A 57,671-nucleotide genomic window follows, 5' to 3' on the forward strand; every position below is an offset into this window, starting at 1 on the left:
CGAAGAGGAGCCGCCAGAGTCATAACGTCGGATCGGGAGCAAGTGGTATTTGCGGGCGTGGCGAAATTGGTAGACGTGCCAGACTTAGGATCTGGTGCCGCAAGGCATGGGGGTTCGAGTCCCTCCGCCCGTACTAAAGTAACGAAAGAGTGAAAGGGTGAAAGAGCGAATCGGCTTCGGTACGTATTTCATTCTTCCACTCTTTCGCTCTTTCACTCTTTTAATAATTACATCGTGGAAATTGCATTAGAGAAATCAACGGAAACCAATGCGTCGCTGAAAATCAAGCTGTCGAAAAGTGATTATCAGCCGGAAGTCGATAAGAAACTGAAAGACTATGGCCGCCGGGCCAGCATCAAAGGATTCCGTCCGGGGAAAGTGCCCCCCTCGTTGATTCAGAAAATGTACGGCCGGAGTGTGCTGGTGGAGGAGATCAACGAGTTGCTGAAAAATACGGTTAACAACTACATCCGCGACAATAAATTACAGGTCGTGGGCGATCCGTTGCCCGACCGCGAACAGGCCGATGCCATCGACTGGGACAGCCAGAGTGAATTCGAATTCATCTACAATCTGGGGCTGGCTTCTGACTTTGAAGTGAATTTCGACGCCCTGCCGCCGGTGCCGGCGTATGAGATTCAGGCGGGTGAAGCCGAACTGAACAGCACGATCGAAGAACTGAAAACCCGGTTTAGCGGCCATTCGCACGCGGATGAGTCGGCGGAAGGCGATATGATCTACGGCGAACTGAAGCAGGACGCCAACGGGGAAGGAGAACCGTTCGAGACCAAAACCGCCCTGCCAACCAAGCAGATTGCCGCCGACGAACTGGCGAAATTCATTGGCCTGAAAAAAGGGGATACCGTTACGTTTGACATCCAGAAGGCGTTCCCGGACGAGAAATCGCGGGGGCTGGCAACCGGTCTGAAAGCCGAAGAAGCCGCCGGTCTGGAAGGTGAATTTACGTTCACGGTGGATGATGTGACGCGCAACGAACCCGCCGAAATCGGTCAGGATTTTTTTGACAAAGTGCTCGGCAAAGATGCGGTTGAAAACGAGGAGCAGTTCCGGGAAAAAGTACTGGAAATCATTCGGAGCAATTATGCCCGCGAAGCGACGACACTGCAACGGATTGACATTGAGCAAGTACTGCTCGACACTATTTCAATTTCATTGCCCGATGAATTCCTGAAAAACTGGCTGCTCGAAACCAACGAAGGCAAAATAACCGAAGCCGAAGTGGAGGAGCAGTATGATGCGTTTGCGCGCTCGGTGAAACTGCAACTGATCAAAAACAAAATCGCCAGCGAGAACGAAATCAACGTTTCGTACGAGGACGTCCTGAACGCAACCCGGTCGATGGTGCGGGAACAGTTCGGCTTCTACGGTGAGGATGAGCAGATGAACCAGAGCATCGACAAGATTGCCCAGCAGTACCTGATGGACGAGAAAGGCAATAACTACATGCAGATGTACAACCGCATGTCGGACGACAAGGTGATTGAACTCATCAAAAGCAAACTGACGCTGGAACCGCGGACGATTTCCGTGGATGAGTTTAAGGAACTGGTCAGCGCCCGCCAGCCCCAGGCATAAGCCCTGGCGAGAGAGCCTACATTTTAAGCATTCAGGAATCGGGTTTTGAGCGATCACCGCCGTCAGGGTTTATACCCGCTGCGGGTGTCGGTCAGAACCCGATTCGGTTTCGTTCGGTGGGGGCAGTGAGGCTGCGAACCACCTCGACCAGCGCCAGGTCTTCGGCTTTGCGTTTCCAGTAAGCTACTTCCAGCCGGAGCTTTTCAATTTCGAGTTCATTTCGTTCCTGTTCGGATTTCAAGGATTCGACCTGGTGAACCACTTCGGCGGGGTATAATTCGGGGGAAGGATGCAGCTCGCCCGAAAGCAATTGGGGGGCGGTGGTCCCCAGAGCCGTCGAAATCTGTTGTAGCCGCGAAACCGTAAGGTCGGTTTTGCCCCGTTCGATGTCGCCGTATGCGGTGGTGGAAAGGCCCAGCATATCGGCCATATTTTCCTGCGAATACCCCTTCTGCTGGCGCAACAAACGGATTTGGGTGCTAATGTTCATACGTTCTCAAGAAATTCTGACAATATAATAAGTCAAACCGACTATCAAAATCGGGTTCGATTGCTCATTTTTGTATCGTAACAACGGCGACGGGGAAGTTGGTTTCAACCGGTGCTGCCGGTCGTCAATTCCGGTCGTTGCGTAAAAAAAGAAGAAGACCAGTAACCGGATTTTCGAGAGTACGTTAAGTTTGTATTTTCGTTGCGCTAAAACAGACAGAATAATAGTATGAACCAAGGAAATGAATTCCGCAAATTTGCCGTTCACCACATGGGCCTGAACGGACTGACGGTTGACGGCTATATGAACCATACCGTTGAAAATATGACCCGTTCGGTGATTGAAGAACGTCCGATGAATTTCCGCGAGGTGGACGTATTTTCCCGCCTGATGGCCGACCGGATCATCTTCATGGGCATGGGGGTCGATGATAATATTGCCAACATCATTGTAGCGCAGCTGCTGTTCCTGGAATCGGCTGATCCCAAGAAAGACATTCTGATGTACATCAACAGCCCGGGCGGTTCGGTGTATGCCGGTTTGGGTATTTACGACACCATGCAGTATGTCCGGCCGGATGTGGCCACGGTTTGTACGAGCCTGGCGGCTTCGATGGGAGCGGTTTTGCTCTGCGGTGGTGCGGCCGGAAAACGCTCGGCCCTGCCCCACGCCCGGGTCATGATTCACCAGCCGTCGGGCGGTGCTCAGGGCCAATCGGTCGATATCGAAATTACCGCCCGCGAGATCGTGAAACTGCGCGATGAACTGTACGAAATCATTGCGTCGCACTCCGGCAAAACCAAAGAGCAGGTGGAAAAAGACTCCGACCGCGACAAGTGGTTCCGGGCCGAAGAAGCCAAAGAATACGGGTTGATCGACGAAGTGCTGCGTCGCGAGAAATAAAAGACACCAAGCCGTGCCGGAGAACGGGAGCCCTCAAAAACGGCTCCCGTTTTTTGTATACAAAAAGCCCGTACTTTTAAGCCGTTTTAATCAGGAAGCCGATCGGCAACCTAACCACCTAACTCCCATCTCCTCATGAAGCGAAAAATACTCATCGGACTTCTGATTGTCCTGGTTGGCATTCAGTTTATCCGGCCGGCCCGGAACGAGGGCGTCGCCGATACTCCCCAGGACGTGACGCATTTTGTGAATGTGCCGCCGACGGTGATGACGACCCTGAAAACCGCCTGCTACGACTGTCATTCCGACAAAACCGCCTATCCCTGGTATACCCACATCAATCCTATCGGTTTGTGGCTCGGGAATCACGTGAAGGAAGGAAAGGCCGAACTTAATTTTTCCAATTTTGCCCAGTACGACCGGAAACGGATGGATCATAAACTGGAAGAAGTGGCCGAGGAAATTGAAGAAAACCACATGCCGTTGTCGTCGTACCTGATCATGCACGAGGAGGCCAACTTGAGCGACGCCCAGAAGCAGGAGATCATCGAATGGGTCAAAACCGAACGCGCCAAACTCGGGGTGGAACCCGAACCTTGAAAACCGCTTGAAAAAAAAAGCCACCGCCGGTTTTTCTTTTTCGGGAAAACCGGCTCATTCTGACGCCACAACGGCACTTTTTTTCGGAGCGCCCGCCAAGGGCCCAATAAAGTGTAAAAACCGCAACCAAAATTTATAGTATATTTGTCTGGATACGATTTCGGGCTCCAGAGAAATCCTGCTTTTATTGGTTGTGCCGGAAACCGGCAACGGAAATCCAAACGAGACTCATACCGTTTAGAAAAATTTATATGCCACAAGTGAGCTGTTCGTTCTGCGGACGACGGAAAAACGAGGTGACACTCCTGCTTTCGGGCATCGACGCCCATATTTGTAACTTCTGCATCGAGCAGGGGCATCAGGTTGTTTTGGAAGAAACCCGCCCCAAGCGATCCAATCCGGAAGACCGCCCTACCTTCAATCTCATCAAACCGATGGAGATGAAGAAGTACCTCGATCAGTACATCATCGGGCAGGACGAAGCCAAAAAGGTGATGACCGTAGCCGTGTACAACCATTACAAACGGCTGATGCAACCGCCTTCCGACGACGAGATTCAGATCGAAAAATCCAATATCGTGATGGTGGGCGATACGGGAACCGGAAAAACCTACCTGGCCCGGACCATCGCCAAGATTCTCCAGGTGCCCTTCTGCATCGCCGACGCTACCGTGATCACCGAAGCCGGTTACGTGGGCGAAGATGTGGAAACGATCCTGACGCGGTTGCTGCAGGCCGCCGATTATAACGTTGAAAATGCCGAGCGCGGCATTGTGTATATCGATGAGATCGATAAAATTGCCCGGAAGTCCGACAATCCGTCGATCACCCGCGATGTAAGTGGCGAAGGCGTTCAGCAGGCCATGCTGAAACTGCTCGAAGGCTCAATTGTCAACGTGCCACCGCAGGGCGGACGCAAGCATCCCGATCAGCGGATGATTGCCCTCAATACCGAAAATATTCTGTTTATCTGCGGGGGGGCTTTCGACGGCATCGACCGGCACATTGGCAAACGCGTCAATGCCCGCCCTATCGGTTTTTCGGGCGACCGCCGGTTGAATCACACCCTGGAACGCTCCAACCTGATGCGCCACGTTTCGGCCCAGGATCTGAAATCTTTCGGCCTGATTCCGGAACTGATCGGTCGTCTGCCGGTTTTGACGTATCTCGAACCGCTAAGCGCCGAAGCGCTGCGCCGGATTTTGACGGAACCCAAAAATGCAATTACGAAGCAGTACGCCAAGCTGTTTCAGATGGAAGATATCAAACTGCACTGGGACGATTCGGCCCTTGATTACGTGGTCGATCAGGCAATGGTGTATAACCTCGGCGCCCGGGGTTTGCGGTCCATTTGCGAGTCGATCATCACCGATGCGATGTTCGAATTACCATCCGCCGATGGCATCCGGGAGTTGACCATCACCGGCGATTACGCCCGGGAAAAATTCGGGAAATCGTCCCTGCACGTGCTGCGCACAGCAGCCTGATCCGATGCGCAGAACGGGTCCGGCCCGTTCTGCGCATTCAGATTTTTTCGGGAAAACGAACAAATACGGTTTTACACAGTTTTTGCATACGAAGCAACCTTCATGCTTCCTTCGAAACTCAATTGTATCCCGTATGAAAACCTGTTTCCGAAACGTGTTTTACGCGTTGATCGCCACGCTTCTGTTCAACGCCTGTAGCCGTCCCTACGCTACGTATCAAAAAATGCCGGTCGAGCATTTTGCCAGCCAGAAACGCAACGTCGCCACCACACTCCCCGTCGAAACGGTTGCTGAGGCCGTAACGCCGGAAGCGGTTCTGGAACCTTCAACACCTTCGCCCACCCTGACGACGGTGGCTACTACACCATCACCAGCCGCCGAAGTTGCGAAAGCGCAGCAGGCCGTCGATCAGGTGGTAGCCAGCAGCACCAACAAGGTCGTTAACAACAAACTGCAAAAAAGCATGGCCCGCATCCAGGCGATGCTGGGTTCGTCGAGCGATCAGAAAGCGGAACAGGCCAAAGTCGCCAGAAAACACAACCTGGCCGAGCGGCTGATGCTGAAAAATGTCGACAAAAAAATCAAACGGGCCCTGGCTCCCCATAACCCCAATGCTCCCAAAGCCGTCAATATCATCGTGACGATCGGCGCCCTAGTCGCCCTGATCGGGTTGGTTGTTCTGCTGGCCACCACCTCGGATGCCATTGGAACTACCTTGTTGCTGGTGGGGCTGATCCTGCTGCTGGTAGGCTTGATTGTCTGATGAACGTCCTGAACCCGGTTCAGAAAACCGGGTTTCTGGCCTGATTTGACGCAAAATGACCTTTTTTAAGTGCGGTTAATAAAAAAAGCGCCTTGTCGATCGACTTTTGCGTAAAAAAAAGGGCCAAGTTTTGCAGGGATGCCAATCATTCTGCTTTTTTGCCCTTAGTTACAACGAATACACATAACTAATCTAAATCTCCACTTCAAATTACATGAGAACACTTTCCAAACTGGCAGTGTATTCACTGCTGACGTCCGTCTTGTTCAGTGCTTGTAGTCGTCCCTATGCCACCTATCAGAAAATGCCGGTCGAACGCTTTGGCAGCCGTCAGGAGGTTTCGGCCCCCCAGGTCGTTTCGACTCCTTCGGAAAGCGTAGCTGCGGTGACGGAAGAAACACCGGCTTTAACGCCCGCTGAACAGGCAACTCCGCTGACGACCGCGGCTGCCCTCAAAAATGTTGAACAGAAATTGCAGGAAGTGGTCGCCCGTAAAGATAACCAGCTGGCAGGAAACAAGCGGGTGGAAAAACGCATGGCCCGCATCCAGAATCTGTTAGCGGAAGCCAGCACGAAAGCCGCATCAGCCGACAAAACGACGGCTTCGACGACGACCGCCAAGCATAAAATGAATCTGGCGGAGCGGATGATGATGAAGAAAATCGACAAAAAGATAAAAAATACGCTGGCTCCGGATGAGGCCAAAGCCATGAGCCGGACCCTGCGGGCCGGGATCATTTTGGGCGTTGTCGGCTTAATTTTGACCATTTTAGGGATCCCGGTATTATCCTTAATCGGTCTTCTGATGCTGATCGCCGGTTTGGTGCTGATTCTGGTCGACGTGCTCGCCCAGGCCTAACCAACAGGACCTTTTCCGGGATGTTTTCCGGAACAGCATCTTTATGGCGTAGCCATCAGTTTCGTGACTGGTGGCTACGCCAAACTGTTTTTAACCAGTGTGGTTTTTAGAATAAACCACTTTTAAAGCCATTGAAACATGCGTAATAAACCCGTTATAGTGCTGCTCCACGGTCATGGCGTCAATGCCTCCATCTGGGATGCGCTTCAGGCAAGCCTGTCCGGCGATTACAGCGTTGTAAAACCTGACTTTTCGGCGCAAACCCACCACGAAACCATTGAAGCATACGCTGAGGATTTATTCAGCCAACTGCGGGCTGCCGAGGTACAAGCGTGCGTGCTGGTGGGGCATTCGATGGGCGGTTATATCGCTCTGGCGTTTGCCGAACAACACCCGGATCTGGTTCGGGGCCTGGTGCTGCTCAACTCGACGGCCTTTGCCGATACCGACGAAAAAAAACAGGCCCGGCAGAAAACCGTCGAATCCCTGCAGGAGAAGGGAACCGCGCCGTTTATCGAACAAACTGTACCGAAAATGTTTGGCGAACGCTTTGGCCAGAACCGGGCCGACGAAGTACAAAAGTACGTATCGCAGTTCTCAACCCTGCCAACAGAGGCTCTCATTGCGGGGGTGAAATCAATTGCCGCCCGGCCTGATCGGGTAGCGGTTTTGCAAAAAGCAACGTTTCCGGTTTTGCTTATTGCCGGTCAGCAGGACCAGCTCGTGCCGTTCGATAAAAGCCAGGAACTGTTCGACCAGGTGCCACAAGCGGAAACGGTTGTCCTGAAAAACGCCGGTCACCTGGGGGTGATCGAAAGCCCGGAAGAGGTGACTAAAGCCATTCAGGACTTTATCGGTAAAGTATAAGACCTGATGGATTTGCATTCAATAACCGCCGGAATGGCTCTTTAGCAGCTCGGCATGAAACCGGGTGTGCTACCTGATGCCTGGATGAACAATCGTTTTAACGGTTTGGTTACCAGTTGGTTTCTCTTCTACCCCACAGCTTTAGCTGTGGGCTGATACAGGGCCTGTTGGGTAGTTATTGCATGGAAATCAATAAACCGGGTAGGAAAAGCGGTGTTGGGGGAGCCCGGCACCGCTTTTGCGTTAGGGATTCCAAAGCCAGAATACGACCCGGAACGGGTTAACCGAAAAATAAATCATCGGGCTGATCCTTTGGGATTTACCGTACATTGGGCGCCGAAATAAACAGCAAACCGATGACGGAAGTCCTAATGAACGATATGCCCCTACGCACCAAACGCCTGCCCACTGTCGCCGATGTCGAGCGCATTGGTGCGCTGAGTGATCCGGTGGTTCGGAATTTACAGATTACCCACTGTTACCATGAGTTATCAGCGGCCTTCGCCGAACGAGCGGGCGACGGAGCCAACTGGTGTACTTTTGCAACCTGGGCCTCCAAACAGGCAGGCCAGACGATTCGCCGGGAAGACGCAGTCCGCGAACTGGAAGCCCGCTTGCGGATTCAGTCGGAAGCCGGGGAAGCCATCCGGAAACTGGTTGAACTGGTCCGCCGACTGGGCGCCAGACAGCATCCGGACACCATTCGGAAACTCATCTGGGACCGTGTGGTGGTGTCGGCCCTGAACCGCGCCAGCGAAGCTGTCAGCCGGGGTAACCGCAAGGTTTTTGTGGAAATCGGCCGGGAGTTTGCCCGCTTTATGGCGGTTTGCGGGGCCGATACAACGTATACGGTGGAGAATCTCAACCGGTTTTTACAGAGTCTCAAACCGGGAAGCCCGCCCGACGGTCAGCAGTATCTCCGTGAGGCCTTTACGGCCTACTACCACTCTTTTTTTGAAGATGATCCGAAAAAACGGGCGGAGTTGCAGTTGCTGGCAAACCTGGAAATCGGTTTTCACGAACAGACGCGCCTGCAGCCCGAAATTGCCGAATCGCTCGACCTCGCCCCGGTCGATCCGGCGGTGTTGAAAAAACAACTGCTCGACCTGATTTTTCCGGCGGATAGCTGGCTGTTGCGGGGACGGCTTTTATTCCTGGATGTGTTCGGTCAAATCGCACCGCTCGACCGGGCTATCGAAGCCCTGGTGGAACTGCTGCACCGGCAGATTCGGTTGGTGGTGACCGAGCAATTGATGACGATGAGTTTTCCGCCGGATGTCCGGTTGCGGTTGGGTCGGGATCTGACCGTCGGATTTCCGGCTTCCCTGCGCCTGATCACCAATGCAGACCTGCACGAACTGCTGCTGCAAATCGATCCAACGGTCAATAGTTTGCTGGAAACCGGCGCGGTCGACTGGGCCGATTTGCCGGAGCGTATCCACTATATTGCGGATTTGTTCCGCTGTTACCACGAGGTAAAAGACCTGTTCGAAGCTCCTTTTTCACCGGAACAAATCGTGGCTTTAACCGCAGACCGGAAACCGGACGGTCGGCTTTGAACGTCTGCGCCCGGTTCTTGGTTATGAAAAAGCAGGCGGCTGGGCCTGCTTTTTACATTTTTAGCAAAGATTTCCCGCCAGAATGCGTAAAATTGCAAGCTGAAAATCAAGTGCCTGAAATTCGTAATTCGTTTAATCCTGTTTCAAAATGCTTTTCAACGTCTATCCGCTCTACGACATCGAACCCGTTCGGGCGCAGGGCAGCTATTTATGGGACACCAGGGGGGATCGTTACCTCGATTTGTACGGTGGCCATGCGGTTATTTCGGTCGGTCACACGCATCCGAAATATGTCAGGGCACTGACGGAGCAATTGAACCGGATTTCCTTTTACTCCAATTCCGTCCGGATTCCGCAGCAGGAAGAACTGTCGGAAAAGCTGGGCGCTCTGTCGGGCTATCCGGACTATGCGCTGTTTCTTTGCAATTCGGGGGCCGAAGCCAACGAGAATGCCCTGAAACTGGCTTCGTTTCACACTGGCCGGAAAAAAGTGGTCGCGTTTAAAAAAGCGTTCCACGGCCGGACAGCCGGGGCGGTAGCGGCCACGGATAACCCGGCGATTGTTGCGCCGGTCAATTACAACGAACACGTGTCGTTTCTGCCGTTCAACGATACCGAAGCCGCTCAGACCGGGATTACCGACGAAACCTGCGCCGTGATTATCGAGGGCATTCAGGGCGTGGGCGGTATTCAGGTGGCAACCGACGAATTCCTCCGGGCCCTGCGCAAGAAATGCGACGAAACCGGTGCGGTTTTGATTCTGGACGGGGTGCAGTGCGGGTACGGCCGGTCGGGCAAGTTTTTCTCCCACCAGTTCAGTGGCATTACCCCGGACCTGATTTCGATGGCGAAAGGTATGGGCAACGGTTTTCCGATTGGCGGGGTGCTGATTTCGCCCAAATTCAAAGCAAGCTACGGCTTGCTCGGGACGACGTTTGGGGGCAATCACCTGGCCTGTACGGCCGGAATTGCGGTATTGGACATCATGAAGGAAGAAAACCTGATTGAGAATGCCGCCCAGATCGGGGCCTATGTCATGGACGGAATTCGCCAGATTGGCGGTTATAAAGAGCTGCGGGGCCGGGGCCTGATGATCGGGATCGAATACGATTTTCCGGTCGAATCCCTGCGGAACACCCTGTTGTTCGAGCATCATATTTTTACGGGCGTTGCGGGCAAGCATACCATTCGGTTGTTGCCTTCGCTGGCACTGGGCCGCCAGGAGGTGGATGTTTTTCTGGAAGCCCTGAGCAAAGAAGTGCGCGTAATTTCGTAACCGCTAACCCCGACTTTGCTACCTGAAATGACCCATTTTGTAACGTACGACGACGTAACCGATTTGAATGCCCTCATTCAGGAGGGTTTGAATGCTAAACAGAATCCTTTTGCCGATCAGGCCCTGGGCCGTAACAAAACGATTGGCCTGATCTTCTTTAACTCCAGTTTGCGGACGCGGATGAGTACGCAGAAAGCCGCCCAGAACCTCGGGATGAACGTCATCACGATGAACGTCGGGCAGGATAGCTGGGGGCTGGAAATGGAAGAAGGCGTCATCATGAACGGCGATAAGGCCGAACACGTCAAGGAAGCAGCCGCCGTTGTCGGTAAATACTGCGATATGGTGGCTGTTCGGGCGTTTGCCGGTTTGAAAAACCGCGAACAGGATTACCAGGAAGTGGTTCTGAACCAGTTCAGAAAATACGCCGGAGTCCCCGTTATTAACCTTGAATCGGCCACGCGCCACCCGCTGCAATCGCTGGCGGATTGCATTACCATCGAAGAATTCAAGGTCCGGTCCCGCCCGAAAGTTGTGCTCACCTGGTTGCCGCACTTCAAACCACTGCCGCAGGCCGTCGCCAATTCGTTTTCCGAATGGATGAACCACCGGGATGTCGAATTTGTCATTGCCAATCCCGATGGCTACGATCTGGCCCCGGAATTTGTTGGAAAGGCCCGCGTGGTGCACAACCAGGACGAAGCGTTTGAAGGGGCTGATTTTATTTACGGAAAAAACTGGTCGTCGTACGAGCAGTACGGACAGGTGTTGACCCAGGACTCGTCCTGGATGGTGACGATGGACAAAATGCGGCTGACCGATAACGGCAAATTCATGCACTGCCTGCCGGTTCGGCGCAACATGAAAGTCACCGATGAGGTACTGGATAGTCCACAATCGCTCGTGATCGAACAGGCCGCCAACCGCGAATGGTCGGCGCAGGCGGTGTTGAAAGGCGTATTGCAAAATTTATGAATAGTCTGATTATTATTAAGATAGGCGGGAATGTTATCGATAATCCTGACGTGCTGAAACAGTTTCTGACGGCATTTCGCGGCATTCCGGGCCATAAAATTCTGATTCACGGGGGCGGGAAAATTGCCACGCAGGTAGCCGAGAAACTGAGTATCCCGACCACGATGGTGGAGGGGCGTCGGATTACTGATCAACCGATGCTCGACGTGGTGACGATGGTGTACGGCGGTTTGGTCAACAAACAGATTGTGGCGCAGTTACAGGCTATTGGCGTCGATGCCATCGGTCTGACCGGGGCGGATGCCAATACGGTGCGCTCCAGAAAACGGGCGGTGGGTGCTATCGATTACGGGTTTGTCGGCGATATCGAAGAAGTGAATTCGGGCCAGATCCAGTACTTCATTCGGCAGAACCTCGTGCCGGTTTTTGCCCCGCTGACGTATGAAAGGTCCGGTAATCTGCTGAATACCAATGCCGATACGATGGCATCCGCCATTGCGGTCGATACGGCGATCCGGAACGAGGTGACGCTGGTGTATTGCTTCGAGAAGAAGGGAGTGCTGTCGGACCCGGAGAATGACGATAGCGTGATTTCTGCATTAACCCCCGAAACGTACGCCGATTATAAAAACAAAGGCGTCATCAACAAAGGCATGATTCCCAAATTGGACAACGCGTTCCGGGCGCTGGAAAAAGGCGTGAAAAAGGTGATCATCTGCCATGCCAACCAGGTGGCCGAAGCGGTCAGTGGGAGTGGCGTCGGAACGGTTTTGCAGTCAACCGTTTAAGCCGTTCCGCTTAACCGCCAATAACCCGGCGGATGCCGACATACCGCCGTTGGTAATAGCTGGCGTGCAGCCAGTCGTACCGCACCCCGCCGTTCCAGGCTGAGTGGATGAACTTGATGCGATCCCCCACGATTTCGACGATCATACCCACGTGGCCGATCTGGTGGCTGCGCGAGCTATGACCTTTGAAGAAAATCAGATCGCCGGGCCGGGCCACTTCCTGCTCTACTTCAACGCCGACATTGCCTTGCGCTGCGCTGGAATGCGGTAATGTAATGCCAAATTTACTGAAGCAAAACCGGGTGAAACCGGAACAATCAAAGCCTTTGGGAGAAGAGCCGCCGGAACGGTAGCGCGAAGAAAGGTACTTTTTGGCGTAACCGAGAACGTCGTGGACCAGTGGAATCCGGTCGTAAAAAGCCGTTCCGGTTTGGGTCGAATCGGCGACAGCAGGTTGGTTGGCCGATGGTTTCTTAATGACTTTTTTTAGCGGGCGATGGGCTTGAGCAATGCCAAACGAGACAACGCAAAGCGCCGTCAGGAGCACTTTTCTAATCATGAATTAGTAGGTCAAGTCAAGTTTCGATCTTTAAATATAGAACCGTTCGCTAAAAAGTCCAAACAATTTATTGAATTTGTTAAAGTAGGGTAGTGTCTCAGTTTGAATTTATTTCTTAGGCTACGGTGCCAGCTTCAAATTTTAATTTTTTCTTGACTCTGATCTTCATTTTACTTATTTTCCAAATAACCTTGCCTTTTAGAAAGGCTATGAAAAATATAGGAAAATAAGATATGATAGAAGAAAGGAGGTGCTTGATGTAGGAAATATGAAGTACTACCCATTTTGGCTCTTACGCAATCTGTGTGTTATCATAGCGATAGAGAATCCGTTGGCGCAATAAATCCAGCTTGGCCCGCCCATACATCTGTCGCTTCAATAGTTTGAGCCGGGTCACCTGCCCCTCCGTTTGAGCGTTGCTCCACTCTGATGTTATAGCCGCTCGAACTGCCTGATAGTCATATTCTATCTTTCGACCAAACTGCTGTAATAATTTGGAAGGACAATGTCGACAGCTTCTTAGCCAATCGTCCAGAAGATTCACACCCTGCTGTCGAATCATTCGGGTGAAGGTTTCCACTAATGAATAGACTTGAGCAATGATCGAATCTTGACAGATTCGTTTGATCGTCTGCTGGTCCGACTTGCCCAGCCAGGATGCAGATTTCACCATCAACTGTGCCAGCATTTTGGGCGAAGGAAGCGACATCGGATCTCTGATCAACGAAATGGATAACAACTCATCATCTTGCTCCTGACTTCGGCGTAGAAATAACCATCGGGTGGGCTGATTGTCCGAGCCTTGATAGCCTTGCTGGCAAATCTCCCGTCAGAGTTGCTGGGCATTGCAATATCCTTCCTGATACCTCTTTTCTAAATAATCCTGGAAGGGAGCCAGTCTACTTGAGCGTGCCGGATAACGGGCTCGGTCGGGAAATGATTCGGCTAACGCAAAATGACGAATGGTTGATCGGGTGACTTTCAAAATTCGACTCATCTGGCGGATTGAGTAACCCATGGCCTGCAATCGTTTAATCTTTCGGTAAAGCAGCAGGCATTGTTTTCGACTGGCATCCTTAGCCGTTAGTTCATTTTGCGAGTAGATGTGTAAGTTGAAAGGAAGGCCTTTAATCCTAGGAGTCGCTGAAGGCCATTGAGGTGGCGACAAATTCCGTAGACGCTGATAACAGCCGGTCACTATTCTTTCCAAGAGGATGCGTAAATTTTGGATTAGGTGCCACCGATCGGCTACCTGTTGAGCATCCGGAGCCCCTTGCCGAGCGCCACGAGCGTATTCCGAGGAGCGGTCTCGGGCAATGATGGTTACACCTGGATGGTCTACCAACCAATCGCGTAACCCTTCAGCGGTTCGACCTGCTAGCAGGTCGACTGGGCGATGAGTCTGTAAATCAACCGCAGCCGCGGACGGTCAGGATTGTGCCATAGGTTCAGCTTTCCGTATGGCCCAGTCATCAACACCTACTATACGAGTTGTTGAGGATGCCGGAGGTTGCCAGTGGCGAATCAAGCGTAGCAGTGTATCACGGCTGGTGGGCATGTGAAGTTGAGTTAGCAATTGACTACCGGCTTGCCAGCCTAGAGCCATGGCCACATGAAGCTGAGCAAGTGCTAAGCGGTTCGTTCGTCGAGCCTGTGGCTTCAACCAGGCAGGGTCAACCTGACTGAAAGTCCGTCGCCGACAAGCGGGATTTGCGCATCGGAAGCGTCGGACAAAAAGTTGGAGCTGGAGTTGAGCTTCACAACTGGGTAAATCCGCCACATCTCGGCGATAAAACCCATTGAAACACCTTGACTGCTGACCGCAGCAGGGGCAAGCTGCTTGAAGCAAAGTAGAATAAGCCACTAAGCGATAGCCATGGTCCGTCGGTTGACAGGCTGAAACCAGGAAGTCGGGTAAATGGAATGGCAAAGCAAACGAGTCCATAGGATCGATCCAGTCATGATACAGACTGAATAACAATTAGGAAGCTCTGCTACACACAGATTGCGTAAGAGCCAGTACCGCCCCCAAAGGCTATAAAACCGAATCAGGGTCCAATCCGGAACTGGCGGAATACGGTCTGGTGGAAAGCCATTCGGCATCTTACCCCGTCCGGACAAAACAGAACGTCCGGGATGCCGACGGGACGGTGATCTTTGGTGATCCCGAATCAGGCGGAACCAGATTGACGATTGAAACCGCTCAACAGGTTGGAAAACCGCATTTGGTCAATCCGACCGCTTTTGAACTGAAGGAGTGGCTGGTGAAATTCGAGATACGGGTTTTGAACGTGGCCGGGAGCCGGGGTAGTAAACTGCTAGCCAAACAAGCGGAAGGGATTCGGGAAACGCTGCGGTTGGCATTATCGGAACACAGTCAATAGCCTTCCTTCCGTTATCAGGTTGAAATGAACTACTGACTTGTAATCAGTCATACGGGGCTGGTCTAGCCAAGGGCTCGATTAGGCGACAAAATTCCATGAGCTTTTCAACAAACTATTTTTGAGCTTTATAACAAAGTTGACTTCGTGATTCCGGGCGACCTTTGTTCCATAATTTCAAATCGGAAACACAATGACAAAAATTTGGTTTATCACAGGCAGCTCCCGTGGATTGGGAAAAAGCCTTACAGAAGCAGTGCTCAAAAATGGCGATCAGGTTGCTGCCACAGCACGTAACCCCAAACAATTAGACGACTTGGTGCAGCAATATCCGGATCAGTTGCACCCGATCCAGCTGGATGTGACCGTCAAAGAGCAGATCTATAAAGCCGTGGCGAACGCTATTGAGCATTTCGGAAGAATTGACGTTTTGGTTAATAATGCTGGTTTTGGCATTACCGGGGCAGCGGAAGCATTTACGGATCAGCAGGTCCGCAGCCAACTGGAAACAAATCTTTATGCTCCCATTGAAGTGACGCGCGCCGTTTTGCCGCACATGCGCAAGCAGCGCTCGGGTCATATTTTGCAGATCAGTTCAGTAGGCGGCCGCGTGGGTAGCGCTGGGCTCACCATCTACCAGGCTGCGAAATTCGGGCTGAGTGGGTTTAGTGAAGCGCTTTCCAAAGAAGTTGCGTCGTTTGGAATTAAAGTAACGTCTGTTGAGCCGGGTGGATTCCGGACAGACTGGGCGGGTTCTTCGATGAGTTTTGCACCCGAAATCGAAGGGTATGAACACACCATTGGCGGCATTACGAAGTTTCTGGAAAGCGGCGATTTTGTTCCGGTTGGTGATCCCGACAAAGCAGCCAAAGCCATGATCCAGCTTGTAAACCATCCCGAGCCCCCATTGCACCTCGTCTTGGGTAGTGAGGCCGTTGGCATTTTACAACAGGCAGATGCAAACAGGAAGGCTGAGCTTGAAAAGTGGATGCCTGTGAGCCTATCGACGGATCACGATGAAGCTGAAAACTTCTTTGAATCCCAGTTCGGCAAAGCCTACCGGGCAATGAAAGGGATTTAAACCAAAACAGCCTTGCCGAACGAAATCATTCGGCAAGGCTGTTTTATTTTTTAAGTTAGCATTCAAATGAGCCAGCCAACAGAAGACCGCGGGTTATCACAGATCGCATATTCTTGCTACCATTCCCGCAGCCGGGAAGGCGAGCAGTTTGTGCCTGAGCACGTGCTTAGCTACCAGATCGCAGGCACCCTTTTCCTCAATGACGGTGTTCGGGAATATGTTTGCAAACCAGGCGATTTCACGTTTTCCAAGCGAAATACGCTTGCCAAGTTTAACAAGCAACCGCCGGAAAATGGTGATTTCAAATCCATATCCATTTATCTGGACCAACAGACGCTGCGTAATTTCTGTATGGAGTTTGGTTATGAAGCGGCTTCACATCAAGCTGACAATGCGGTTGTAACATTAAAGCCTCACACTTTGCTGGCCAGTTACATTGATTCCTTGTTGCCTTATCAGGAATTTTCGCCACCCGGTAGTCAACAATTGATGGCGCTAAAATTGAAGGAGGCTATCCTGATTTTGCTGCAGACCAACCCTGGCTTGAAACAGATCCTTTTCGATTTTAGTGAACCAGGCAAAATTGACCTTGAAGGGTTCATGAACCAGAATTTCCATTTCAATGTGCAGCTGAAACGGTTTGCCTACTTAACCGGGCGAAGCCTGGCTACCTTCAAGCGTGATTTTGAAAAAATATTTCACCAATCACCCCGTCGCTGGCTATTGCACCGGAGGCTACAAGCCGCTCATTATCTGATCAAAGAGCAAGGGAAAGCGCCATCGGAAGTGTATCTAGAGACTGGTTTTGAAGACCTTTCTCACTTTTCCTACGCATTCAAAAAGCTTTATGGCGTCGCTCCTTCCCGACTTTGATTATTTGCAAACAGTTTCAATAAAAGCAAGTAAACAGAGGTAACTTACAAAATACTGAAGTAGTCAAGACTTAATCGTTGGTTTAAAGTTAGAAAACTTGTAAACTGTCAGATTAAGTCTTGACTACTTCAAATAACGACTAGTCCTCCTTCTTCCACCTTTTTTGTGCCGCCTTCTGAGCAATTTCTTTTCGCTGCTCAGGGGTTAGCTTTGACGCGCGCGCCTTTCCTCCCTTAAGCCCTCCTAACCTTCCTAGCGCAACCGCAGCCGGATTTTTCGTATCTTCGGGGGTGTCGTTGTCGGCTTCTCCGGTCGCAATGTCAGCAATCAGCTTTGCTAGTTGATTGGTGTCTTTGGGTCTGTTTGTCTTTGCCATACCACAAAAATAAAACCCTTCCTTGAACGGTCAAGCATTTTCCAAAACAAGAAAATTCAAACTGAGTGTTTCCACTACCTAAAGTAGTAACAAATAAAAATAGGGGCGGTTTTTCGGGCCGTATGGCCCTTATGAGGCTTGTAAATACCTGATGGATAGGGTGTAATGGGTCCGGTTAGGGATTATATGATAAATAAAACATGGAGCCGTTTACTAACCTTTCGTTAGGGTTGCAGTTCGAGGAGAATAATCTGCGTCCACTGGTTTTTTCCGGTATTGTCATCGGTCATTAAAACCAGTGTTTTTTTGCCTTCCTGGTCTTCGGCCCAGGTCATGGCTTCGAGGTTGTCGGGCCGAAAACTGTTTCGATTCGAGAAATCGAAAGCCGGTTTATCATTCCGTTTAATGAGTTTTTTATTGGCGTCGTCGACCTGCGTTTCATAGAGTTTAGCCGTGACGGTTTTGGTCGTATTCTCGTAACAGCGTTCCAGCACCAAAAGCCGGGTTTCGTCGCCGGGAAGCGCAATAATTTCCGAAATACCGCCGAGTGCCTCGCTGGGGCACACATTTCGGTCGATTTCGTAGCTGAATTCAGCGTCGAACACCACCGACCCACCGGTTTTTTTATACCGGTAAAAATGAATCAGTGAATTCGTCACGTGGGCTTCCTCGACCGAACCGGCTTCGGGAGCCACCCAGAGGTACTGATTCGTCAACGCCAGGGCTTCAACGCCTTTGTTCTTTTTGACGGGCACCGGATGCGGGAGTGGCACCCGTTCAAACGATTCACCGGTTTGGGGCATGGCGTGTTTGCGGTAGCCTACGTACGACTCCTCGTTATTTTCGACGGCAAAAAAATACGTATCCGACGCAGCATCGTACCGAATGGCTTCAACGGCAAGGCCTGTTCGAAAACTTGAATCGGCCTGACAAACCCAGTCGGACAATTGCCGGATGTTCCGAAACCGGTAGAATTCCCCCCGATCACCGGCCAGTTGCCATTCCTGCCGACCCGGAATGTATTCGATCCCGGAAATATTATGCAGATTTCGGCTACGGGGCAGCGTCAGGTAGTCTTTGAAGACGAACGATAGCGTTTGGCTTTGGGCTGAAAAAGCAAGAAGGAAACCAACAAGGCTGGTGAAAATCTTCATGAAACGGAGGGTATGAGCCGCTAAATTACACTTCTTTTGCGGGAAAACCGGACGTTTCACCGGGGAGATCCGAACGCGCCCTTTTCCGGCGACGCAGCCACCACCAGCTGGCGGCCAGGATCAATCCGCCCAGCCCGAGGCTCCAGAAGGGAAGGGGCGGTTTTCGATGGAGTGGTTGGGCGTCGCCCACGAGTAAAAGCCCGGCCCAGCGGCTGGGCAACTGGCCGGTCCGGTCTGCGGTTGCCAGGTAGTCGAGTTTGGCTTGCCGGAGCGCGATGTCTTTGGGAAGTCCTTCGGCCAGGTGGGTGTAAAACCGCTCGGTGAGATCGTACGTGGCTAGACTTTCAACATTCCAGACGGTGGTGAGCACACTGGGGACGCCCAGGAACGAAAACCCCCGCGCCAGACTGAATACGCCTTCACCCCGCTGGTTTGCACCAATGCCGGTTTTGCAGGCCGAGAGCCCCACCAGTTCGGTGGGAAGCAAACCGGTACCGGTCAATTCCGACAGGCGAAGCGTGGAGTCGGTGAAAAACAGGGCGGGTTCGATCGCACTGCTGTCGGCTTCGGCGTGGGTAAACAGTTGAATAATTTGGTAGTGACGCGCCTGGTGACCAAAAGCCTGTCGGGTGGCCGACGGTCCCGCTAACAGGGTCGGCTTCGGAAACAGGGCCCCAATTCGTTCAAGCGCAGCGTCGGAACCCGCCAGGGAAACCTGATGGAGATGAGCCGAAAACCGGACGGGAGCCACCCCCAGAAAAGAGCCCGGCGGACGGGCGAAGTCACCCGACGTTTCGGGTCCTTTTTTGAAAAGGCGGTTAACGGAATAGGCATAACTGAAAGCATACCGATGGACCAGAAAGTCGGGCTGCTGATCCGAACGACTCAATGCTTCGAAGGGCAACAACACCCCATCGGGCGAGACAATTACCCGACCCGGTTCCGGTGCCAAGGGTGCGATTAATTTTTGGTAGAGTTGATTCGATATTTTCAGGTAGTCATTAAACTGCCGGTTCTGGGCATCCGGATTGGCGTTCAGCGTGAGCAGTTCGCTGGCGAGTCTGGTGTAAACCGTGGCTTCAAACCGCACAAATTTTGTCGTGGTTGGCGTAATGCCCAGTGCATACACGGTTTGGTCGCCCACAAAGTAGGTTACCAGCGTGCTCTTTTGCTCGGCCAGTTGCGCCCGGACCTCCTTAAGCGAAATCACCTGATTATCGTATTTATACCGGTAATAGGCGGGGTTGGCACGCTCGAGTTGGCGCAGAAACGTTTCCTGCTGTTGCTGCGCTAGCCGCAGGCTGTCGAGTGCCCGGGCGTAGGCGGGCGTGTTGGGAAGCTCCCGGCCCAGCCGGGCTTGCCAGTTGGTGGTCTGTTGACGCAGGCGTTGCTCGTCGGCCGCTTGGGTGGGCGATAGCTGGCGGTTTGCCCCCAGTTCATTGAGTTTGTCGTTGAGCAGAACTGCCCGGCTTTTTTCCAGAAACCGGAAAGCGCTGGCGGCATCGTTCAGCCGGAAACTGGTTTCGATGGCCTGCTCGTATAAGAAGTGCGTTTTGTCACGCCAGAATAGTTTCGATTGCTGGCCGCTATGTTCCCACCGCATAAAGTCGATCATGGTATCGGCCAGGGCGTAGGTGTTGAGAGCGTTCCGGAGGTAGGACGGGTTATTCCGGGTCGCTTTTGCCCAGCCGAGCCAGGTGTCGGCTTTGTCCTGAATCAGGGTTAGCAGGTATTCTTTGTAGGCCGATGTTCGAATGGAACCTGCCGATGGATTGGCGGAGAAACCGGTCGTGCTTTTTACGTCGGTTCGGAGGGCGACCAGCCCTTTCTGGTAGTAGGAAATGGCCGAAGCGAAGTCTTTCTTTTTCCAGTAAACCGCCCCGATATTGTTATACAACCGGGCCTGTCGGTTAAAATCTTTTGCTTTTCGGAGCGCCCGTTGATAGTAATGAAGGGAACGGTCATACTTCGCCAGGTCGTAGTAATAAAACCCCAGCTCCAGTTCACAAGAGGCAATTTTTTCTTCATTCTGCAATTGCCTGGTTCGCTCCAGCGATTGGAGCAGGTAGGGTTCGGCTTCCGAATGTCGGCCGTTCAGAGTCAGTAAGTTGCCCACCATTCGGTAGTGAATTGGCAGATCGAGGTAAAGCGACGGAATGGACTGGCTGCGTTGCACGATCGACTGGGCGAGTCTGAGGGCTTCGGCAGTTTTATTCATGATAAAAAGCACCCGCACCCGTTCGTATTGGTTGTTAATCAGCCCTTCCGGGTCGTTGGCCGTGGTCGCCCAGGCAATTCCACGGGTTGTCCAGGTCAGACTGGATTCGTGGTCTCCTTTGTTAAACTGAATGAAGGCGATTTCTGAAGCCGCCATGGCCGCCCAATGCAGGCAGTTGCGCTCCAGGCTGGCATCAATGGTTTTGGTCAGGAAACCCGAGGCTGCGGTGAAGTCACTGAGTAGCAACTGAACTTTCCCCATCCGAAAAAGCGTCTTCGGAAGGTCCTCCGGATGGTCCGAAGCCGGGGTGGTCTGCGCGATGAGCAGTGCTCGCCTTGCGGTTTGCAGGGCCAGCGAATCTTTCCGGTAATAACCGGCATCTTTGGCAAGCTGATACAGCAGTTCGATAAACTGGGAATCCTGCGGGTAGCGACAGGATTCCCAGTGCTGAACGACCTGATTCAACTTCGGATATTTGGGAAACTCGGGTTGAACAACGACCGTTTGGTAGGCCTGGGTCAGGGAAGCCGATGGCGGGCACTGCGCAGAAACGCAGGATGGAAACGACGCCAGCAACAGGCCAATTCCTACGTTACGGCAGTTCAACATAGTAATTGCCCTCTACAACGTTATTGGCACCCGACGGAAAGACCAGACCACCACCCAGAGACTTGATTCTGGTCAGCACAAACTGGCGGAGATTGGGATCCGGCGATTGGGCGATTCCGCCATGCGTTTTCAAAGCGGCTGCTATCAAACCGGTAAAAAAGCCGGTTGCAAACGAGCTGCCCACGATCAGATCAATGCCGCCACGGGCCCGGAAAGTTGCCAGATTGGGGTCTGTAGTGCCCGCAATCTGGGAGCGAAACCACCGATAGGGCGCCTTGAAATAGCCCTGCCGTTGCGGGTTGTCCGGGTTGACTTGCGGAGCCACGACCCCGGCATTGACGAAAATATCCGAAAAGTTTTCGTGCCGGTTTCCGGCGTCCCAGGTGGACGTTACGGTAATGACATTTCTATGGTTCCGGCTGAAACAAGCCGGAAAAATGTCATTTTGAAGCTGAACGCCGGATGGGTTTTCGGCACTGGTGCGGTTTCCGGCCGCGCAAACAATGATGATTTTTTTCCGCTCCATCTCGGAAAACCGCTCTCTGAGCCAGGGAAGACCATCCGAAGCCGGTAAGACAAAACTGGCGTTGATGACATCGGCCCCGTGTTTTTCGGCGTAACAAAGGGCGCAGAGAATCGTATACAGAGACCCGATGCCGTCGGAATCGAACGCTTTCAGGACCATTATTTCGGGCGGAGGGTCGGGCAAAAACTGCCGGGCGGTTTTCGAAATGAGGGCCGCCAGCAGGGTGCCGTGCTCACTCCGGTCATCGTCTTCAGGGTTATTGTTTTCGGAAATATTAACGAGCTGGCCGGTTGCGGCATCGACCTGAATGGTGTTGCGGAGGGATGCTATTTTGGCCTGGCCAACAAAATTCCAGCCCACAAAATCGTTGTCGATTGCACACGGACCTCCCTCGCCCCCCTGCCAGATTTTCACGAAATTGTCTTCCATATTGCCGGGCCGAAAACCAGTATCGATGATGGCGACCACCACGGCTTTGGGATTGTTGACCGTACCCGGTTTTATGCTGAAATTTTGCCGCGCTTCGGTTCGGGTGGCAAACGACGGTATCCGGCCACCGATCGGTTGGGTGGAGGCTGCATACCGGTTTTTCCCAATGATCTCCAGACTGGCTCCCTTGGGGTCGCTGTCGCGCCCCGGGCTGATAATCGCCCCTTCGGTGATAAAGTTCAGAATGCTGGTATCTCCACCAAGCGGTGCAACCACAATAAGAAAAAAATCGCAGCACTTGCATAACTGAAGCAGCTGGATGGAAAACTCGATTGGCTTCGCCCCAACTGGCCGCACCGTGAGATGAGCTTCAACGGCCTGGCCCGAATAAATGGATCGCAACCACTCCTCGTCGGCTCCCTTGATCGGGTTGACGATGAATTCGTTGGGGATAAACAAATCGTTACCCTGCCGGGCTACTTTATACTTTTTCTTCGTGGTGAGAAACTTTTCCAGTTCGTCGGCGGTACCCACATTGAATACAGAGAAGGGGGTCATAGTGTGAGATGGTTAGAGATTTAGAATGGACAGATTCAGGCCTCCGGCGTTTTCCTGGCGGTTCAATTTTGCTTCTGCAGCGGCTGCCAGACGGTTTTTTGCCAGCCATTTTGGTTCAGACATCCGATAAACCCGGTTTTGATTACCTGCCGTTTGGTGGGCTACCGAAACGGGTCAGTGGATTAGTCGGAAATCCGCTGACTCAGGGAAACAGACGAATCGACTTTTTTTGCGCGTTGCCCGATACAGGCTCTTGCCGATCGGGTCTCATCCGTTCAAACGGGATATAGAAGACGTTTGGGGGCATTCCGTTTCTAAACGGCAGGGGCAGCCGCCGTGGTGCAGTCATTTTCCGCCCATTGGGTTGGCGGCTTCCAGGGCAAATCAGAAAAATTACGCTAGCGTGCGTTGTCGCAGCTCTTCGGGGGACTTCCCTTCCGTCCGAAAACTTATGGTCATGTCAGGTTCTGGCAACTATCTGATAAATAGGTCGGTAGTGGCGATTACGGCGGGTAATGTACAAGAAAAACCGGGGTTTCAAAAGAAAATTCGAATCCGTTTCGTAAGCGTTCGTTAGCCCTGGCGAAATGGGTGGAAAAGAAGGGGTCAATCCCCTTTGGCTTCCCGTTCCAATTGTTGGTAAGCCGTCGAGAACGCTTCACCCTGAGCAACAGCCTCGGCGAGTTTCCGCAAACCCGGTCGCCCAACCAGGGCGAGCCAGCGCGAAACCTCACGTCCGGCGGTCATATAGGCCAGCATTACCCGGTCCGTATCGCCGGCGAAAAAATCCCGCAGGGAAGCCAGTTCGGACAGGTCTAAAACCGTCTGCTGGCCGCGCGACTGCTGTTGCCAGTGATCCTGAAATTCTTCGAACCGACGCAGGCTGTCCGTTGCGGTGGTAAACCGCTGATCGATCATCAGGGCCAGTCCTTCGTTGAACCATTGTGGAATCTGCCGCTGCGTTTTCAGCCATCCCAGCCGGGTAAAGAGTTCGTCATGACACATCTCGTGGGCCAGTACATCCGGGTTCCGGCCGTACGGATTGATGATGATCCAGGAATCGCCCCAGGGCGTGCCGAGGCTGCACCCGGCGCCTTCGCCGTCCTGACAGTACTGCTCGTACTGCTCGGGGGTCTGGCAATAAACGATTGTAGCGTGGCTGTGGATGGGCTTATTCCATAATAGTTCCAGCCGTTTCCGGGCCTCATTAATCTCAAAGAGTAAATAGACGCGCTGACGATCCGGCGTATCTTTGGCCACCCAGACCTGGGGGGCAATGGATTGAAAACCGGCGGTATGCTCCAGGAAAACACAACGGACAATCTGTGGAAAAGCCGCAAAAAACGCCAGGGGTAAAATCAGCAGAAAAAGCAGTAAACGAACAGACCAGCGCATCAGACTCAGGAAATCAGATAAAGATAGGGGACAGTGGCCGGTTTACGGTTTTCGTTTGTTTAATGGGGGTAGTTTGCTAAAATCAGTTCGGCGACCTGCCGGCCGGTTTGCATGGCTGCGTTGAGCGACGGATAGGCGGTTTGGTCCCCGCACTGGTACAGCCCTTCCGCTACTTTGAGGGCCGAATGCCGGGCGTCGGGTAGGTACTCGGGCAGCGCTTCCGGCAGGTGGTAGGTTCGGAGCCAGTGCCAGTGGTCGACTTCAGCACCAAACCAGCCCGACAGTTCTTTGCGAATCCGATCCGCCAGTGCTTTTTCGTTGACCGCTTCCAGCCCCTGCGTACTCACCGAAATGAGCGCCTGCCCGTCGGGGGCGTAGGAAGGGGCCACATCGCTGAGAACGGCCAGATTATGAACGGCCGACTGCCGATTGGCATTCAGTAACAGCAGCTTTTCCGATTTGCTGCGGGTGGGTTTTGGCGCTTGGGGGGCCGTAAAGTAGGTATTGGTTGTGTGGGTAAACGTGCGTTCGGGTTGCTCCGAACCCAGTAAGCGATTGGCGGCTGAGGCATCGACGGCCAAAACGATCACGTCGGCCGGTACGGTTTCGCCGTTTTCCAGGTAAAGAGTATGGCCCAGGATTTGCTGAACCGCCGACCGAAACCGGATGCGGGATGGATGTAACCGGCTGGCTAACTGCTGCGGAATGGCTTCCATCCCGGCCGCCGGAAGGGCCGCGTCGCCTTCGTAGAAATGATGAAAGCAGAACTGGAAAAAATTGCTGGACGTCAGCAGGGCATCTTCCAGAAAAATACCGCCAAAAAAGGGACGGAAAAATAACTCGATGATCTGGTCCGAAAAACCGAATGTTTCGAGAAAGGCTTCGGTGCTCGTGGGGGCCTGGTGAAAAAACTCGTTGGTCGATAGCCCACTGACCTGCCGCATCAATTCGATCACCCGCACCTTATCGCTGAAGGTACCCACCCCGGACGATAGGGTTTGAAACAGGCTCGACGGTTCGCGGAGCGGATTGATAAACGGCATCCAGCGGCCGGTCGGGTCGTGAATCAGGGCCCCCGGCCGAAACCGCTGCAGATCGAGCGCACCATAATCCAATAATCGCCGGGTTTCGGGATACGCCGTCAGCAGAATTTGAAAACCGCGATCGAGCCGAAAGCCGTTGACCTGATCGGTGCGGATTCGTCCGCCAACCCCGTCGGATGCTTCCAGTAGAGTGGCTTCGATTCCGGCCTGGCGGAGGTAAACAGCGCAGGTCAGGCCAGCCATGCCTGCTCCCACAATAACGACGGATGGGGTGGATTGCATCGGTTTTCGGTTCTATTTATTGCAAAAATACAGCTTCCGGAATTGGTTGCTTACTTTTGATCGTTAGTTTATTATCGCATGAGATTACTCGTTCTGGATAATATTGATTCGTTCACCTATATGCTGGTGGATTACCTGAAGCAGGCCGGTGCCAGCTGCCGGGTCCTTCGAAATACGGTTTCGTTCGACCGGATTACGGCAGAATCGTACGATGGTGTGGTTTTGTCGCCCGGCCCCGGAACACCCCGTCAGGCCGGTTGTCTGCTCCAGTTGATAGACCATTACCACCAGCAACTGCCGATGTTGGGTGTTTGTTTAGGACACCAGGCGCTGGGCGAGTACTTCGGGGGGCGTTTGGAGAAAGCGGCCAAACCCATGCACGGGAAAGTATCCGTTGTCCGGAAGCTGGTGGACGATCCGTTAGTCGCCGGTTTACCCGACGAGTTTACGGTAACGCGGTATCATTCCCTGGTGATGGCCGGTTTGCCCGACACACTGGTGGCGCTGGCGGCAACGTCAACCGGTGAAAACATGTCCCTGCGCCACCGCGTTTTACCGTTATGGGGCATCCAGTTTCACCCGGAAGCCGTATTGACCCAATACGGATTAGAAATATTAAAAAATTGGATTACCTTTGTGAAAACGACTAAATAACGTCTCTTTAGTTGTATTTTTCCAATATTTCTACGACAAAACCAAGACCGCTATGAACTATCATGTTCGGAAAGAAGGTAACTTCCGCTACATTGACGAAGGACAAGGCGACGTATTGCTTTTACTTCATGGATTATTTGGCGCACTGAGCAACTGGGATGGCGTCATTAATACGTTTGCTGATCGGTACCGGGTAGTGATTCCGGTGATGCCCATTTATGAGATGCCGATTCGGGAAGCCGGTTTAGAAGGGTTGGTCGAGTTCATAGAAGGCTTTCTGGCGTATAAAAAATTGGATAACCTGACCTTGTTGGGTAATTCCCTGGGTGGTCACGTGGGCTTGCTGTTCACGCTGAAGCACCCGGATATGGTGAAGCGGCTCGTGCTGACGGGCAGCTCGGGCCTGTTTGAAAACTCGATGGGCGGTTCGTATCCGAAACGGGGCAGTTACGATTACATCGCCGAGCGCGTTGCCTATACCTTCTACGATCCGAAAGTGGCGACCAAAGAACTCATCGACGAAGTCTTCGAAATTACGAACAGCATTCCCAAATGCCTGCGGATTGTGGCCATCGCCAAGTCGGCGCAGCGGAACAATGTGGCAAAGGAAATTCAGCGCATTACGGTTCCGACCCTACTGATCTGGGGCCTGAACGACACCATTACTCCCCCCGAGGTAGCCCAAGAATTTAACCGCTTGATTCCGAACTCCGAATTGCACTTTATTGATAAATGCTGTCATGCTCCGATGATGGAGCACCCCGACCGGTTCAACAGTTTGCTGACCGACTGGCTGGAGAAACAACCCCTGACTGAAACCAGTCGGCAGAGTGATCTGACCGTTGCCTGAAGGCAGGAAAGAAATTTCCGGAAAGATTTTGAAACTCTAACGGAAATTTCTTAGTTTTCAGCAGTACTGTTTTCCAATACCGTAGCGGGAGGAACTTTCGAGGCTGTTCGATGCGAGTTGGACGAAAAACAGTGAACGGCTTAGTAAACAACCTACACCGATGCTGGCTTCCGAACTGATTGACCCGATGATACCGGCCCTGAAGCCGACGGATACCGTTGGTCAGGCGCTCGACTGGATGCAGGAACACCGCGTCGGCCAGCTGGCAATTGTGGACCAGGGCCAGTATAAGGGCCTGGTCAATGAAGACCTGCTGATGGATGTGCCTGATGATACCCACCAGCTCAGTGAGGTGATGCGGCTTTTTGAGCATCTGTCGGTCCACGAAAATCAACACTTGTACGAACTGCTGAGTCTTATTACCGAACACCGGTTGCAGGTGCTGGCGGTGGTGAACGATGAACAGGAGTTTGTCGGCACGGTTTCTGCCAACGAGCTGCTCAAGCAATTTGCGCAATTGCTGGGCGTTCAGGAAGCGGGAGCCATCTTAATTCTCTCCATCAACGAACGGGATTATTCAATGGCCGAAATCAGCCGGCTGGTCGAATCGAACAACGTTCGGATTATCAGCAGCTACTTTGCCGGAGCCGCCTACGGGATGCCCGACAAATCGCGGCTTACGCTGAAACTCAACCGCAAGGACATCACTCCGGTGGTGGCCACGCTCGAACGGTTTGGGTATACCATCGAAGCCGCCTTTGCCAATACACCCATTGAAACCATCGATCAGGGACGACTCGATCTCCTGCTTCGATACCTGGATTCGTAAATTACCCCTAAATCCGCTTTCAGTGCATGTCAGATATTGGACTTTTCTTCCATCTTTGCAATTCTGACTGACGAACTGACTGACGGTTTTATGAAAATTGCGATTCACGGACGTAACATTGTCGAAGAGGCTTCCCCCTTTATACAGTCCATGTTTGATGAGTTGTCGCGTCGGCAAATCGAAGTTCAGCTCTCCGAAGTGTATCGTTCGTTTTTGGATTCCGCCGGTATTTTTCACCACTCGACGCTTACCTATACATCCTACCGGAATATCTTCGATGCCGATTTTGCGTTCAGCCTCGGGGGCGACGGCACCCTGCTGGAAGTATTGACGCATGCCGGGCCGCGCGGGATTCCAATTGTCGGCATTAACATTGGACGGCTGGGCTTTCTGACCACGATTTCACCCGAAAAACCGGAATCCTTTCCGGGCTTATTGCAGGCGCTGGCGGTCGGCAATTATCGGCTCGACGAACGGGCGCTGATTAATTTGCAGTCCGATGAGGATTTGTTCGAGGGCGTTCCGTTTGGGCTGAATGACGTGACGATCACGAAAACCGAGACGTCGTCGATGATCACCGTCCACACCTACCTCAACGGTGATTTTCTGAATTCCTACTGGGCCGACGGGCTGATTATCTCGACCGCAACCGGATCAACCGGTTACTCACTGAGTTGTGGAGGCCCCCTGTTGCTGCCGCACAACAGCAATTTTATTGTAACACCGATCAGTCCCCATAACCTGAACGTCCGGCCGATGGTCGTTCCTGACTCGGCGCAGTTGTCGTTCGAGGTCGAAAGCCGGAGTAATACGTTTCTGGTGTCGGTCGATTCCCGGTTTCGTACCGTCAATACCGGCACGCGTCTGGGCGTTCGGAAAGAAAATTTTGTGGCACGACTTGTGAAGATGAGTGATGATACATTCCTGAACACCCTCCGGAGCAAACTGAACTGGGGCTGGGACATTCGAAATTAAATACCGGATCGACTGAAAAAATAGTGCAACCGCTGCGATAAGCGGTATTTTTGCGGTATTCAACAGAACAGTTTATGCAACGACCCAATAAAATACCAAACGAACGCGTTTCTGAGGAGAAGCTTTGCTAAACTAGTCAAGCTTTGGGTCGATGAATCAGCAGCTCCGGTTTGCCGGCGCGGTAGTAAGCAAAGAAATATGAAGAATAACCTACTGATTACCAGTTTGATAGCTGCGGCCTGTTTGGCGCTGCAACCGGTTGATGGACAGGCTCAAAACGGACGAAATCCGTTTGTTCCGTATTCGGAAGTGGGATTGGGGCTGGGGACGTCCAGTTATTACGGAGAAATCGCCGGTTACCGCAAACCCCTTAAATCGACTTTCCTGATGATGCGGTGGAATGCCGCAGCGATGTATACCCGGCACTTCACACCCCGTCTTGCGGCCCGGGCTTCCTTCACCTGGGCGCGGATTGCGGGGGATGATTATACCTACAACCGCAAGGATTTGAATTCCGGCATCATTCAATACGTTCGTAACCTCCACTTTCGGAACGACCTGAAAGAGTTTGCGTTGAGCGGAATTTACCAGTTTGTACCGGATGGCCGGAATTCCAACTTCCGGGCGAAATTAACTCCCTACCTTACCCTGGGGCTGGCGGCTGTGGCCCACAGCCCGGAAGCCCGTACGCCGGTCGGTTTCGGGACCACGCCCGACGATACCGAGCAGCGCTGGGTCAAACTGCAACCACTCGGCACCGAAGGACAGGGGCAAAATGGCGTAAAACCGTATTCGCTGATGACCCTGGCGATTCCGGTCGGTTTTGGGGTAAAATATGCCTTGAACGAACGGTTTGGGCTGGGAGCTGAAATCAATTACCGGTATACATTCACTGATTACCTGGATGATGCGGGGGGCGCCTATCCCGATCCGACGATCCTGAAAGACGATCTGGCGCGTGTGATGGCTGACCGGCGCTTTGAGCCTATTGCCGCCCGGAAAGGGGGCGACCGGCTGGCTGAGTTACAGAGCTATCTGAATACGAATGATCCTTTCTCGGTCATCGGCGCTGATCCGGGGTATGCGACCCGGGGTGCCGCCGGGATTTTTAACGATGGGTACATGACCATCAGCTTGCAGCTTCATTACGTCCTGACGCCCAAGATTAAATGCCCACCGATCAAATAACGTACGCCTTGTTCTCTCCCTGTATTCGTTGGGTCCGGAAACCGGGGCGTGGTGTAGAAACGTTTTTCCGGCTGGCGATCGGTCTGGTCATCCTGATGGGTTCGGCCGCCCGCGCGCAATCGACCTGGGAGGTTGGTGCTGGATTGGGGGGGATGGTTTATAAAGGTGATCTGGCCCCGGAACTGATACCGGGAAACATCCGGCCGGCGGGCAACCTGCTCGTGCGTTACAACGTCAGCAAACCCTTTACGGTGCGTTTCAACGCCGGGATCGGGCAAATTGCCGGCAAGGACAGCCGGTTTAATGACCCGTTCCAGCAGGCGCGAAACCTTTCGTTCAAAACCGCCATCCGGGAGATGAATGTGCTGATGGAGTATAATTTCCGGAATTATACGACGCTGCGTAAGGTGAAAAACTGGACCCCCTACGTGTTTGGCGGGCTCGGGCTGTTCACCTTCAAACCGACTCCGCAGTGGGCCGGTTACCAGCGAAAATCGCTGTTTAACTTTCCGTTGGGGGTAGGATTCAAGTACGAATTCAAACGCCCCTGGAGTCTGGGCCTGGAGTTTGGAACCCGGTTTTCCGGTTCTGACTACCTCGACAATTTCGGCCCAAATACATTCGGAGGCACCAATAAGCTCCTGAATGGAAACCCCGATTCCAAGGATAGCTATACGTATATCGGGCTGACACTGACGCATACGTTCTACCGGATCGTCTGCCCGGAATAATCGTTGTTCAACGTTTTTTGCTTATTTTTCCTGCTTAATTGGAATACAACTATTGAGCGTGAAATCAGGATTTTGGGAAATTATGCGGTGGGTTGGCATCGTGAGTGCGTTGTGGATTGGCCTGTCAAATTCGGCTTCGTCGCAAACCATTGTCTCGGTCGGATCGGGCATTCCCCGGGTCGACTCGATGTGCCAGCAGTTCCAGCAACTGTATACTCAAATTCGGGAGGAAAGCCTGCTGCCGGATTCCGCCCGTAAAATCTTCAGTGACATCATGCTTGGCCTACGCGGCAAATTCCGCACCGCCGAACCTTTCCGGCTCGACAGTACCCGTCGCGACAGTCTGCTGCGTACGAATTATTTCTCGTTTCCCCTCCGGTATTATTCACCCGATGCCATCGGCGGAACACGGGGTGAAGGCTACCGCGCCAAAGGGTTTGATCTGTTCGATTACACGGTTCGGGGTAGCCACCCGGCCCAGGATATTTTTATCAAAGACCGGAACCAGGATTGCATAGACGATAATACCGACCAGCCCGCCGACGTGCTGGCCATGACGTCCGGTATCGTGCTGGCCATCGAAACCGCCTGGACACCGGGGCAGGAATACCGGGGAGGCAACTGGATCTGGATCTACGATCCGGTGCTCGATGGGCTTTGGTATTACGCCCATAACAATGCGGTGCTGGTTCGTCCGGGCGACTGGGTGCAGTCGGGTCAGAAAATCAGCGAAGTGGGCCGGACCGGATACAATGCCTATGCTGCCCGCTCCCCAACACACCTGCACATCATGTATCTGCAACTGCAGGCCGACGGTTTACCCCAGCCCCAAAATCCCTACGAATGGCTGCTCACCGCGCGCACGGTGAATTGAGAAAAGAAATATGAAAGAGTTAAGAATGAAGAGTTAGGAGTGAAGAGTGAAGAGTTAAAAAGCTTCGCTGTCCCGGCATGCGTCAGCCAACTCATAATTCATAACTCTCTTACCGTTCAATAATACATCGCTTCGCGGCCTTATTTCATCGGCTGTAGGTAGTAATTCATCGGCCTGGCGGGACTGTGTCCAGGGCCGACCGTGGTTGTGGCTAATTTTGAAGCAACAATCACAAACAACAACTACTTACTACCATGAAAAAAATCGTTTTAGCCCTCGTCACGCTCTTCGCGGTGTTCGGTTGCAAAGACCAAGAAGAAGTACAACCCCAAAATCGGGGTAATTACCTGATTTATACCAACCTGAACGGCTCAAAATTCGATCAGGTTGAAATCAGGCTGGACGGAAAAACCGTCGGGATGCTGTCGGAGTCTCTGGGAAATGCCGATTCTCCTTCCTGCGATACCAAGTCTTCCGCCCTCGTGCTGAATATCAGCCGGCCCGCAGGAAGCTATTCGTTTGATGCCATCGCTACCTTGAAGGGTAAAAAGGTAACTTCCTGGGCAACGTCCCTCCGGTTCGCTGATGGGGAGTGCCAGAAGCGTCGGCTGACTTCCGATTTGTAAGACGAGACAACGACAGGAATGCCATCATTGACAAGGTCGTGCCGCTCGGTACGGCCTTCTGTTTTTAACCCCTGTTGAATTATAGGACGTGATTCCCCGATTATGGGCGGTCAGAAGCCCTTTTCATCTGTTCAGGACGTGGGACATTGCGATACCGGCCCATCCTTCGTACCTTAACTGACAACACCAGCTGATCCACCCTCAAACCCGAAATGCCTGTTTATTACCACCGGCGGAAGAACCCGAATCGCGTCCGTTTCCTGGTCGGCCTGCTCCTTTTTTGCTGCTTTGGACAGGGAACCGCGCAACAGTTTTCGGATCGGACCTATGGAGTGTACGACGGGTTGTCTTACGTATACGTATCGGGGTTATACCAGGATCGGGTCGGCCGGATCTGGATCGGAACCTACTTTGGGTTGAATTTTTTCGATGGCGTCGCGCCGATTGTCAACCAGCGGCAGATACCGGCACTGCCTGATGGGGGCGATAACCTGACCGATTCGCCCGATGGGACGGTTTGGGCCTGCGCGGGAAACCGGCTGTTTCGGATGAATGACATCACATCGACGAGCCTGGCCATTCAGGAGTTTTCGGTCCATTACGGCCGTAAAGAACCCCAGCAGCAGGTTATCTTCATGACGGCCGATCACGAAAACCAGCTGTGGTTTTCGGCCCAAACCGGTCAGCACAACGTTGGAAAACGGTTGTATTGCTGGGTTAACGACCATATGGAAGATATGACCCGGCGGTATTTTACCGATCCGGAACAACGCTTTCGGGGCATCCTGACCGACTGGCCCAACCGCCGGATTTTGCTGCTGACCGACGACGGGCGGCTTTGGGAGCTGAAAAAAAACCGGTTGACGCTCCTGGTGGACCAGCAACCGCTGGACCGGTTGCTGAGTGATCCGGCGGGGCGGTTTTACGCCCTGGCGGGCACAACGGTGTATCGGATTGAAGACCAGACGATCAGTACGCTGTACGAGGTACCGGTGCCGGTTTCGGAACTGAGAGTTTGCGCGATGGGTCTTAATGGAGAACTGGCGTTTCAGAAAACCAAGGGGAATCGGGACGTTTGCTGGTACGATGGCAAAACCGTCACCAACTCCAACATCAGTTCCTCCCCGGCGAACCGTTTGCTGTTCGACCGGCGGGGCGATTTGTGGGTGGGTACATCGCATCACGGCCTGATCAACATCAAGATGAGCGGCTGGCAGTATTTCGATAAATCGGAAGGATGGACGGAAGAAACCAATAACGTGGCTGAGGACAAAAACGGTGTGGTCTGGTTTGGTTCCTGGGGGAATGGCCTGAGTCGTCTGGCCAACAACGTGATTGTTCCGGATCAGCGCTACCGCAAGGTAATGCCGGCCAATCATTTTCACCCATCGAGCCGGACCGATGCCGATGGCAATATTCTGATGGCAGGCGACCCGCAGGGGGGGATTTTGCGCTACGACGGCCAACAATATCAGGTTCTTCCCCATTCGGATACGCTGACGTTTCCGCTTGGCTTTTACGATGATGTTAAACGAAACCGGTATCTGGTAACCTCCAATTATAATCTCCTGGTTTACAATCGACAAACCCTGGCCTTGACGGAAGCGCTGCCGGTGCCGCCCGATCAGTACGAAAACATTGAAACCGATCAGTTCGGCCGGTTCTGGATTTGTGGATTGGAACGATCGTTGGTATGGGACGGAAAAAGCCGCATTTTTCGGCAGTTGACAGTTAAAAACAAAGGCTTGCCAACCCGGACGGTAGCCGACATCAAACGTGATAAACGCGGCAATCTGTGGCTGGCAACCGGGGAGGGACTCTGGTTTTATGATTACAAAACGTTCCGGCCAATTGCTGCTTCGTTCATCCAGCGCACCATCACCTATTGCCGGCCCCTCGGGCGTTATCTGATGGTCGGAACGCTGGAAGGTCTTTTTGTACTTGATATGGAGCGGTTTTACGAAACCGGGGAGGAGTGGATTGCCTACTTCGACCAGGAAAATGGGTTTCGGGGAAGCCAGTGCATTTTTAACGGCATTTTGCTCGACTCCCGGGGGCGCTTGTGGGTGGCAACCCGTGATCGGATGATGATGATTTCGGAAAAGCGCCTTTTCCAATTGTTAAAACCGGTTCCTGCGGGCATTCAGGCCTTTCGGGATATGCGATCGGGGCGGCTGATTAAGTCACCGTCGGGAAAATTATCGTTCAAGTCGAGCGAAAACGACCTGGAAGTGCAACTTCAGGCATCGAACGAGAAGAATCTGCTGGCCAACACGACGCACCAATACCGGCTGGAACGACTGGATGGCGACCCCACAACCCCGGAATGGTCGGAACCGTTCCGGAATAATTTCTTCACCCTGCAAAACCTGAGCGACGGTTCGTACCGGCTCACAATCCAGGCGGTGCGGGCAGAAGGCTTGTGGTGTACGCAACCTATCGTGCAGGAGTTTCAGATTGCCCCGCCCTGGTACGCCACCTGGTGGTTTCGGACCATGCTGATTATTCAGGTCGTGGGTACGTTGTTTTACGGGCGATTACGACAGAGCCGGGCCATTGCGAAACGACGATTGAAGCAACTCCAGATTCAGCGCCGAATGGCACAACTGGAGCTGGAAGCTTCCAATCGCGAGAAAAAAGAACTGGAAATCCGGCGCGAACTGGCCGAAGCGAGCCGAAAGCGGGCGTTACTGGAAGTGAAAGCCATTACGAACCAGATTGATCCGCATTTTGTCGCCAATTTCTTAACGGCCATTCAATCCATCACGTACGAAGCCGATCCTGATACGGTTGTCAGTTACCTGGCCAAATTCGGTTCGATTTTCCGGAATCAGCTCATGAGCCGCAGCCGGGTATTCTGGATGCTGCGCGAAGAGCTTGAATTTGTTGCAAATTACCTCGATCTGGAGCGCTTGCGGTTTGGGGATCGTATTACCTTCACCGTGACCGTGGCACCGGGCGTTCCGATGGATACCACGGTGCCGAAAATGCTGATTCAGGGGTATGTCTCCAACGCCATCAAACACGGGCTGGAACACAAAGCCGAAGGCGGAATTGTCATGGTGTCGGTTTCTGAATCGGTTGGTTGTCTGCGGATTAAAGTGGATGATAACGGGGTTGGGCTGGAGAAAGCCAAACAATACCGACGCCGAAGCACGGGCCGTGGGCTGAAGATTAACCAGGCGGTTTTAGACCAGTTGAATCAATACAACGCCTTGAAAAGTTCGCAACACATTACGGATCTGACCGATTCGGAGACGGGTGTTTCCGGCGTCCGGCAGGAGGCTGTTTTGCCCATACACCCGGTTTTGCCACCGGAGGAAAGTACTGTCGAACCCTGATTGTTAATGAGAAAATACGATGCATATACCAACCGTACGATCCGTCATTATTGACGACGAACTGCCCGTTCGTCGGACGTTGCGCAGCATGCTGACGTCGGTCCCGGAGGTTCACGTGGTGGGCGAAGCTGGAAATGTGACGGAAGGCCTTGACCTGATGGCTGCCCAAAAACCGGATCTCATTTTTCTGGACATTAAAATGCCGATTCGCAGCGGTTTTGAACTGCTGGATGAATTGACGCAGCAGCAGCAGTTTTATGGGGTCATTTTCGTGTCGGGATACCCGGACGATGCCCTGATGGCCGTTCAGAAAGCGGCTCCGCACCTGCATTCGGACTTCGTGGTGAAACCCATCGACCCGGTTATTCTGAAGCAAAAATTCCATTTGTTTTACAACAAGTGGAAAGCGGATAAGGAACACGAGCAGGAACTGACGGCTCAGCTGGAGAAAGCGTTCGGTCCGAATCAGGAGTTGGCGGTTTTGACGGGTCCCCGGTTTTTGACGTTTCAGAATTCCGTGGCGCTACACCGGATCGAAGTTGTCGATATCATGTACTGTGAATCGGCCAATAAGCAGATCAACATCTATTGTTCGAAGCAGGAACACCTCAACGTGCCCAACCTGACGCTCGACACGCTCGAGAAACTCTTGCCGCCGGATCATTTCGTCCGCATCGGCAAGAGTCATATCCTGAACAAGGAAGCCATTAGCTATCTGGAAAAAGGGCCTCGCCCGAAGTGCCGACTGGTGCTGGGCCACCGCGTCCGCGAACTCCTCATCTACGCCAGCAACGTCTGGAAAGTGGAGGAAAGCTATTCTTCGTAGTTAAAAATGAAGAATTAAAAATTAAAAGTAAGTAGACGCCGGACTGGCATTCCCTGCGAAGCATATTTTTAATTTTTAACTCTTCATTTTTAATTCCCCAACAGGATCTTGTTGGTTACTTCCTGATCAATGGTGATGTAGCCGGGGTAATCGACTTTTTTGTTGCCCAGCGCCAGCGTCGGCTTGATTTTGATGGTCAGTTTGGCCGGTTTGGTTTTATCGGAACCGCTCATGTTCCGGATCAGGTCGGTAAAGGCGCCCCGGGTTTTGTCGTCGGTCATCAGCTGGTAGGCGTTCGCGTTCAGTTTGACGGGAACGCGGGCCGTTCCGCCACCGGGTGTCACTTCGATGCGCTGGTTCACAAAACCATTGAACAACTCCTGTTCGGCCAGCAGAATTTTATATTCGAGTTGGTCGATCGCTGCGACCTTGTTGGTTGGGTTGGTAATATCAACATTGATCCGGGCGCTCAGCGGAATGCTTTTGGACAGCAACCCTGCAGCCAGTTGCGGATACCGCATCGGATTCAGATCTTCCAGGTTTCTCAGTTTCCGGACGTCGATGCCCGACAGGTACACACTGTCGGCGGAACTGATGTTGAATTTACAGTCGCCCAGGGCTTTGGCCTGGCTGATCTGACGGTTAACGCTGCATTGGCTGAACGTCAATACGAGAGCGAGAAGGGGGGCAAAAAACAGCAGTTTTCTCATGGACTTGATTTCCTTGGTAAATGTTGATGTTAGATAGACGAAAAAGCCGATGGTTTAGTTTAAAAAAACGAATTCTTTGCCGTTTCCGGGGCTTTTCGGCGGGGCGAAATTTGGCGGTCCATCGTTTTGTTGGTATATTTATACGTTAAGCTGCACGGGGCTAGGAAAAGAGCTGAAAATTTTGTATTTTTACTATTCGAAAACGTCCTTTTAACCGTAATTCTTATAACAATTCCGTAAGACGGAACCATATAGGTTGCATTCTATGACAAACGAATTGATTGATGCCGACATCAAGACTGATGTGAAACCGAACAGCAACTATGGCGCTGATAACATTCAGGTGCTGGAAGGACTCGAAGCCGTCCGGAAACGCCCGGCGATGTACATCGGGGATGTGGGTATCAAAGGCTTACACCATTTGATCTGGGAAGTAGTTGACAACTCCATTGATGAGGCCCTGGCTGGTTACTGCGACACCATCCGGGTAACCATTAACGAAGATAATTCCATCACGGTAAAAGACAATGGCCGGGGGATTCCGACGGGGGTGCAGGCCCAAACCGGGAAATCCGCGCTGGAAGTGGTGATGACGGTGCTCCATGCCGGGGGGAAATTCGATAAGGATACCTACAAAGTGTCCGGCGGTTTGCACGGTGTCGGGGTTTCCTGTGTGAACGCCCTCTCAACCAGCCTCCGGGTGGAAGTGCACCGCGAAGGCAAAATTTTTGAACAGGAATACAGCATCGGTCATCCGTTGTATGATGTGCGTGAAATCGGAGAAGCCGAGGATACCGGAACCACCGTGCACTTCAAACCCGACGACTCGATCTTTACCGAAACGGTTTATAAATACGACACGGTGGCCGGGCGTCTGCGGGAACTGGCGTACCTTAACAAGGGCATTCGCATTATCCTGACCGACCTGCGCGATATCAATGCGCAGGGCGAACCCTTGAAAACCGAATTCTATTCGCAAGGCGGTTTGGTCGAATTCGTGAAATACCTCGATGAAAACCGGTCTTCGCTGGAAGGCATGCAGCCGATTTACATGGAGCGGGAAACCGGGGTGACGCCTGTGCAGGTAGCGATGGTGTATAACCTCGAAGCCGGTGAAAATATTTCGTCGTACGTCAACAACATCAATACCATTGAAGGCGGTACGCACGTACAGGGATTCCGGACGGCCTTGACGCGGATTTTGAAAAGCTATGCCGAACGGAATGCGCAGGTACTGGGCAAGAACGCCGGTAAAGTGGTTTTTGACGGAAGCGATTTCCGGAAAGGGCTGACGGCCGTTATCTCCGTGAAAGTAGCCGAACCACAGTTTGAAGGCCAGACCAAGACGAAACTGGGGAACAGCGACGTCGTAGGGGCGGTCAGTTCGACGGTGGCCGAAATGCTCGAGATGTGGCTGGAAGAACACCCGAAAGAGGCCCAGGCCATTATCCGGAAAGTGCTGATCTCGGCCCAGGCCCGGATTGCGGCCGATCAGGCCTACAAACGCATCATGACCGACCGGAAGGACTTTATGGGCGGCATGGGCTTGCCCGGTAAACTGGCCGACTGTTCGGATACCAACCCGGAAAACTGCGAAATCTACCTCGTGGAAGGGGATTCGGCGGGCGGTTCTGCCAAGCAGGGTCGAAACCGGGCGTTCCAGGCGATTCTGCCGCTGCGGGGGAAAATCCTGAACGTGGAGAAAGCGCTGGAACATAAAATTTACGAAAACGAAGAAATCAAGAATATTATCACGGCGCTCGGTATTCGTTACGAACGCGTAAACGGGGAAACCGTGATGAATCTGGAGCGGCTGCGGTATCATAAGGTGATTATTATGACCGATGCCGATGTCGATGGGAGCCACATCCGGACGCTGATTCTGACGTTGTTTTTCCGCCACATGCGGACACTGATCGAGAACGGTTTTGTGTACATTGCTCAACCCCCGCTTTACCTGGTCAAAAAAGGCAAGGAGGAACGGTATGCCTGGACCGAGCAGCAACGCGAAGTCGCCGTTCGGGAACTGGCCGGATCGGGCCGGGAAGAAAATGTGAACGTGCAGCGTTACAAAGGTCTGGGAGAAATGAACCCCGAGCAGTTGTGGAGCACCACCATGGACCCCGAGAAGCGCAGTCTTAAGCAGGTGACCATCGAGTCGGCCGCCGAAGCTGACCACGTCTTTTCGACCCTGATGGGCGATGAAGTAGCCCCCCGCCGTGAATTCATCGAGCGAAACGCAAAGTATGCACGAATTGATGTTTAAACGAAAGCGGGCGAGCAGCCCGCTTTTTTTTTCTGTTTTTTAGGTATAATACGGATTAGGAACCGATACTGATGGAATAAACCCTTCCGAACGGGCGAAAACTAAAAAGTCCGTACGAAGTTGTGTAAATAAACGTTTACCGATTACAACATAGTCCACCCTACCGATGATTGATAAAGATTCTTCACAAAAAAATAATATAGACCGAAAGGGTTCTTTTGGGGGCCTCTTCTCGTTTTTTTCGAGTCGTAAAGTAACTTTACCGGCAGATTCGGAAGACGGTAAGGCCATGAAAATGAATGAAAAACTGGCGAACGTAATCGGCCAGAGTAACTATATTAGCCGCGACCTGAGCTGGCTGAAATTCAACGCCCGCGTGCTCGACCAGGCCCGTAATCCGGACCGTCATTTGCTCGATCGGTTGAAGTTTCTGGCGATCACGGCTTCGAACCTGGACGAGTTTTTTACAATTCGTGTCGGTAGCCTTTACAACTACCTCGATTACGGGAAAGAGCGCGTCGATTACTCCGGTTTGCGGGAAATTCCGTTCCGGAAAGCCCTGCTGACGGCCGTTCAGCAATTTAGTAAAGAACAGCTCGAAGTGTTTGAGGACCTGAAGCAGTCGTTTGGGGATATCGATCTGCGGTTTGTCAAACTGGATGATCTGACGGAGGAGGAACGGCAGAAAGCCGTCGATTACTTTGATCGGACCATCTATCCCATGCTGACACCGATGGTCTACGACTACACGCACACGTTCCCGGTTTTGCTGGCGAAGGTGCTGATATTCAGTGTGGTGACGCAGGATCCGAACCGCCCGGTGAAAGCCGGAGATGAGGACGAGAACCAGCGCCTATCGTTCGTACAGATTCCGGCCAACCTGCCGCGTTTCATGCCGTTTGAACGGAAGGATGAAACCTGTTTTCTGCCGATCGAAGAGATTATCCGCCAGGAAATCAAAAAATTATACCGGAATATTGAGATCGATTCGGTAAACCTGATGCGGATTACGCGGAATGGTGATTTTACCCTGGAAGAAAGTGATGATATCGAAACCGACTTCATCGACGAAATCAAACAGAAGATTAAAAACCGCCGGTTGGGCCGGGTCGTCCGGGTTGAGATCGAGCCCAATGCGTCGGAGTGGATGGTGAACCTGCTGAAAAAGAAGTGGGAAGTTGATGATTATAACCTGTTTGAGAACGGCCAGCTGATCGATTACACGAGCCTCTGGCAGGTGGTGCGCCATCCGGAATTCCGCGACGCATTGCCGACTGCACCGGCCCCGGTTTTACCTCTGGGCATGCATCGCGACAAAAATGCCGACATTTTCGAACAGATGAAGGAGCGGGATATTCTGCTGCATCATCCGTACAATAATTTCGAGCCGGTGATTTCGCTCCTGGAACAGGCCGCCGAAGACCCGAACGTACTGGCGATCAAATTGACCATCTACCGCCTGGCCAAGCGCTCACGGGTTACGGATGCTTTATTGAAAGCTGCCGAGAATGGCAAACACGTTTCGGTATTGTTTGAGGTCAAAGCGCGTTTTGACGAAGAAAACAACATTCGGGAAGCCCAGCGGCTTCAGAAAGCCGGGTGCTTCGTGATATACGGAATCAGCAGTTTTAAAACCCATACCAAACTGCTGCTGATTGTTCGGAGCGAGGGCAGTCGGGTTGTGCGGTATGCGCACCTGTCGAGTGGCAACTACAACGAAGAAACGTCAAAACTCTATACGGACATTGGTTTGCTAACCACTGATGAAGTGTATACGCACGATATTTCCGAGTTCTTCAACGTCATTACCGGTCATTCGCAGCCCAACGATTATGAGTACCTGATTACGGCTCCGCGCGACATGCGGAAACAACTGGTCAAATTGATTCGAAATGAAGCCCGGAATGCAGAACGGGGATTGCCCAGCGGGATCTGTATCAAAATCAACTCCCTGGAAGACCAGATGGTAATCGATGAGTTGTACAAGGCGTCGCAGGCAGGCGTTCCCATCCGGCTCATTGTCCGCGGAATCTGCTGTCTGCGTCCGCACCGGAAGGGTTTAAGCGAAAACATCACCGTGCGGTCGATTGTCGGCGATTTCCTGGAACACACGCGACTGTTTTACTTCCACAACAACGATGATCCGAAAATTTACGGTGGGAGCGCCGACGTGATGGTGCGCAGCTTCGACCGTCGGATCGAATCCTTGTTTTTGCTGGTCGATAAGCGGGTGAAACAACAGGCGATTCACATTCTGGACTATAACCTGCGCGATAACGTGAACGCCTACGAACTCCACGAAGACGGCACGTACGTGAGTTGCTGTGTCGAAGAAGAAATTGAACAGGCATTCAATATCCACAAGAAGTTTTTCGAAGTCACCCAGAAAGAGGTGATGCAGGCCAAACTGTTCATGAACGAAAAACCGGTCGGGGTGGAAACCGCGCCGGAACAACCGGAAACACAGAGCGAACCCGCCGAAGAAATCCACAAATAGAGTAGGGTTTGCAGTTTACGGCTGGCTGACGCCGGAACAGGAATGCATCAGCCAACCGTAAACCGTTTTACAACACACAAAATTCCGGTGATGCCAGGTCAAAAACCAGAGTGTTGTTGTTGGGAGTAAACCGGTGGCGTTCCAGTGGCCAGCTGGCCCCGCCGTCGGTGCTGACCCGAATATCGTAGGGTTGGTGTAGTTTCAATTTGTACGAAAGAGCCTGTAGATCCTTGCGATTCAGCGTTACCAATTCCCGCCAGTTTTTCTGCCCCGATTCCGTATACTGCAAACGAACTTTGGTCGGAAGTTTCGATTCATCCAGTCGGGTCGGGGGAGGACAGGCAAAATCGAAGCGGACGGTTATGGCCGGGGGAATGGGGAGCTTTTGCAAATCAAGCGGCTGGGGCGTTTGATTGCAGGTGGGCAGTGGGCCGGTTTCCAGCAAAGGCTGCCCCGGATTGCCGGAACTATACGCATTGTTGTAATTGTAAACCTGCAACTGAACTCGCTGATTCTGCAGCAAGTGACTCAGCGTAAGGCGGGTCCCGTTGTTCAACGGGCTGTAGAACGATGTGGTTTCCTGGCGTGTATCGGCGTTGATGACCTTGCACAGATACTGAATATCAACCTGGTTGAGTTTACTGCTGACCGTAAAAACCGGTCCTTCTTCACAAGCCGCCTGCGTCCAGCCAGCTACCCATACGGCCGATTGGGTAACCGATACCCGACACTCGAGTTGTCCGGTAGAAGCATTTCGGCTGACGGCCACCGGTTTTTCCTGTTGCCAGCGTGCCGAGAACCGGTTGTAACGGAAAAAAGGAATTTCGTCCCCCACCTGAATGGGCCGGCCGAGGGGAGGGTTAATCGTTTCCGGATTCAGCGTCATCGTGCATAAAACCGGTTTTGAAATTTGCCGGGCAACCCGAAACTGATCATCGTACAATTCCAGCGAAAACAGTCCGGCGATCTGGCTGAGTTGCAGCGATCCCAGGTTCTTGCCATCCAGACCCGTTACGGTGGGCATGACCGAGCCGTTGGGCAGGTAATTCGCCGGATTGTTGCCCCGGTTTTCAATGTGCACCAAAGCCGCCATTAACGTTCCGGTGAGCGTTTGGCCACCCGCATCTTTGAATTCGCTGCCTTGTTCAATCTGAATGGCAACGTTTTCTTTCTTCTGATTGAGCGAGGGGGTAGCGGTTTTTAGATCGCTGGTCAGAGGTAATTTCCGGTCGGTCACCATCACGGCCGATAAATGGGCGGGTGGATCATTGAGTTTGATCCAGGCCGGAGCCAGCGAGTAACGACCGGTATCGGCCAGCTCAACGGGTTGGAGAATGGTCAGGTAGTCCGGAGCTTTGGCAGCCACCACGAAGCGGAGCGGGTCGGCTCTGGAATAGTCCGCTTCGGGCGCAGCTGCCAGGACCAGCACCCCCTCTTCGTTGATTTTGTATGAAGTTGTATTGAGTGTCGTGACAACCTGCTCCGCATCGGGGCCCGCAACCGTGAGATCGACGCCAGTGGGAAGGGCTCCCTTCAAACTCCGAAACCGGATTTCGACAACCCCCTTTTCGATGGGATCTTTAAAACCCAACTGGACGTTTTCGAGTGGATTCATACAGGCTACCACCAGGAGCAGCAGGCCCAACACCATCAGAGATGACCGTTGCTTTCTCATATCTTCCTTTCTGGTAAAAGTCCATAAATGGCTGATAGGATAAACTATGCAGTTATTTCTGATAACAATTTTGTCTGATAATTGTCTGGTGAGTAGGGCGGTTTTTTAATGAACGGGTCGGTTTTTCATGAATTTCAAGCCGGAACGAGTGAAAACCGACCGGTTAAAAACCGGCCGGGGTTTTCATTTTACAAAGTCCAGGACTTCTTCGACAAACCGGTCGGTTTCCGTCACAAACGGTTCGTGCCAGGAATTTTCGAACGTAACAAGTTTGGAAGTCGTGGCGGTTAGCAAAGTCCGGGTTTCGCTCGCAACCCCCAGGGGAACGACCCCATCTTTTTTACCCCAGAAAAGCGCGACCGGGATCCGAATCTGTCGGAGCTGGCTGCTTTTTTCAAACGTCCGGATTTCGGTTTTGCCGTATTCTTCGTAGGCCTTTCCGTGCGTAAACTGGCCGAGCGCCGTGTTGGGGGTTGCAAAGAGGTAGTTCAGTACATATTTTTTATCATCATAGAGCGAAACCGGGTTGCCGCCCAGATCGACCATCCGCCGGTAGAGTTCCTCCCAGTTGTAGGTGGGTAGATTTTCGGCAGTAATCGGATGGTCCAGCGCGTATTTTTCGATCTCGGACCGCTGTTGCCGTTTGGCTTCCTGCAGGACCCATTCCCGGACCTGATACAGCCAGCGGTAGGTCGAAAACGTACCATTGACCGCCATCAAACCGTTGACTATCTGTTGGTTATCGTTGGTGGTCAGGAACTGCCAGGCCAGTTCGACACCGAAACTATGCGCCAGCAGGTAAATCTTGGCCGATGGATACCGTTCTTTCAGCAGCTTGATCGCGTAATAGGCATCTTCGCCAAACTGCTCGTAGGTCAGCGTTTTCGGATCAACTTTCCCGGACGACGAACCGGCAATGCGCTGGTCCCAGTAGGCCACACCCACGGTTTTTTCCAACGCCTGGAGGTAATACCGGTAACACATGGCGCAGTCGCCGGGACCACCGTGGAGATAAAGAACGATCTTGTCGGACTGGACATTGCCCCGAACCCAGATGGGCATATCAGCCCCTTTATGCCGCAGGTAAAACGTTTGTTCAACATCCGTTACATCATTTTTTTCGCAGGAGGCAAAAACCGTAACCAGTCCCGTCAGGAGGAGGATTTGAAAATAGAACCGAAGGCGTTTCATAATTTTTTCAGGGGTTTGATGATGCCTGCTTCAAGGCCAAACCGCAGGAGCGTAGACGCATTATAGGGCCGTTGCTGCATCACGTTCAGCCGGGCATACCAGGCAATTGGGCGGGAACGACGAATAGCCAGGTCCTTGCCCAAACCGAGCGAAATCGTGGGCAAAAAAGCACTGCGCCCCGCCAGCGGCACCTTCCGAAAGCTGCCGGATTCGTCCACTTCGTAGGTAGTGCCGGCCAGAAAATAACGGAAATAGGAGGGAGCAACGGCAATTTCATAAAAGCCGCCCCGTCGGCCCGTACGGCGGTAAGCCAGCTCGGGCGAAACGATGACGCCGGTATGATTGTGCGGATGCCGGTAGGCAGCCAGGCCCGGAACGAACAGAAACTCTTTCCGAACGGTGGCTTCGCGGAGTTGCGTAGTGCGAAGCGGTAGCTCATAGCCGACCTTTGCTCCGTAATGGGTGACGGTTTCGCCGAAATAGGCGAACCGTAGCTGCTGGGCACGTACGGAGAGTCCACTGAGTACCAGCGCGCCGATCATTACTAGTGTTGTTTTCACGAGGATGCTAAGATTTGGGGCAAACCCAGCCCGGTAGGTTTTTCGAGTCGCAAGAAACTACCCGTTTGGGTTTATGCTATGGCAGAAGTGGATGAAAGAGAGAGTTTTACGGTCGAAACGGAAGAAAAAGCCGGTGAAGTCGGCGCGATGCAACGCCCAATCCCGATGGCCTGACGATGCTTGTAACTGCTCCGTCCTGGGTTCGGCGTCATGGCGGGGGGCTGGCGTGAAAAAGAAAGTGGAAATTGGCGAAGTTAGCACGAAATCCGTCGAACGGCGTCCATGACAGGGCATTCCTTCGTATCTTCACAAGTTTTTTGTAAACTACACTGCACTTCTATTAACCTACTTATCTGAATGAGTCGTTTTACCGGACTGATCGGCATTGTGCTGATTCTGGGCATCGCGTACGCCATGTCAAACAACCGCAAAGCCATCAATTACCGAACCGTGGGCGTTGGGCTGCTGCTGCAATTCGGCCTGGCGGTTTTTATTCTGAAAACAGAAATTGGACAGCAGGTTTTTCAGACATTAGGTCAGTTCGTCGATCGGCTGTTGCAGAAGTCGGTTAAGGGGGCCGAATTCGTCTTTGCCCCGCTGGTCAACCGCGAGTTGCTTAGCAAAGCATTTGGACCCGAAAATGGCTTTATTTTCTTCTTTCAGGTCATTCCAACCATCATTTTCGTGGCGGTTCTGGTCAATATTTTTTACCACCTGGGCATTATGCAGCGCGTGGTGGCGGTATTGGCGCGGTTCATGAAATGGCTGATGGGCGTGAGCGGAGCCGAAGCGCTTTCGAACGTTTCGAGCACCTTTGTCGGACAGGTGGAAGCCCAGATCATGATTAAACCGTACCTGAAAACGATGACCAATTCCGAGCTGCTGGCGTCGATGACGGGCAGCTTTGCCTGCATCGCGGGTGGGGTGATGGCGGTTTATATCTCGCTGGGCGTTCCCGCGCCGTACCTGCTGGCGGCCAGTCTGATGGCGGCCCCGGGTGCGCTGGTGATCAGTAAAATCGTGTTCCCCGAAACGGAAGTTTCGGAAACGCAGGGAACCGTCAAACTCGAAATCAAAAAGATTTATGCCAACCTGCTCGACGCCATTGCCGCCGGAGCCAGTGAAGGGCTGAAAGTTGGTTTCAACGTCGTGGCCATGCTGATCGGTTTTATTGCGCTCATTGCCCTGATCGACAGCATCTTGTTTCGTATTGGGTACTATATTTTTGGCTTCCCGAATTTAAGTCTGAATTTTCTGCTGGGTAACGTCTTCTCCCTTTTTGCCTGGGCGATGGGCGTGCCTGGTAAAGATGTCCAAACCGCCGGGGCCTTGATGGGGACGAAAATGGTGGTGAACGAATTCGTGGCTTACCTTGAGCTGGTGAAATTAAAACCGGGTCTCGATCCCAAAACCGTTGCCATCACCAGTTTTGCCCTCTGCGGTTTTGCCAATTTTTCATCCATTGCCATTCAGGTGGGGGGAATTGGCGAACTGGTGCCATCGCGCCGTCGGGATCTGGCGAAGTTAGGCTTTAAAGCCCTGATATGCGGTACCTTAGCGTCGTATATGTCGGCAACGCTGGCGGGATTGCTTTTATAAACCGGCGATTCGTGTTCGTACACAGTGGGCCTCGGATAGATCTTTGATTTTCTGATGAACGCCGTGTACGAACTACTGTCTCACCTCATCGACTCCGCCAGTTTCACGAGTTCGTTAACCGTTTTCCAGTTGCGGGTTGTGGCCTTCACTTTCAGTTTGTTTTCGAAAAAGGTATTGCTCAGTTTGGTGTTCCCGTAACCGCTTGGGCAATACACATATACCGCATTACCCGAAAGAATAAACCGGTCGGCACCGAATGCTAACCCCTTGATTTTGTCGTGATTGGCCGGGTCGGGCGTTGCGGCCAGAAACGTGACGTGCAGTTTATCCAGTTCGATATCCGGTTCCTTCAGAAAGGGATTTTGAGCCACAAGCTGGCCCAGTTCAGGGGGTAAACGCACCAGGACGGGGATGTCAAAACCGTATTTCTCCCTGATCTTCTGCTCGATCTGCCGGGCCAGCTGTTCCGGGTCAACATCCGTGTGTTTAAAAACGACATTGCCACTTTGGATGTACGTGGTAACACGTTCGCCGTTCAGCGCTTCGAATACGCTTTTCAAATCGTTCATCGCAATTTTGTTGCGACCACTCACATTAATTCCGCGTAAAATTGCCAGATAGGTTTTCATGAAGGGGAGTTCGCTCTAAAACGCCGGTGCGAATATCTCCCCATTTTCCGAAAGAAAACAGACGGGCGACGGAATAACGGCGTGTATATGCGCTACTTACGGAAGGGGGACTCAACCGTTCGGGCTAGGGAACGTCTTGTGAATGGAGCGAACTCTTTTGCAGGATCTGCGTTTATTCTGGTACCCCCCGGTTTTATCGGACTACTGGAAAACCGGCCGGTCGGCAGGCCGGCAACCGTTCAGGATCGGGTGGATAGTTAACGGTTGAAATTGTAATGTTCTGAGAAAAAGAAGCATATATTTATAAATATGGCTTATTTGTGGAATAATATTTGCATATTTCCGATATAAGTGTTTACTTTTGAATAAGTTAAGACTCAATTCTCAAATGGGTAAACGGCGAAATAACTTCTTTCTGCACCGCTTATTCTGCTGGCTAATGGCTCTGCACATCATCAACATCAGCGTTGATGTACCGGAGCATTATTCGCCCAGAATGTTGCATGGTACGCAAAAGAAAGACTTGTCCGTGAACAAAATTGAGAGCTTTGGTGAGCTGGCTCTGGAACACTGGCTTGGTTTTATCGATGCCGTTCCGGAGCAGGACGAATCCGACGAAGAATCGGACGTTCTGAACATTGAACATGATTATTTTTCGACCCCATTTTTTTCATTTTCCTTAAAACCGGCCTGCTGGCATCTGACTGCCAGGCCGCTCGGACGGATGTTTATCCGTGCTTTTTCGCACGTGCAGGAAATCTCCTCCCCGCCACCGCAACCATAAAGGCCGCACTGGCTTCAGTCCAATCGTTCCTGTCCTGGTAAACTACAAAATGCAGTAGCCATTCTGTATCAAAATGCTTATCCGACATCCGTCAGGATGACCGGGCTTTGGCTATACCTAACACGCTTAAAAGGAATCATACACAAATCATGAAAGGATATATCATTGTAAGTGCTCTGTTAATCAGCGGTTTTTTGGCTGGTTGTTCGACATCAACCGAAGAAAAAGCCGTGGAGGAAAAACCGGCCTTACCCATTTTTGAAATAACCCGGCAATCGACCACCTTGCAGCGGGAATACGCCGGTAATGTGGAAGCGGTCCGGAATGTCGAAATCCGCGCCCGGGTGGGCGGTTATCTGGATAAAATTCACGTCGATGAAGGACAGCAGGTGACGAAAGGTCAGCTGTTGTTTCAGATTAACCAGGCGGAGTATCAGGCCGAACTGGCCAAGGCAAAAGCCACTTTGAAAAGCGCTATGGCCGAAGCCAAAACCGCCGAAGTGGAAATGGGCCGGGTTAAACTGCTGGTGGACAAGAAAATTATCTCCCCGTCTGAACTGGAGTTGTCAAAATCCAAACTGGAAGCCGCCAGAGCCTCGATTGAAGAAGCCGAATCGGCCCGGGAAAATGCCTCCCTGCGCTTGTTACACGCCAGTGTCCGGGCCCCGTTTGATGGGGTTATCAACCGGATTCCGTTCAAAATGGGCAGTCTGATTGAGGAAGGAAGCTTGCTGACTACGGTTTCAGACATTCGGGAAGTGTACGCCTACTTCCACGTTTCGGAAAAAGAATACCTCGAATACATCAAGAAAGCCAACAGCCGCCCCAATCGCAATGGGCAGGAGGTGGAGCTGTTACTGGCCGACAATACGCCGTATGGGCAACCGGGAAAAATCGAAACGATGGAAAGCGTTTTTGACGACGGTTCCGGAACCATTGCGTTCCGGGCGCGCTTTCCGAACCCCAGCAAAGTTCTCAAACACGGCGCAACCGGGAAAATTCGTCTGAAAAGCGAAGTCGACGATGCGTTGCTGGTGCCCCAAAAGGCGGTTTTTGAAGTTCAGGACAGAAACTTCGTCTACGTGGTCGATACGGCCAACAAAGTCAAGATGCGGAGCATTGTGCCGCAGAGTCGTCTGGCGCAGTTTTACCTCGTGAAGTCGGGCCTGGAACCCGGCGACAAAGTGGTGTACGAAGGCATTCAGAACATCCGGGAAGGCATGGAGATTGTCCCCCAGGCCCTGTCAGCCGATAGCTTGCTGACCTTGAATCCTTCATCTGGCGAAACCGTTTCGACCAACTAACGGCCCCGGTTTTCGATCACTAACCCACCTTACGTATACGAAAAACCCTCCTGCCGCCAGCGCGGCAGGAGGGTTATGCCGTGCTATGTAAGATCATCATCCTAAATTATGTTTAATACTTTCATAAAACGGCCGTTACTCTCCGCCGTAATCTCGGTTTTGATTACGTTGCTGGGGTTACTGGCCCTCATGAACCTGCCGGTTACGCAGTTTCCCGACATCGTTCCGCCTTCCGTCGTTGTTACAGCGACTTATACCGGAGCCAACGCGCAGGTGAGTACCAAAGCCGTCGCCATGCCGATTGAACGGGCTATCAACGGTGTGCCGAACATGACCTACATGACCTCCATTTCGGGGAACGATGGCGTTACGCTGATTCAGGTCTTTTTTGAAGTGGGGACAGACCCCGATCTGGCGGCCGTGAACGTGCAAAACCGGGTAACGACGGTTCTGGATGAATTGCCCGAAGAGGTGATCAAAGCGGGGGTAACCACCGAAAAGGAGGTGAACAGTATGTTGCTGTATCTCAACCTGATCAGCAGCGATTCCACCGCCGATGAGAAGTTTATTTACAATTTTGCCGATATCAACATTCTGTCGGAACTCAAGCGGATCGATGGAGTTGGTTTCGTCGATATTCTGGGGGCGCGGGAATACTCCATGCGGGTCTGGCTGAAACCGGATCGGATGACGGTCTACCAGATTTCGCCGGACGACGTAATTGCCGCCATTCGCAAACAAAATGTAGAAGCGGCACCCGGAAAAGCGGGTGAAAGCTCCGACCGTGATGCACAGGTGCTGCAGTACGTCCTTCGGTATTCCGGAAAATTCTTTGACCCCGTCCAGTACGAAAATCTGGTGCTTCGCACCGAGAAAGACGGCTCGCTGCTGCGACTGAAAGACATCGCCGACGTGGAGTTTGGCTCGCTGGATTACAGCATTTTATCCAAAAACGACGGAAAGCCGTCGGCGGCCATCATGCTGAAACAGCGCCCCGGTTCCAACGCGCAGGAGGTGATCAACAACGTGAAGGCGAAAATGGCCGAGCTGAAGGAAACGACGTTCCCGCCCGGCATGAGCTATAACTTTGCCTATGACGTCTCCCGGTTTCTGGATGCGTCCATTCATGAGGTCGTTCGGACCCTGTTCGAAGCCTTCATTCTGGTCTTTATCATCGTATTCCTGTTCCTGCAGGACTGGCGCTCGACCCTGATTTGTGCCCTGGCGGTGCCGGTGGCCCTGGTCGGAACGTTTGCGTTCATGCAGATGATCGGTTTTTCCATTAACCTGCTGACGCTGTTTGCCCTGGTACTGGCCATCGGGATTGTGGTCGATAATGCGATTGTGGTGGTGGAGGCCGTCCATGCTAAAATGACCGAAGCTCATCTGACGCCACGGGCGGCCACGTTTGCCGCCATGAAGGAAATCAGCGGGGCCATCATTGCCATTACGCTTGTGATGTCGGCGGTGTTCATTCCGGTGGCGTTCCTGTCGGGACCGGTCGGGATTTTCTACCGGCAATTCTCGTTGACGCTGGCCATTTCCATTGTGATTTCGGGGATTAATGCCGTCACGCTGACGCCCGCCTTGTGTGCCCTGCTGCTGCGGCCGGTTCATGGTGAACAAACCGGCTGGCTCGGGCGGTTTTTTGCCCGCTTCAATCGCGGGTATGACGCACTGGCGACCAAGTATATGCGCGGGATACGCCCGTTCGTTACGCGGGGTGTGGTCACCTGGGGCGTTCTGCTGCTGTTTGTGGTGGCCACCTGGGGGATCAATACCGTGTTGCCCGCCGGTTTTATTCCGACGGAAGACCAGGGGATGATTTACGTAAACGTGACGACGCCCGTTGGTGCCACGGTAGAACGGACGGAGGAAGTGATGGACATGGTGCAGCAGGCGGCTTCCAAGCTGGAGTCGGTTGAGAACGTGTCGACGCTGGCGGGGTTGAGCCTGATGACCGACGGGGCCGGGGCTTCGTACGGGATGGGAATGATCAACCTCAAAAGCTGGGATCAACGAAAAGAATCCGTTGATGATATCATTGCGGTTCTGGCCGAAAAAACCAAGCATATCAACGACGCCAGCATTCAGTTTTTCTCGCCCCCAACGGTTCCCGGTTTTGGGAACTCCAGTGGTTTTGAAATCCGTCTGCTCGATAAAACCCGGAGCGACGATCTGCAAAAGACCAAAAAAGTAGCCGACGACTTTATCGCCGAACTCGAAAAGCGCCCGGAAATCAGCCGGGTTTTTACCAGCTTTGACCCGAGTTTCCCGCAGTACCTGCTCCATGTCGATCAGGACAAGGCGGCTCAGAAAGGCGTTTCCATCGACAACGCCATGAGTACCCTGCAAACGTTGATGGGAAGTTATTACGCATCGAACTTCATCCGGTTTAATCAGATGTATAAGGTGATGGTTCAGGCGGCTCCCAGTTACCGCACCAAACCGGAAGATGTGCTGAATCTGCAGGTCAAAAATGACCAGGGCGAGATGGTGCCGTATTCCAACTTCGTGACGCTGGAACGCGTGTACGGACCGGAGCAGTTGACCCGCTACAACATGTTTACCTCGGCCATGATCAACGGCGAGTCGGCACCCGGTTACAGCTCGGGCGACGCGATTAAGGCCATTCAGGAAGTGGCGAAGGAAAAACTGCCGCGCGGTTTCTCCTTCGAGTGGTCGGGGATGACGCGCGAGGAAGTCTTGTCGGGGGATCAGGCCGTCTGGATTTTTGTCATCTGTCTGATCTTTGTCTACCTCTTGCTGGTCGCGCAGTATGAAAGCCTGTTTCTGCCGCTGGCGGTTCTGCTCTCGCTGCCGGTCGGAATTTTCGGCTCCTTCCTCTGTCTGAAGCTGGCCGGTTTGCAGAATAATATTTACGCCCAGGTATCGCTGGTGATGCTCATCGGTTTGCTGGGGAAAAACGCCATTCTGATCGTGGAATTTGCCAACCAGAAACAGCAGGAAGGGCTTACCATTCTGAAAGCGGCCATGGAAGGGGCGATGTCGCGTTTACGTCCGATCCTGATGACTTCGTTCGCGTTCATCGCCGGTCTGATTCCGCTTTGTATTGCGTCGGGTGCGGGTGCGCTCGGAAACCGTTCCATCGGAACGGCGGCTGCGGGGGGAATGCTGGTCGGTACAGTATTTGGCCTCTTTCTGATTCCGGGCTTGTACGTAGCCTTTGCCAAACTGGCTCAGAAGCTGCAATCCAAACCGCCCAAAGACGACGAGTCGGAACTGGTATTAACTCAAACTCATGAAAATGGAACAACCGTTCATTCATAAATCGCGTAGCTTAAAACTGATCTGTTTTTTTCTTCCTCTTGTCCTGCTCTCGGGTTGCCGGGTTTCCGAACCGCTGCGATTGCCAAATGCAACCCCGGTTCCGGCGTCGTTTGCCGGCAATACGGATTCTACCACCGTCGCTGGGCTGGACTGGAAAGCTTTTTTCTCGGATGCCGACCTGGAAAGTCTGATCGACACGGCCCTGGCACGGAATCTGGATTTGCGGATTGCCACCCAGCGAATTGAAATGGCGCGGGCCAATTTTGAGTATACGCGGGGGGCTTTGGTGCCGTCGGTCAATGCGGTTGCTTCCGCAGGTGTCGACCGCTACGGTCGCTATACACTCAACGGTGTGGGTAATTACGATACCAACCTTTCGCCGAACATCGACGGAAAACAACGAATTCCGGATGCGACGCCCGAGTATTTCCTGGGTTTCCGGAGCAATTGGGAAATCGATCTCTGGGGCAAGCTGCGCAACCGCAAACAGGCAGCCTACGTTCGGTTTCTGGCGTCAGAAAAAGGGCGTCACCTCATCGTTACCTCGCTGATCTCGGAGGTTGCCCGGCTGTATTACAGCTTGTTGGCGCTGGATAGTGAACTGGAGATTATCCGGGAAAATATGGCCCTGCAACAACGGGCCGTCGAACTGGTTGGAGTCCAGAAAGCCGCCGGCCGCGTGACCGAACTGGCAGTGCAGCAGTTCAATGCGCAATTGCTCAATACGCGGGGACTGGAAGCGCAGGTGCAGCAGCAGATTGTGGAAGCCGAAAACCAGCTCAATCAATTGCTGGGCCGGTATCCGCAACCCATTCCGCGCAGTAAAACGATTGATAACCAGGTGTTTCCGGCCCGCGTTTCGGCGGGTGTGCCGAGTCAGATGCTGGGTCGCCGACCGGATATTCAGCAGGCCGAACTGGCCATGCAAGCGGCCAATATCGACGTGGACGTGGCGCGGGCCGAGTTTCTGCCCTCGCTCAACCTGACTCCCTATGTGGGGCTGAACGCCTTCCGGGCGTCGGTTTTGCTCGATCCCGGATCGCTGGCGCTTGGGGTTCTGGGTGGTTTGGCCGCCCCGGTTTTCAATCGTCGGTATCTTAAATCGAATCTGTCCCTGAGTGTGGCGCAAAGCCGGGAGGCTTTTTACAATTACCAGAAAACCATCCAGACCGGGTTTAGCGAAGTGATGACCAGTTTGCGCGGGATCGACAATTTCCGGAAAGTAGCCGATTTACAAACGCAGGAAGTGGCGGTATTAAACCAGGCGGCATCCATTTCGGATGAATTGTTCGCAACCGGTTACGCATCCTACCTGGAAGTGATCACGGCGCAGCGCAGTGTGCTGACGGCTGAACTGTCGCTGGTCAATACAAAGCGGGCGCAGTTTCTGTCGCTCATCGATCTGTACCGGGCGCTGGGTGGAGGCTGGCAGTGAGTTATTACACCGAGTTAATCAGAGGTTATCAGGGAATCGCTGATTACCTTTGATTACCTCTGATTAACCCTGTGTAACAACTTCTGACCTTGACCCGCATCGGCTTACTTTCGGACACCCACGGTTTTCTGGACCCGACGATATTTACTCATTTTGCCCCGTGCGATGAAATCTGGCATGCGGGCGATATTGGTTCGCTGGAAATCGTCGATCAGTTACGGGCCTTTAAACCCCTGCGGGCGGTCCACGGCAACATCGATAATCACCTGATTAGCCGGGAATGCCCCGAACACCAACGGTTTGAGCTGGAAGGGCTTTCGGTCTGGATGACCCATATTACCGGCTCACCGCCCCGGTATAATCCTATTATTCGGCCGCAGTTGGTCCTTCATCCACCCCAGATCCTGGTCTGCGGGCACTCTCATATTTTAAAGGTTGTTCGGGATTCGAAAATGAATAACCTCTTGTATATCAATCCGGGAGCGGCCGGAAAACACGGTTTTCATGCCGTTCGGACCTGTTTGCGGTTTTCGCTGGATGCTGGTAAGGTCATGGATATGGAAGTGATCGAGTTGGGAGCCCGTTACTAGTTGCCAAAAAAAATACTATCTTGTCAACCGTTTCACCTGAATGAGTGGTCATTGATGAAAATTGCAGTTTGGCATAACCTGCGGAGCGGGGGAGGAAGCCGGGCGTTGCACCAGCATATCAAAGGGCTGGCCCAGCGCGGACATACCATTGAAGTATGGACCTCGTCGATCGCCGACAGTAAATTTCTGGACGTGGATCAGTACGTAGCCCAAACGCATATCCTACCCCTGTCGATGGACATTCGGATTCGCGAAGAATACAAGGATAAGGTCTGGGCGCTGCAATTCGAACCCGAAACCCGCATTCGGCGGATGCTTGATTTTTGCCGCCAATGTGCCGATCAGATCAACGCGGGCGGTTTTGATGTGCTGTTTGCCAACTCCTGTATTATTTTCTCGATGCCCTATATCGGGCGGTTTGTCAATATCCCGAAAGCCCTGTACCTCGGCGAACCCAACCGGACGCTTTTCGAATCATCGCCGGACCTGATCTGGGAAGGGCTGCCACCCGCCAACCGGAACTGGAAGAAGTCGGACTACCGGCACCAGTACTGGGACGACATTTTCCGGATTCGCCAGGCGCGGGTGCGGGTGCGCGAAGAAATCGAGAATTACCGCAACTACGATCGGGTCCTGGTCAATTCCTATTTCAGCAATGAAAATCTGCTGCGGGCCTACGGCGGAGCGGGCGAAGTGTGTTATCTGGGCATCGATTCCAGTCTGTTTCCGTTCCATAACCTGCCCCGCGAACCGTTTGTGATGGGGCTGGGAGCCTTTTTTCAGCATAAACGGCCGGATATGGCCATCGAATCACTGGCACTGGTTCCCGAAGCCATCCGTCCGAAACTCGTCTGGGTGGGCGATATGGGCGACAAAGCGTACGTAGAAAAGCTCCGAAAACTGAGCCAGGAGGCAAATGTCCAGTTCGAACCACGGGAGAAAATACCGCATCAGGAACTGGTCCGGCTGCTCAATACGGCTTCGTGCCTGCTCTATACCTCCACGCTGGAACCCTTCGGACTTGCTCCACTCGAAGCCAATGCCTGCGGTTTGCCGGTGGTAGCCGTGGCCGAAGGGGGCGTTCGGGAAACCGTCATCGACAATTATAACGGCTTGTTAGTCAATCGAAAACCGGCGGAAATGGCCCAGGCCGTCGAACGGGTTTTAACCGATCAGGCCCTGGCCGACCGGCTGTCGCGGAACGCCCGGCGGGTGGTGCAGGAACAGTGGACCTTCGAAAAATCCATCGACCGGATTGAAGACGCCCTGTGGCAGACCATTGGAAAAGAACGAAAGGTAGTCGTCCGGTAAGTCTTACCTGTTGGGGTTCAGGGTTTTAAACGCCCGGTAAATACTCTCGTGCAGAATTGTCAGGTGGTTTTCGTCCGGTAAGGGCGCAAAAATCACCTGCTGGTTTTTCTGGCCGGATTGCCGCAGAACGTCGGCTAGTTTTCGGGCGTCGTCTTCCATTTGCTTTCCTTCACTCCCGACCGAAATGTAAACCTGTCTCGGTGGGTCGGGCGACTGGCTTACGAACTGCGGAGCTTTCGCCAGCAACGATTCATTGTCCCACCACAAACTCGGGCTAACAATCAGATAGGTCGTAAACAGATCCGGTTTTTTGAGCAGAATTTCGGTGGCCAGTAAACCACCCAGCGATTGGCCGATCAGGGTTCTGGAGCCATTCGTGCGGTATTTTTTCTGAATAAAAGGCTGTAATTCCTTTTCCAGAAATGCCATGAACCGGGCCGAACCGCCCGTGGTGGGGTAATTGGCTTTGTCTTCTGCGATGGTGGTGGGAAAGGTAAAATCCCGTTTTCGATCCACATTGGCGATACCCACGACGATCGACTTCGGCAGGATCTGAATCATCTGACAAAACTGTACCAGTCCGACAATGTGCACAAAATCTTCGTTGGCCGAACCGTCGAGCAGGTAAATGACCGGATAGCGGGCGGTTTTGTTCTGCTGGTAATCGTCGGGTAAATAAAGGTTCAGAATCCGTTTTTCGCCCAGCCGTGTTGACGGAATTTCATCAATGATTCCGAGTATAAACGGTTTATCGGCGGTTTTCTGTGCCCAGACCGGGGACGCCCAGGGAAAACCGCTGGCGAGAAAACTGAACCAAAGGAACACGATCAGGGTCTTCATCGGCGCTAAAAAACGACGGCAAGCCGATGCCTGTCACCAACTTGCCGTACCTGAAAATTTGATTTGAAATTACCTTACAGCGGAATCTGCTCGAACACCACCGCCGGTTTTTCGGCATCCTTGAATGCCTTGCGCGGACGAATGTTCAGCGTCTGGAACAACTGCCGGTCCTGATCTTCTTCCGGATTCGGCGTCGTCAGCAATTTGTCACCGGCAAAAATGGAGTTGGCTCCGGCCAGGAAACACAGCGCCTGCTCCTCCACACTCATCCGAACCCGGCCCGCCGATAACCGCACCATCGCCTTCGGCATGATAATCCGGGCCGTGGCAATCATCCGCACCATCTCCCAGACCGACACCCGGGGCTGGTCCTCCAGGGGCGTTCCCTCCACCGGCACCAGCGCGTTGACCGGCACCGATTCGGGGTGTTCGGGCAGGTTGGCCAGCG

General features: G+C 52.8%; 49 protein-coding genes, 1 tRNA gene and 2 pseudogenes (1 of these 52 running past the window's edge). 34 read left to right on the forward strand and 18 right to left on the reverse strand.

Annotated features, from left to right (window positions below; genetic code table 11):
• The first annotated feature begins 51 nt into the window (after positions 1–51).
• Positions 52–133, forward strand: a tRNA-Leu gene (locus ACFPMF_RS10265).
• Between the two features lie 101 nt (positions 134–234).
• Entirely contained in the window at positions 235–1,596 is a 1,362-nt protein-coding gene (gene tig / locus ACFPMF_RS10270) for a trigger factor (protein ID WP_379844047.1), read from the forward strand.
• A gap of 91 nt (positions 1,597–1,687) precedes the next feature.
• Here the strand turns inward: tig and ACFPMF_RS10275 are convergent, their stop codons facing one another.
• Positions 1,688–2,086 carry a helix-turn-helix domain-containing protein gene (locus ACFPMF_RS10275; protein WP_379844050.1) on the reverse strand — a complete coding sequence of 133 codons (399 nt, stop codon included), beginning with the start codon at positions 2,084–2,086 and terminating at the stop codon, positions 1,688–1,690.
• Positions 2,087–2,314: 228 nt separating this feature from the next.
• Between ACFPMF_RS10275 and ACFPMF_RS10280 the strand changes: the two genes are divergently transcribed.
• The 10 genes from ACFPMF_RS10280 (at position 2,315) to argB (ending at position 12,163) form a co-directional block, all read left to right on the forward strand.
• Positions 2,315–2,989, forward strand: coding sequence for a ClpP family protease (locus ACFPMF_RS10280; protein WP_111629419.1), 675 nt, complete (start codon positions 2,315–2,317; stop codon positions 2,987–2,989).
• A gap of 135 nt (positions 2,990–3,124) precedes the next feature.
• Entirely contained in the window at positions 3,125–3,589 is a 465-nt protein-coding gene (locus tag ACFPMF_RS10285; protein ID WP_379844053.1) for a heme-binding domain-containing protein, read from the forward strand.
• A 251-nt stretch (positions 3,590–3,840) separates the two neighbouring features.
• Positions 3,841–5,076, forward strand: coding sequence for an ATP-dependent Clp protease ATP-binding subunit ClpX (gene clpX / locus ACFPMF_RS10290; RefSeq protein ID WP_379844056.1), 1,236 nt, complete (start codon positions 3,841–3,843; stop codon positions 5,074–5,076).
• A gap of 133 nt (positions 5,077–5,209) precedes the next feature.
• Positions 5,210–5,839 carry a hypothetical protein gene (locus ACFPMF_RS10295; RefSeq protein WP_379844059.1) on the forward strand — a complete coding sequence of 210 codons (630 nt, stop codon included), beginning with the start codon at positions 5,210–5,212 and terminating at the stop codon, positions 5,837–5,839.
• 214 nt (positions 5,840–6,053) lie between these two features.
• The gene (locus ACFPMF_RS10300) at positions 6,054–6,698 is read left to right on the forward strand and encodes a hypothetical protein (RefSeq protein WP_379844062.1); all 645 of its coding nucleotides are present in this window, start codon (positions 6,054–6,056) and stop codon (positions 6,696–6,698) included.
• 138 nt (positions 6,699–6,836) lie between these two features.
• Positions 6,837–7,565 (forward strand): alpha/beta fold hydrolase, encoded by a 729-nt coding sequence (locus ACFPMF_RS10305; RefSeq protein WP_379844065.1) that lies wholly within the window; start codon positions 6,837–6,839, stop codon positions 7,563–7,565.
• A 356-nt stretch (positions 7,566–7,921) separates the two neighbouring features.
• Entirely contained in the window at positions 7,922–9,124 is a 1,203-nt protein-coding gene (locus tag ACFPMF_RS10310) for a hypothetical protein (protein WP_379844068.1), read from the forward strand.
• A gap of 148 nt (positions 9,125–9,272) precedes the next feature.
• A complete protein-coding gene (locus ACFPMF_RS10315; protein WP_379844071.1) occupies positions 9,273–10,400 on the forward strand; it encodes an aspartate aminotransferase family protein in 1,128 nt (375 codons plus the stop codon).
• Between the two features lie 27 nt (positions 10,401–10,427).
• A complete protein-coding gene (locus ACFPMF_RS10320; protein WP_379844074.1) occupies positions 10,428–11,375 on the forward strand; it encodes an N-acetylornithine carbamoyltransferase in 948 nt (315 codons plus the stop codon).
• On the forward strand, positions 11,372–12,163 hold the full coding sequence (argB, locus tag ACFPMF_RS10325; RefSeq protein WP_379844077.1) for an acetylglutamate kinase: 792 nt from the start codon (positions 11,372–11,374) through the stop codon (positions 12,161–12,163). Before ACFPMF_RS10320 ends, argB begins: the two co-directional genes overlap by 4 nt.
• Before the next feature lie 10 nt (positions 12,164–12,173).
• On the opposite strand, the gene ACFPMF_RS10330 is transcribed toward argB, so the two are convergent.
• The 4 genes and pseudogenes from ACFPMF_RS10330 to ACFPMF_RS10345 all read right to left on the reverse strand — a co-directional run bounded on the left by ACFPMF_RS10330 (position 12,174) and on the right by ACFPMF_RS10345 (position 14,667).
• A complete protein-coding gene (locus tag ACFPMF_RS10330) occupies positions 12,174–12,722 on the reverse strand; it encodes a C40 family peptidase (RefSeq protein ID WP_379844080.1) in 549 nt (182 codons plus the stop codon).
• Between the two features lie 292 nt (positions 12,723–13,014).
• Positions 13,015–13,182 (reverse strand): annotated as a pseudogene (locus ACFPMF_RS28035) (hypothetical protein); the annotation flags it as partial.
• Between the two features lie 369 nt (positions 13,183–13,551).
• A pseudogene (locus tag ACFPMF_RS10340) lies at positions 13,552–14,124 on the reverse strand (transposase); the annotation flags it as partial.
• A gap of 27 nt (positions 14,125–14,151) precedes the next feature.
• Positions 14,152–14,667 carry a transposase family protein gene (locus tag ACFPMF_RS10345; protein WP_379844086.1) on the reverse strand — a complete coding sequence of 172 codons (516 nt, stop codon included), beginning with the start codon at positions 14,665–14,667 and terminating at the stop codon, positions 14,152–14,154.
• A gap of 46 nt (positions 14,668–14,713) precedes the next feature.
• On the opposite strand from ACFPMF_RS10345, the gene ACFPMF_RS10350 reads away from it, so the two are divergent.
• The 3 genes from ACFPMF_RS10350 (at position 14,714) to ACFPMF_RS10360 (ending at position 17,057) form a co-directional block, all read left to right on the forward strand.
• Complete coding sequence (locus tag ACFPMF_RS10350; RefSeq protein WP_379844586.1) at positions 14,714–15,106, forward strand: YpsA SLOG family protein; 393 nt, start codon at positions 14,714–14,716, stop codon at positions 15,104–15,106.
• Between the two features lie 190 nt (positions 15,107–15,296).
• A complete protein-coding gene (locus ACFPMF_RS10355) occupies positions 15,297–16,184 on the forward strand; it encodes an oxidoreductase (RefSeq protein WP_379844089.1) in 888 nt (295 codons plus the stop codon).
• A gap of 66 nt (positions 16,185–16,250) precedes the next feature.
• The gene (locus ACFPMF_RS10360; RefSeq protein WP_379844091.1) at positions 16,251–17,057 is read left to right on the forward strand and encodes a helix-turn-helix domain-containing protein; all 807 of its coding nucleotides are present in this window, start codon (positions 16,251–16,253) and stop codon (positions 17,055–17,057) included.
• 139 nt (positions 17,058–17,196) lie between these two features.
• Here the strand turns inward: ACFPMF_RS10360 and ACFPMF_RS10365 are convergent, their stop codons facing one another.
• From ACFPMF_RS10365 to ACFPMF_RS10390, 6 genes are all read right to left on the reverse strand, one after another.
• Entirely contained in the window at positions 17,197–17,433 is a 237-nt protein-coding gene (locus tag ACFPMF_RS10365; protein ID WP_379844094.1) for a hypothetical protein, read from the reverse strand.
• Between the two features lie 224 nt (positions 17,434–17,657).
• Positions 17,658–18,587 (reverse strand): esterase-like activity of phytase family protein, encoded by a 930-nt coding sequence (locus ACFPMF_RS10370; protein ID WP_379844097.1) that lies wholly within the window; start codon positions 18,585–18,587, stop codon positions 17,658–17,660.
• A 25-nt stretch (positions 18,588–18,612) separates the two neighbouring features.
• Positions 18,613–21,414: a CHAT domain-containing protein gene (locus tag ACFPMF_RS10375; protein WP_379844099.1), complete on the reverse strand. Its 2,802-nt coding sequence runs from the start codon at positions 21,412–21,414 to the stop codon at positions 18,613–18,615.
• Positions 21,398–22,927 carry a S8 family serine peptidase gene (locus ACFPMF_RS10380; RefSeq protein ID WP_379844102.1) on the reverse strand — a complete coding sequence of 510 codons (1,530 nt, stop codon included), beginning with the start codon at positions 22,925–22,927 and terminating at the stop codon, positions 21,398–21,400. Before ACFPMF_RS10380 ends, ACFPMF_RS10375 begins: the two co-directional genes overlap by 17 nt.
• Positions 22,928–23,533: 606 nt before the next feature.
• Positions 23,534–24,322: a hypothetical protein gene (locus ACFPMF_RS10385; RefSeq protein WP_379844105.1), complete on the reverse strand. Its 789-nt coding sequence runs from the start codon at positions 24,320–24,322 to the stop codon at positions 23,534–23,536.
• Between the two features lie 59 nt (positions 24,323–24,381).
• Entirely contained in the window at positions 24,382–25,647 is a 1,266-nt protein-coding gene (locus ACFPMF_RS10390; protein ID WP_379844108.1) for an NAD(P)/FAD-dependent oxidoreductase, read from the reverse strand.
• A 78-nt stretch (positions 25,648–25,725) separates the two neighbouring features.
• On the opposite strand from ACFPMF_RS10390, the gene ACFPMF_RS10395 reads away from it, so the two are divergent.
• From ACFPMF_RS10395 to ACFPMF_RS10440, 10 genes are all read left to right on the forward strand, one after another.
• Positions 25,726–26,301, forward strand: coding sequence for an anthranilate synthase component II (locus tag ACFPMF_RS10395; RefSeq protein WP_379844110.1), 576 nt, complete (start codon positions 25,726–25,728; stop codon positions 26,299–26,301).
• Positions 26,302–26,353: 52 nt separating this feature from the next.
• Entirely contained in the window at positions 26,354–27,151 is a 798-nt protein-coding gene (locus ACFPMF_RS10400) for an alpha/beta fold hydrolase (protein WP_379844113.1), read from the forward strand.
• 160 nt (positions 27,152–27,311) lie between these two features.
• Positions 27,312–27,980, forward strand: a complete 669-nt coding sequence (locus ACFPMF_RS10405; RefSeq protein ID WP_379844116.1) for a CBS domain-containing protein — start codon at positions 27,312–27,314, stop codon at positions 27,978–27,980.
• A 90-nt stretch (positions 27,981–28,070) separates the two neighbouring features.
• On the forward strand, positions 28,071–28,955 hold the full coding sequence (locus ACFPMF_RS10410) for an NAD kinase (protein ID WP_379844119.1): 885 nt from the start codon (positions 28,071–28,073) through the stop codon (positions 28,953–28,955).
• A 198-nt stretch (positions 28,956–29,153) separates the two neighbouring features.
• The gene (locus tag ACFPMF_RS10415) at positions 29,154–30,143 is read left to right on the forward strand and encodes a DUF6089 family protein (RefSeq protein WP_379844122.1); all 990 of its coding nucleotides are present in this window, start codon (positions 29,154–29,156) and stop codon (positions 30,141–30,143) included.
• Positions 30,125–30,874 (forward strand): type IX secretion system protein PorG, encoded by a 750-nt coding sequence (gene porG, locus ACFPMF_RS10420; protein ID WP_379844124.1) that lies wholly within the window; start codon positions 30,125–30,127, stop codon positions 30,872–30,874. The genes ACFPMF_RS10415 and porG overlap by 19 nt, the downstream gene beginning before the upstream one ends.
• Before the next feature lie 82 nt (positions 30,875–30,956).
• Complete coding sequence (locus ACFPMF_RS10425) at positions 30,957–31,748, forward strand: M23 family metallopeptidase (protein ID WP_379844589.1); 792 nt, start codon at positions 30,957–30,959, stop codon at positions 31,746–31,748.
• 254 nt (positions 31,749–32,002) lie between these two features.
• Positions 32,003–32,374 (forward strand): hypothetical protein, encoded by a 372-nt coding sequence (locus ACFPMF_RS10430; RefSeq protein ID WP_379844126.1) that lies wholly within the window; start codon positions 32,003–32,005, stop codon positions 32,372–32,374.
• A 212-nt stretch (positions 32,375–32,586) separates the two neighbouring features.
• Complete coding sequence (locus ACFPMF_RS10435) at positions 32,587–35,715, forward strand: sensor histidine kinase (RefSeq protein WP_379844128.1); 3,129 nt, start codon at positions 32,587–32,589, stop codon at positions 35,713–35,715.
• 19 nt (positions 35,716–35,734) lie between these two features.
• Positions 35,735–36,541 (forward strand): LytR/AlgR family response regulator transcription factor, encoded by an 807-nt coding sequence (locus tag ACFPMF_RS10440; protein WP_379844130.1) that lies wholly within the window; start codon positions 35,735–35,737, stop codon positions 36,539–36,541.
• A gap of 89 nt (positions 36,542–36,630) precedes the next feature.
• Here the strand turns inward: ACFPMF_RS10440 and ACFPMF_RS10445 are convergent, their stop codons facing one another.
• Positions 36,631–37,251 carry a hypothetical protein gene (locus ACFPMF_RS10445; RefSeq protein ID WP_379844132.1) on the reverse strand — a complete coding sequence of 207 codons (621 nt, stop codon included), beginning with the start codon at positions 37,249–37,251 and terminating at the stop codon, positions 36,631–36,633.
• 265 nt (positions 37,252–37,516) lie between these two features.
• Here ACFPMF_RS10445 and gyrB point away from each other — a divergent pair, with 265 nt between their 5' ends.
• Entirely contained in the window at positions 37,517–39,517 is a 2,001-nt protein-coding gene (gene gyrB / locus ACFPMF_RS10450) for a DNA topoisomerase (ATP-hydrolyzing) subunit B (RefSeq protein ID WP_379844134.1), read from the forward strand.
• Between the two features lie 289 nt (positions 39,518–39,806).
• Complete coding sequence (ppk1, locus tag ACFPMF_RS10455) at positions 39,807–42,014, forward strand: polyphosphate kinase 1 (protein WP_379844136.1); 2,208 nt, start codon at positions 39,807–39,809, stop codon at positions 42,012–42,014.
• A gap of 67 nt (positions 42,015–42,081) precedes the next feature.
• On the opposite strand, the gene ACFPMF_RS10460 is transcribed toward ppk1, so the two are convergent.
• From ACFPMF_RS10460 to ACFPMF_RS10470, 3 genes are all read right to left on the reverse strand, one after another.
• On the reverse strand, positions 42,082–43,689 hold the full coding sequence (locus ACFPMF_RS10460) for a hypothetical protein (RefSeq protein WP_379844138.1): 1,608 nt from the start codon (positions 43,687–43,689) through the stop codon (positions 42,082–42,084).
• A 183-nt stretch (positions 43,690–43,872) separates the two neighbouring features.
• On the reverse strand, positions 43,873–44,880 hold the full coding sequence (locus ACFPMF_RS10465) for an alpha/beta fold hydrolase (protein ID WP_379844140.1): 1,008 nt from the start codon (positions 44,878–44,880) through the stop codon (positions 43,873–43,875).
• Complete coding sequence (locus ACFPMF_RS10470) at positions 44,877–45,440, reverse strand: hypothetical protein (RefSeq protein ID WP_379844142.1); 564 nt, start codon at positions 45,438–45,440, stop codon at positions 44,877–44,879. The genes ACFPMF_RS10465 and ACFPMF_RS10470 overlap by 4 nt, the downstream gene beginning before the upstream one ends.
• A 357-nt stretch (positions 45,441–45,797) precedes the next feature.
• Between ACFPMF_RS10470 and ACFPMF_RS10475 the strand changes: the two genes are divergently transcribed.
• Positions 45,798–47,039 carry a NupC/NupG family nucleoside CNT transporter gene (locus ACFPMF_RS10475; RefSeq protein WP_379844145.1) on the forward strand — a complete coding sequence of 414 codons (1,242 nt, stop codon included), beginning with the start codon at positions 45,798–45,800 and terminating at the stop codon, positions 47,037–47,039.
• A gap of 80 nt (positions 47,040–47,119) precedes the next feature.
• Here ACFPMF_RS10475 and ACFPMF_RS10480 read toward each other — a convergent pair whose 3' ends face one another.
• A complete protein-coding gene (locus tag ACFPMF_RS10480) occupies positions 47,120–47,668 on the reverse strand; it encodes a DUF1697 domain-containing protein (protein ID WP_379844147.1) in 549 nt (182 codons plus the stop codon).
• A gap of 439 nt (positions 47,669–48,107) precedes the next feature.
• Between ACFPMF_RS10480 and ACFPMF_RS10485 the strand changes: the two genes are divergently transcribed.
• From ACFPMF_RS10485 to ACFPMF_RS10510, 6 genes are all read left to right on the forward strand, one after another.
• Entirely contained in the window at positions 48,108–48,452 is a 345-nt protein-coding gene (locus ACFPMF_RS10485; protein WP_379844150.1) for a hypothetical protein, read from the forward strand.
• Between the two features lie 149 nt (positions 48,453–48,601).
• The gene (locus tag ACFPMF_RS10490; protein ID WP_379844153.1) at positions 48,602–49,756 is read left to right on the forward strand and encodes an efflux RND transporter periplasmic adaptor subunit; all 1,155 of its coding nucleotides are present in this window, start codon (positions 48,602–48,604) and stop codon (positions 49,754–49,756) included.
• A 108-nt stretch (positions 49,757–49,864) separates the two neighbouring features.
• Complete coding sequence (locus ACFPMF_RS10495) at positions 49,865–53,047, forward strand: efflux RND transporter permease subunit (protein WP_379844156.1); 3,183 nt, start codon at positions 49,865–49,867, stop codon at positions 53,045–53,047.
• Positions 53,025–54,482, forward strand: a complete 1,458-nt coding sequence (locus tag ACFPMF_RS10500) for an efflux transporter outer membrane subunit (RefSeq protein ID WP_379844159.1) — start codon at positions 53,025–53,027, stop codon at positions 54,480–54,482. The genes ACFPMF_RS10495 and ACFPMF_RS10500 overlap by 23 nt, the downstream gene beginning before the upstream one ends.
• An 89-nt stretch (positions 54,483–54,571) precedes the next feature.
• Positions 54,572–55,072: a metallophosphoesterase family protein gene (locus ACFPMF_RS10505; RefSeq protein WP_379844162.1), complete on the forward strand. Its 501-nt coding sequence runs from the start codon at positions 54,572–54,574 to the stop codon at positions 55,070–55,072.
• A 54-nt stretch (positions 55,073–55,126) separates the two neighbouring features.
• Positions 55,127–56,383, forward strand: coding sequence for a glycosyltransferase family 4 protein (locus ACFPMF_RS10510; protein ID WP_379844165.1), 1,257 nt, complete (start codon positions 55,127–55,129; stop codon positions 56,381–56,383).
• A gap of 3 nt (positions 56,384–56,386) precedes the next feature.
• On the opposite strand, the gene ACFPMF_RS10515 is transcribed toward ACFPMF_RS10510, so the two are convergent.
• Both ACFPMF_RS10515 and bioB read right to left on the reverse strand, forming a co-directional pair.
• A complete protein-coding gene (locus ACFPMF_RS10515; protein ID WP_379844167.1) occupies positions 56,387–57,223 on the reverse strand; it encodes an alpha/beta hydrolase in 837 nt (278 codons plus the stop codon).
• A gap of 74 nt (positions 57,224–57,297) precedes the next feature.
• Positions 57,298–57,671: the end of a biotin synthase BioB gene (gene bioB / locus ACFPMF_RS10520; protein WP_379844170.1), read on the reverse strand. Its footprint extends 628 nt past the window's final position; only the last 374 of its 1,002 coding nucleotides appear in the window; its start codon lies beyond the right edge, outside the window; it ends in the stop codon at positions 57,298–57,300.

It is taken from the genome of Larkinella bovis (assembly GCF_042655385.1).
Taxonomy (GTDB): domain Bacteria; phylum Bacteroidota; class Bacteroidia; order Cytophagales; family Spirosomataceae; genus Larkinella; species Larkinella bovis.

Bases quoted from the DNA above. Each gene is read 5' to 3' on its own strand.
- ACFPMF_RS10275 (WP_379844050.1), bottom strand. From the start codon at position 2,086: ATGAACATTAGCACCCAAATCCGTTTGTTGCGCCAGCAGAAGGGGTAT.
- ACFPMF_RS10280 (WP_111629419.1), top strand. From the start codon at position 2,315: ATGAACCAAGGAAATGAATTCCGCAAATTTGCCGTTCACCACATGGGC.
- ACFPMF_RS10285 (WP_379844053.1), top strand. From the start codon at position 3,125: ATGAAGCGAAAAATACTCATCGGACTTCTGATTGTCCTGGTTGGCATT.
- clpX (WP_379844056.1), top strand. From the start codon at position 3,841: ATGCCACAAGTGAGCTGTTCGTTCTGCGGACGACGGAAAAACGAGGTG.
- ACFPMF_RS10295 (WP_379844059.1), top strand. From the start codon at position 5,210: ATGAAAACCTGTTTCCGAAACGTGTTTTACGCGTTGATCGCCACGCTT.
- ACFPMF_RS10300 (WP_379844062.1), top strand. From the start codon at position 6,054: ATGAGAACACTTTCCAAACTGGCAGTGTATTCACTGCTGACGTCCGTC.
- ACFPMF_RS10305 (WP_379844065.1), top strand. From the start codon at position 6,837: ATGCGTAATAAACCCGTTATAGTGCTGCTCCACGGTCATGGCGTCAAT.
- ACFPMF_RS10310 (WP_379844068.1), top strand. From the start codon at position 7,922: ATGACGGAAGTCCTAATGAACGATATGCCCCTACGCACCAAACGCCTG.
- ACFPMF_RS10315 (WP_379844071.1), top strand. From the start codon at position 9,273: ATGCTTTTCAACGTCTATCCGCTCTACGACATCGAACCCGTTCGGGCG.
- ACFPMF_RS10320 (WP_379844074.1), top strand. From the start codon at position 10,428: ATGACCCATTTTGTAACGTACGACGACGTAACCGATTTGAATGCCCTC.
- argB (WP_379844077.1), top strand. From the start codon at position 11,372: ATGAATAGTCTGATTATTATTAAGATAGGCGGGAATGTTATCGATAAT.
- ACFPMF_RS10330 (WP_379844080.1), bottom strand. From the start codon at position 12,722: ATGATTAGAAAAGTGCTCCTGACGGCGCTTTGCGTTGTCTCGTTTGGC.
- ACFPMF_RS10345 (WP_379844086.1), bottom strand. From the start codon at position 14,667: ATGGACTCGTTTGCTTTGCCATTCCATTTACCCGACTTCCTGGTTTCA.
- ACFPMF_RS10355 (WP_379844089.1), top strand. From the start codon at position 15,297: ATGACAAAAATTTGGTTTATCACAGGCAGCTCCCGTGGATTGGGAAAA.
- ACFPMF_RS10360 (WP_379844091.1), top strand. From the start codon at position 16,251: ATGAGCCAGCCAACAGAAGACCGCGGGTTATCACAGATCGCATATTCT.
- ACFPMF_RS10365 (WP_379844094.1), bottom strand. From the start codon at position 17,433: ATGGCAAAGACAAACAGACCCAAAGACACCAATCAACTAGCAAAGCTG.
- ACFPMF_RS10370 (WP_379844097.1), bottom strand. From the start codon at position 18,587: ATGAAGATTTTCACCAGCCTTGTTGGTTTCCTTCTTGCTTTTTCAGCC.
- ACFPMF_RS10375 (WP_379844099.1), bottom strand. From the start codon at position 21,414: ATGTTGAACTGCCGTAACGTAGGAATTGGCCTGTTGCTGGCGTCGTTT.
- ACFPMF_RS10380 (WP_379844102.1), bottom strand. From the start codon at position 22,927: ATGACCCCCTTCTCTGTATTCAATGTGGGTACCGCCGACGAACTGGAA.
- ACFPMF_RS10385 (WP_379844105.1), bottom strand. From the start codon at position 24,322: ATGCGCTGGTCTGTTCGTTTACTGCTTTTTCTGCTGATTTTACCCCTG.
- ACFPMF_RS10390 (WP_379844108.1), bottom strand. From the start codon at position 25,647: ATGCAATCCACCCCATCCGTCGTTATTGTGGGAGCAGGCATGGCTGGC.
- ACFPMF_RS10395 (WP_379844110.1), top strand. From the start codon at position 25,726: ATGAGATTACTCGTTCTGGATAATATTGATTCGTTCACCTATATGCTG.
- ACFPMF_RS10400 (WP_379844113.1), top strand. From the start codon at position 26,354: ATGAACTATCATGTTCGGAAAGAAGGTAACTTCCGCTACATTGACGAA.
- ACFPMF_RS10405 (WP_379844116.1), top strand. From the start codon at position 27,312: ATGCTGGCTTCCGAACTGATTGACCCGATGATACCGGCCCTGAAGCCG.
- ACFPMF_RS10410 (WP_379844119.1), top strand. From the start codon at position 28,071: ATGAAAATTGCGATTCACGGACGTAACATTGTCGAAGAGGCTTCCCCC.
- ACFPMF_RS10415 (WP_379844122.1), top strand. From the start codon at position 29,154: ATGAAGAATAACCTACTGATTACCAGTTTGATAGCTGCGGCCTGTTTG.
- porG (WP_379844124.1), top strand. From the start codon at position 30,125: ATGCCCACCGATCAAATAACGTACGCCTTGTTCTCTCCCTGTATTCGT.
- ACFPMF_RS10425 (WP_379844589.1), top strand. From the start codon at position 30,957: ATGCGGTGGGTTGGCATCGTGAGTGCGTTGTGGATTGGCCTGTCAAAT.
- ACFPMF_RS10430 (WP_379844126.1), top strand. From the start codon at position 32,003: ATGAAAAAAATCGTTTTAGCCCTCGTCACGCTCTTCGCGGTGTTCGGT.
- ACFPMF_RS10435 (WP_379844128.1), top strand. From the start codon at position 32,587: ATGCCTGTTTATTACCACCGGCGGAAGAACCCGAATCGCGTCCGTTTC.
- ACFPMF_RS10440 (WP_379844130.1), top strand. From the start codon at position 35,735: ATGCATATACCAACCGTACGATCCGTCATTATTGACGACGAACTGCCC.
- ACFPMF_RS10445 (WP_379844132.1), bottom strand. From the start codon at position 37,251: ATGAGAAAACTGCTGTTTTTTGCCCCCCTTCTCGCTCTCGTATTGACG.
- gyrB (WP_379844134.1), top strand. From the start codon at position 37,517: ATGACAAACGAATTGATTGATGCCGACATCAAGACTGATGTGAAACCG.
- ppk1 (WP_379844136.1), top strand. From the start codon at position 39,807: ATGAAAATGAATGAAAAACTGGCGAACGTAATCGGCCAGAGTAACTAT.
- ACFPMF_RS10460 (WP_379844138.1), bottom strand. From the start codon at position 43,689: ATGAGAAAGCAACGGTCATCTCTGATGGTGTTGGGCCTGCTGCTCCTG.
- ACFPMF_RS10465 (WP_379844140.1), bottom strand. From the start codon at position 44,880: ATGAAACGCCTTCGGTTCTATTTTCAAATCCTCCTCCTGACGGGACTG.
- ACFPMF_RS10475 (WP_379844145.1), top strand. From the start codon at position 45,798: ATGAGTCGTTTTACCGGACTGATCGGCATTGTGCTGATTCTGGGCATC.
- ACFPMF_RS10480 (WP_379844147.1), bottom strand. From the start codon at position 47,668: ATGAAAACCTATCTGGCAATTTTACGCGGAATTAATGTGAGTGGTCGC.
- ACFPMF_RS10485 (WP_379844150.1), top strand. From the start codon at position 48,108: ATGGCTCTGCACATCATCAACATCAGCGTTGATGTACCGGAGCATTAT.
- ACFPMF_RS10490 (WP_379844153.1), top strand. From the start codon at position 48,602: ATGAAAGGATATATCATTGTAAGTGCTCTGTTAATCAGCGGTTTTTTG.
- ACFPMF_RS10495 (WP_379844156.1), top strand. From the start codon at position 49,865: ATGTTTAATACTTTCATAAAACGGCCGTTACTCTCCGCCGTAATCTCG.
- ACFPMF_RS10500 (WP_379844159.1), top strand. From the start codon at position 53,025: ATGGAACAACCGTTCATTCATAAATCGCGTAGCTTAAAACTGATCTGT.
- ACFPMF_RS10510 (WP_379844165.1), top strand. From the start codon at position 55,127: ATGAAAATTGCAGTTTGGCATAACCTGCGGAGCGGGGGAGGAAGCCGG.
- ACFPMF_RS10515 (WP_379844167.1), bottom strand. From the start codon at position 57,223: ATGAAGACCCTGATCGTGTTCCTTTGGTTCAGTTTTCTCGCCAGCGGT.